47 protein-coding genes (2 of these 47 running past the window's edge) are annotated in these 57,671 nt (G+C 50.0%); 27 read left to right on the top strand and 20 right to left on the bottom strand.

Features of this window, described 5'->3' with window-relative positions; translation table 11 throughout:
• Both ACXAGR_RS20700 and ACXAGR_RS20705 read right to left on the bottom strand, forming a co-directional pair.
• Positions 1–572 carry the 5' portion of a peptidylprolyl isomerase gene (locus ACXAGR_RS20700; RefSeq protein WP_119500043.1) on the bottom strand. The gene continues 28 nt to the left of window position 1, outside the view, so 572 of the gene's 600 nt are visible here — the first part of the coding sequence; the start codon lies at positions 570–572; its stop codon lies beyond the left edge, outside the window.
• A 12-nt stretch (positions 573–584) separates the two neighbouring features.
• Entirely contained in the window at positions 585–1,778 is a 1,194-nt protein-coding gene (locus ACXAGR_RS20705) for a methyltransferase (RefSeq protein ID WP_474852290.1), read from the bottom strand.
• Positions 1,779–1,821: 43 nt separating this feature from the next.
• Between ACXAGR_RS20705 and ACXAGR_RS20710 the strand changes: the two genes are divergently transcribed.
• The 4 genes from ACXAGR_RS20710 (at position 1,822) to ACXAGR_RS20725 (ending at position 5,645) form a co-directional block, all read left to right on the top strand.
• On the top strand, positions 1,822–2,475 hold the full coding sequence (locus ACXAGR_RS20710) for an alpha-ketoglutarate-dependent dioxygenase AlkB family protein (RefSeq protein WP_474852292.1): 654 nt from the start codon (positions 1,822–1,824) through the stop codon (positions 2,473–2,475).
• Positions 2,463–2,783, top strand: coding sequence for a BolA family protein (locus ACXAGR_RS20715; protein WP_474845117.1), 321 nt, complete (start codon positions 2,463–2,465; stop codon positions 2,781–2,783). Before ACXAGR_RS20710 ends, ACXAGR_RS20715 begins: the two co-directional genes overlap by 13 nt.
• 257 nt (positions 2,784–3,040) lie before the next feature.
• Positions 3,041–3,997, top strand: coding sequence for a TIM barrel protein (locus ACXAGR_RS20720; protein WP_474852294.1), 957 nt, complete (start codon positions 3,041–3,043; stop codon positions 3,995–3,997).
• Positions 3,998–4,025: 28 nt separating this feature from the next.
• Positions 4,026–5,645: a carboxylesterase/lipase family protein gene (locus ACXAGR_RS20725; protein WP_474852296.1), complete on the top strand. Its 1,620-nt coding sequence runs from the start codon at positions 4,026–4,028 to the stop codon at positions 5,643–5,645.
• Between the two features lie 100 nt (positions 5,646–5,745).
• On the opposite strand, the gene ACXAGR_RS20730 is transcribed toward ACXAGR_RS20725, so the two are convergent.
• Positions 5,746–6,678, bottom strand: coding sequence for an AEC family transporter (locus ACXAGR_RS20730; RefSeq protein WP_474852298.1), 933 nt, complete (start codon positions 6,676–6,678; stop codon positions 5,746–5,748).
• Between the two features lie 196 nt (positions 6,679–6,874).
• Between ACXAGR_RS20730 and ACXAGR_RS20735 the strand changes: the two genes are divergently transcribed.
• A complete protein-coding gene (locus tag ACXAGR_RS20735) occupies positions 6,875–7,507 on the top strand; it encodes a phosphatase PAP2 family protein (RefSeq protein WP_474852300.1) in 633 nt (210 codons plus the stop codon).
• Between the two features lies 1 nt (position 7,508).
• Here ACXAGR_RS20735 and ACXAGR_RS20740 read toward each other — a convergent pair whose 3' ends face one another.
• Positions 7,509–8,837 (bottom strand): nitrate- and nitrite sensing domain-containing protein, encoded by a 1,329-nt coding sequence (locus ACXAGR_RS20740; RefSeq protein ID WP_474852302.1) that lies wholly within the window; start codon positions 8,835–8,837, stop codon positions 7,509–7,511.
• Positions 8,838–9,278: 441 nt separating this feature from the next.
• On the opposite strand from ACXAGR_RS20740, the gene ACXAGR_RS20745 reads away from it, so the two are divergent.
• The 3 genes from ACXAGR_RS20745 to cynS all read left to right on the top strand — a co-directional run bounded on the left by ACXAGR_RS20745 (position 9,279) and on the right by cynS (position 12,413).
• Positions 9,279–10,136: a formate/nitrite transporter family protein gene (locus ACXAGR_RS20745; protein WP_119500049.1), complete on the top strand. Its 858-nt coding sequence runs from the start codon at positions 9,279–9,281 to the stop codon at positions 10,134–10,136.
• 90 nt (positions 10,137–10,226) lie between these two features.
• Complete coding sequence (locus ACXAGR_RS20750; RefSeq protein ID WP_474852304.1) at positions 10,227–11,948, top strand: bifunctional protein-serine/threonine kinase/phosphatase; 1,722 nt, start codon at positions 10,227–10,229, stop codon at positions 11,946–11,948.
• 15 nt (positions 11,949–11,963) lie between these two features.
• Complete coding sequence (gene cynS / locus ACXAGR_RS20755; protein ID WP_474845105.1) at positions 11,964–12,413, top strand: cyanase; 450 nt, start codon at positions 11,964–11,966, stop codon at positions 12,411–12,413.
• A gap of 84 nt (positions 12,414–12,497) precedes the next feature.
• Here the strand turns inward: cynS and ACXAGR_RS20760 are convergent, their stop codons facing one another.
• From ACXAGR_RS20760 to ACXAGR_RS20770, 3 genes are all read right to left on the bottom strand, one after another.
• Complete coding sequence (locus tag ACXAGR_RS20760) at positions 12,498–12,767, bottom strand: hypothetical protein (protein ID WP_474845103.1); 270 nt, start codon at positions 12,765–12,767, stop codon at positions 12,498–12,500.
• 98 nt (positions 12,768–12,865) lie between these two features.
• Entirely contained in the window at positions 12,866–14,059 is a 1,194-nt protein-coding gene (locus ACXAGR_RS20765) for a JmjC domain-containing protein (protein ID WP_474845101.1), read from the bottom strand.
• A gap of 244 nt (positions 14,060–14,303) precedes the next feature.
• Positions 14,304–14,735, bottom strand: a complete 432-nt coding sequence (locus tag ACXAGR_RS20770; RefSeq protein WP_474852306.1) for an OsmC family protein — start codon at positions 14,733–14,735, stop codon at positions 14,304–14,306.
• Between the two features lie 427 nt (positions 14,736–15,162).
• On the opposite strand from ACXAGR_RS20770, the gene ACXAGR_RS20775 reads away from it, so the two are divergent.
• The 11 genes from ACXAGR_RS20775 (at position 15,163) to mobA (ending at position 30,245) form a co-directional block, all read left to right on the top strand.
• Positions 15,163–16,728 (top strand): SulP family inorganic anion transporter, encoded by a 1,566-nt coding sequence (locus ACXAGR_RS20775; RefSeq protein ID WP_303573792.1) that lies wholly within the window; start codon positions 15,163–15,165, stop codon positions 16,726–16,728.
• Positions 16,729–17,083: 355 nt separating this feature from the next.
• Positions 17,084–19,627: a nitrite reductase large subunit NirB gene (nirB, locus tag ACXAGR_RS20780; protein WP_474845096.1), complete on the top strand. Its 2,544-nt coding sequence runs from the start codon at positions 17,084–17,086 to the stop codon at positions 19,625–19,627.
• A gap of 12 nt (positions 19,628–19,639) precedes the next feature.
• Positions 19,640–19,993, top strand: a complete 354-nt coding sequence (nirD, locus tag ACXAGR_RS20785) for a nitrite reductase small subunit NirD (protein WP_474845094.1) — start codon at positions 19,640–19,642, stop codon at positions 19,991–19,993.
• Positions 19,994–20,045: 52 nt separating this feature from the next.
• The gene (locus tag ACXAGR_RS20790) at positions 20,046–22,817 is read left to right on the top strand and encodes a nitrate reductase (protein ID WP_474852308.1); all 2,772 of its coding nucleotides are present in this window, start codon (positions 20,046–20,048) and stop codon (positions 22,815–22,817) included.
• Complete coding sequence (cobA, locus tag ACXAGR_RS20795) at positions 22,810–23,700, top strand: uroporphyrinogen-III C-methyltransferase (RefSeq protein WP_474852310.1); 891 nt, start codon at positions 22,810–22,812, stop codon at positions 23,698–23,700. Before ACXAGR_RS20790 ends, cobA begins: the two co-directional genes overlap by 8 nt.
• Positions 23,684–24,682 carry a glycosyl transferase family protein gene (locus tag ACXAGR_RS20800; protein ID WP_474845088.1) on the top strand — a complete coding sequence of 333 codons (999 nt, stop codon included), beginning with the start codon at positions 23,684–23,686 and terminating at the stop codon, positions 24,680–24,682. Before cobA ends, ACXAGR_RS20800 begins: the two co-directional genes overlap by 17 nt.
• Before the next feature lie 500 nt (positions 24,683–25,182).
• Positions 25,183–26,508, top strand: coding sequence for a CmpA/NrtA family ABC transporter substrate-binding protein (locus ACXAGR_RS20805; RefSeq protein WP_442858449.1), 1,326 nt, complete (start codon positions 25,183–25,185; stop codon positions 26,506–26,508).
• Positions 26,509–26,529: 21 nt separating this feature from the next.
• Positions 26,530–27,519 carry an ABC transporter permease gene (locus ACXAGR_RS20810; RefSeq protein WP_474845086.1) on the top strand — a complete coding sequence of 330 codons (990 nt, stop codon included), beginning with the start codon at positions 26,530–26,532 and terminating at the stop codon, positions 27,517–27,519.
• Between the two features lie 15 nt (positions 27,520–27,534).
• Positions 27,535–28,392 (top strand): ABC transporter ATP-binding protein, encoded by an 858-nt coding sequence (locus ACXAGR_RS20815; RefSeq protein ID WP_119500064.1) that lies wholly within the window; start codon positions 27,535–27,537, stop codon positions 28,390–28,392.
• Between the two features lie 90 nt (positions 28,393–28,482).
• Positions 28,483–29,685 (top strand): alginate export family protein, encoded by a 1,203-nt coding sequence (locus ACXAGR_RS20820; RefSeq protein ID WP_474845083.1) that lies wholly within the window; start codon positions 28,483–28,485, stop codon positions 29,683–29,685.
• Positions 29,658–30,245 (top strand): molybdenum cofactor guanylyltransferase, encoded by a 588-nt coding sequence (gene mobA / locus ACXAGR_RS20825; RefSeq protein ID WP_474845081.1) that lies wholly within the window; start codon positions 29,658–29,660, stop codon positions 30,243–30,245. Before ACXAGR_RS20820 ends, mobA begins: the two co-directional genes overlap by 28 nt.
• A gap of 53 nt (positions 30,246–30,298) precedes the next feature.
• Here mobA and ACXAGR_RS20830 read toward each other — a convergent pair whose 3' ends face one another.
• The 5 genes from ACXAGR_RS20830 to ccoG all read right to left on the bottom strand — a co-directional run bounded on the left by ACXAGR_RS20830 (position 30,299) and on the right by ccoG (position 35,655).
• Entirely contained in the window at positions 30,299–31,687 is a 1,389-nt protein-coding gene (locus ACXAGR_RS20830; protein WP_474845079.1) for a sensor domain-containing diguanylate cyclase, read from the bottom strand.
• A gap of 167 nt (positions 31,688–31,854) precedes the next feature.
• Positions 31,855–32,457, bottom strand: coding sequence for an HD domain-containing protein (locus tag ACXAGR_RS20835; RefSeq protein ID WP_474845077.1), 603 nt, complete (start codon positions 32,455–32,457; stop codon positions 31,855–31,857).
• A 67-nt stretch (positions 32,458–32,524) separates the two neighbouring features.
• Positions 32,525–33,148: a thiol:disulfide interchange protein DsbA/DsbL gene (locus tag ACXAGR_RS20840; protein ID WP_119500069.1), complete on the bottom strand. Its 624-nt coding sequence runs from the start codon at positions 33,146–33,148 to the stop codon at positions 32,525–32,527.
• A 94-nt stretch (positions 33,149–33,242) separates the two neighbouring features.
• Positions 33,243–34,250 (bottom strand): serine/threonine protein kinase, encoded by a 1,008-nt coding sequence (locus ACXAGR_RS20845; protein WP_474845075.1) that lies wholly within the window; start codon positions 34,248–34,250, stop codon positions 33,243–33,245.
• Positions 34,222–35,655, bottom strand: a complete 1,434-nt coding sequence (ccoG, locus tag ACXAGR_RS20850) for a cytochrome c oxidase accessory protein CcoG (RefSeq protein ID WP_119500071.1) — start codon at positions 35,653–35,655, stop codon at positions 34,222–34,224. Before ccoG ends, ACXAGR_RS20845 begins: the two co-directional genes overlap by 29 nt.
• Before the next feature lie 265 nt (positions 35,656–35,920).
• On the opposite strand from ccoG, the gene ACXAGR_RS20855 reads away from it, so the two are divergent.
• The 3 genes from ACXAGR_RS20855 to ACXAGR_RS20865 all read left to right on the top strand — a co-directional run bounded on the left by ACXAGR_RS20855 (position 35,921) and on the right by ACXAGR_RS20865 (position 41,744).
• Positions 35,921–36,286: a hypothetical protein gene (locus ACXAGR_RS20855; protein ID WP_474845072.1), complete on the top strand. Its 366-nt coding sequence runs from the start codon at positions 35,921–35,923 to the stop codon at positions 36,284–36,286.
• Positions 36,287–36,506: 220 nt separating this feature from the next.
• A complete protein-coding gene (locus ACXAGR_RS20860; protein ID WP_474845070.1) occupies positions 36,507–37,037 on the top strand; it encodes a DUF3016 domain-containing protein in 531 nt (176 codons plus the stop codon).
• 231 nt (positions 37,038–37,268) lie between these two features.
• The gene (locus ACXAGR_RS20865; RefSeq protein WP_474852312.1) at positions 37,269–41,744 is read left to right on the top strand and encodes an ExeM/NucH family extracellular endonuclease; all 4,476 of its coding nucleotides are present in this window, start codon (positions 37,269–37,271) and stop codon (positions 41,742–41,744) included.
• Between the two features lie 87 nt (positions 41,745–41,831).
• Here ACXAGR_RS20865 and ACXAGR_RS20870 read toward each other — a convergent pair whose 3' ends face one another.
• A complete protein-coding gene (locus ACXAGR_RS20870; RefSeq protein ID WP_474852314.1) occupies positions 41,832–43,592 on the bottom strand; it encodes an acyl-CoA dehydrogenase family protein in 1,761 nt (586 codons plus the stop codon).
• A gap of 273 nt (positions 43,593–43,865) precedes the next feature.
• Here ACXAGR_RS20870 and ACXAGR_RS20875 point away from each other — a divergent pair, with 273 nt between their 5' ends.
• The 3 genes from ACXAGR_RS20875 to ACXAGR_RS20885 all read left to right on the top strand — a co-directional run bounded on the left by ACXAGR_RS20875 (position 43,866) and on the right by ACXAGR_RS20885 (position 47,445).
• Complete coding sequence (locus tag ACXAGR_RS20875) at positions 43,866–45,734, top strand: acyltransferase family protein (RefSeq protein ID WP_474852316.1); 1,869 nt, start codon at positions 43,866–43,868, stop codon at positions 45,732–45,734.
• 119 nt (positions 45,735–45,853) lie between these two features.
• A complete protein-coding gene (locus tag ACXAGR_RS20880; RefSeq protein WP_474852318.1) occupies positions 45,854–46,603 on the top strand; it encodes an SDR family NAD(P)-dependent oxidoreductase in 750 nt (249 codons plus the stop codon).
• Between the two features lie 2 nt (positions 46,604–46,605).
• Entirely contained in the window at positions 46,606–47,445 is an 840-nt protein-coding gene (locus ACXAGR_RS20885; RefSeq protein WP_474852320.1) for an amidohydrolase family protein, read from the top strand.
• A gap of 57 nt (positions 47,446–47,502) precedes the next feature.
• Here the strand turns inward: ACXAGR_RS20885 and ACXAGR_RS20890 are convergent, their stop codons facing one another.
• The 5 genes from ACXAGR_RS20890 to ACXAGR_RS20910 all read right to left on the bottom strand — a co-directional run bounded on the left by ACXAGR_RS20890 (position 47,503) and on the right by ACXAGR_RS20910 (position 52,381).
• Entirely contained in the window at positions 47,503–48,867 is a 1,365-nt protein-coding gene (locus tag ACXAGR_RS20890) for a TrkH family potassium uptake protein (RefSeq protein ID WP_474852322.1), read from the bottom strand.
• Positions 48,864–49,520: a potassium channel family protein gene (locus ACXAGR_RS20895; protein WP_303573770.1), complete on the bottom strand. Its 657-nt coding sequence runs from the start codon at positions 49,518–49,520 to the stop codon at positions 48,864–48,866. The genes ACXAGR_RS20890 and ACXAGR_RS20895 overlap by 4 nt, the downstream gene beginning before the upstream one ends.
• 197 nt (positions 49,521–49,717) lie before the next feature.
• Positions 49,718–50,902, bottom strand: a complete 1,185-nt coding sequence (locus ACXAGR_RS20900; protein WP_474852324.1) for a mandelate racemase/muconate lactonizing enzyme family protein — start codon at positions 50,900–50,902, stop codon at positions 49,718–49,720.
• 175 nt (positions 50,903–51,077) lie between these two features.
• A complete protein-coding gene (locus ACXAGR_RS20905) occupies positions 51,078–51,845 on the bottom strand; it encodes a class II aldolase/adducin family protein (protein ID WP_119500081.1) in 768 nt (255 codons plus the stop codon).
• 119 nt (positions 51,846–51,964) lie between these two features.
• Complete coding sequence (locus ACXAGR_RS20910) at positions 51,965–52,381, bottom strand: hypothetical protein (RefSeq protein ID WP_474845053.1); 417 nt, start codon at positions 52,379–52,381, stop codon at positions 51,965–51,967.
• A gap of 367 nt (positions 52,382–52,748) precedes the next feature.
• On the opposite strand from ACXAGR_RS20910, the gene ACXAGR_RS20915 reads away from it, so the two are divergent.
• Together ACXAGR_RS20915 and ACXAGR_RS20920 are read left to right on the top strand one after the other, a co-directional pair.
• Positions 52,749–53,807 (top strand): efflux RND transporter periplasmic adaptor subunit, encoded by a 1,059-nt coding sequence (locus tag ACXAGR_RS20915; protein WP_474845051.1) that lies wholly within the window; start codon positions 52,749–52,751, stop codon positions 53,805–53,807.
• 2 nt (positions 53,808–53,809) lie between these two features.
• Positions 53,810–56,917 carry an efflux RND transporter permease subunit gene (locus ACXAGR_RS20920; protein WP_474845049.1) on the top strand — a complete coding sequence of 1,036 codons (3,108 nt, stop codon included), beginning with the start codon at positions 53,810–53,812 and terminating at the stop codon, positions 56,915–56,917.
• A 59-nt stretch (positions 56,918–56,976) separates the two neighbouring features.
• On the opposite strand, the gene tmpT is transcribed toward ACXAGR_RS20920, so the two are convergent.
• On the bottom strand, positions 56,977–57,603 hold the full coding sequence (gene tmpT / locus ACXAGR_RS20925; protein ID WP_474852326.1) for a thiopurine S-methyltransferase: 627 nt from the start codon (positions 57,601–57,603) through the stop codon (positions 56,977–56,979).
• Positions 57,604–57,633: 30 nt separating this feature from the next.
• Positions 57,634–57,671, bottom strand: the 3' end of a protein-coding gene (locus tag ACXAGR_RS20930; protein ID WP_474852328.1) for a sodium:solute symporter family transporter. The gene runs 1,522 nt beyond the window's last position; only the last 38 of its 1,560 coding nucleotides appear in the window; the start codon falls outside the window, past its right edge; the stop codon is at positions 57,634–57,636.

Genomic DNA, 57,671 nt, shown 5'->3' on the forward strand with positions numbered 1-57,671 from the left:
TTCAGAATGATGGGCTCTTTAGGGGAATTCGGTTCACCCAGCGCCGGCTGATAGTCCAGCTCTACTTCCATCATTTTTTCCACAACAGCTTCGCCTTCCACAATCATACCGAACACGCTGTAACCCCAGTCTCTGCCGGGATCCAGGTTGGTATTGTCATTCATGTTAAAGAAGAACTGTCGTGTCGCTGAATGCGGGTCGTTCTGGCGTGCCATGGAAACCGTGTACATCTTGTTGCTCATGCCACTGCCGGATTCGTTGAAAATCGTGCCGTAATCCGGCTTTTCATCAAACTCAGCATTGTAACCGCCACCCTGGACGATATAGCCGGGTACAACACGGTGAAAAATGGTGCCGTTATAGCTTTTCTTATCAACGTAACGAAGGAAGTTATTCACGGTGATAGGCGCACGGCGGCGGTACAGTTCGACGACAAAATCGCCCATTGTGGTTTCCATTTTCACCCGCGGGTAATAATTGTCCGGCTGAATTTGTGAGCCGTCATCTTTTGGTTTTGCTGCAATAACCGGAGTGGTTACGACAACTAAAGCCAGCAGCAAAGCACGCAGCATAGCATTCTCCCTTTAGCGTTTTGCACAACTTAAAATAACAAACTTCTGATGGCTGGCAACTTGCGTTACGCCACCAAACAAGCGCTTTAATTTAACATGGTAATCGAGATGGCGGTTACCCACCACCACCAGATGTCCACCTCTGGCCAGACTGGCTTTGGAATCTGAAAACATTTGCCAGGCAATGTGGTCGGTTATCGCGTTCTGCTGATGAAAGGGCGGGTTGCAGAACACTTTACTGAATCCGCCCTCTACAGCCTGTTTCAAGGCGTCAAGGCAGTTCGATGGCACAAATTCACATTGCGCCAGTTGTTCAGGAAAGTTCTCTGCCACGTTTTGTCTGGCTGAGGCCAGCGCCATGAATGACTCATCAACAAAGGTGATCCGCGCCTGTGGTGCCAGTGCCAGCGCGTTCAGACCTAAAATGCCGTTGCCGCAACCAAGATCAATAACCCGTTCGTTGTTGGTCACGTTCATATGATCAATCATGAACCTTGCCCCGATGTCTAAAGAGCGTCCGGAGAATACATTGGCATGGTTGGAAAGTGTCAGCGTTACGCCGTTCTGGCTTTTCGCTGTCCAGCGCACCGGATAAGGAGACTGTACGGGCTTTTTCAGTATCGCTTCATCCGGCTTTGCAAAAATAAGGCGGGATTTTTTCTTTGCCAGTGAAGTGGTGGTGTGACCGGTGTATTTCTCAAACAGCTCCAGCACATTTTTCGTGATGGCCTTCACTTTCGCACCGGCCACAATACGAGTTTCAGGGGTAATGACTTCCTGCAACATAATCAACTGATGTTCCAGCAACGCAAGAGTGCGGGGTATCTTGATAATCACCGTTTGCGGCTTTTCCGGCAACGGAGCAAGGCAATCAGCAGCTTTTAATGGTGAGGCTACCAGTTCGTTGTCATCCTGTGTGGCGGCAATATTGTTACCTTCCAGGTTGTCAGCCAGCGAGCGGTGAGCAATCCATGAATCTGAAATCCAGCATGGATTATCAGTGGCATACCAGCAGCCCAGGGTGCCGAAGTCATCATTAAATATGATACATTTGCCGGGGCCTTCAGGGGCTTCTGTGGCAAGATAATCGATGATCAACTCATCGGCGCTGTCCCAGGCCTGTAAACTGACATGCTGATGTTTTGCCGGGTGGCGTATTAAGTTCAGTTCGCGGTCGCGAAATACAAAGGCTGTGTTGTCGCTCATGCTGTGATGTCGCTCATGATAACGTTAATCGGGTTCCGGATTTATGCAATTTTCACTGTTCGATGATGGCTGTAACGCCGGCGCTGCGCCTCAGAAACTGGCGTTACCCGGCGCGGATGTTACTTACATACCGGGCTGGATAGGACCGGATGATGCTGACGCGTTGTACGCATCGCTGGCCTCATCGTTAAACTGGTCGCAGGATACCATTAAACTGTTTGGTAAGCCGGTTAAAATTCCGCGTCTGCAAGCCTGGTATGGGGATGCTGTCAGCGAGTATTCCTACTCCGGCCTGACGATGGTACCGCGCCCCTGGACCGCTGATCTGCTGGCGTTGAAAACCCGTTGCGAAAACACCGCCGGTTGCAGGTTTAACAGTGTGCTGGCGAACTGGTACCGGCACGGGCAGGACAGCATGGGCATGCATGCCGATGATGAAAGGGAGCTGGGCGAGCAGCCGGTTATTGCATCTGTGACTCTCGGTGAAGCGAGGCCCTTTCTGTTTCGTCACCGCAGTGGTGCTCCGTCAGTGAAGATCAGTCTTGAGCATGGCTCACTGTTAATCATGGAGGGAGACACTCAGCGCAACTATCTGCACGGCATCAACAAGACGACCCGGCACGTTGATGGTAGAATTAATCTAACTTTCAGATTTATCTATCCCGCTGTGCCGGAGCAGAACCCATGCAAAATGTAAAACAGTTTATCGAACAGCAACTTAATGATGCTCTCACACCTGTGTATCTTGAAGTGCTGGATGAAAGTCATATGCACAATGTGCCCGACGGTGCCCAGAGTCACTTCAAGGTAACGGTGGTGTCGGAAGTGTTTGTTGACGTACGTCGGGTGCCCCGTCACCAGAAGGTGAACGGGTTGCTGGCCGAAGCTTTACAGGGACCGGTACATGCACTGGCTTTGCACACGTATACCCCTGAAGAATGGGAAGCCAGAGGCGGCAGTGTAACCCCGTCACCGGATTGCCTGGGTGGCAGTAAGTTGGGATAATTTTCCATAATTTTTAAAGAGAAAAAGAGCACGCCGGTCGTGCTCTTTTTTGTTTTTTGACCCGCTGGGAAGAGGAGGGATTTCAAACCGGCGTCCGGTTCTGTCACTTGTCTAAAAATGTTAAACAATAGTTGTAAAATGATATCGATGTCATTAATGTAAAGGTTCTAAAGTGGGTGTAACAAATAATTAACTTCTTGCAGGCTCAACGGGACCAACATGTTGAGCCTGTTTCTTACCGGAGAGAGGAAACAATAATGACTTCGTCACTTACCCGTCGACATTTTCTTAAAGCCGGTCTGGGCGTAGCCGGTGTGCTGGCAGCGCCGGGACTGATGGCCAACGCGATGACCGGAGGCTGTAATGCAGCTTCTGGCAGACCTTACGGCGTTCAGATGTACATGCTGCGAGACATGTTTGCAAAAGATCCCGCCGGTACAATTAAAAAACTGGCTGCAGCCGGTTTCAAGCAGCTTGAAATGTTCGGTGTAGGTGGCTCAGTGAATGCAGAAGGCGCGCCGCTGTTCGGTTTAAGCATCGATGATATGGCAGATCTCATGGCAGAATATAAGCTGACAGTGCCGTCTGTACATATTAATTCCGACCTGGAAGACTTTGAATATATTAAGGAACTGGGCAGCAAACTGAATATCGATTACTTCATCGAGCCCATGGCCGGCGAGTTCCTGAATTTCAAAGATGGTAAAGTAAACCTGAACACCCCTTCTTCTGTTGACGAAGTTAAAGCTATTGCTGCACGTCTGAACAAACGTGGTCAGACAATGAAAGAGCTTGGTTTCAAGTTCGCGTACCACAACCATAACTTTGAGTTCGATAAAGTGGACGGACAGGTGATTTTCGACATCATGATGGAGAACACCGACCCGGAGCTGGTTAAAATTGAGCTGGATTTAGGTTGGGTTGCGGCAGCCGGTCATGATCCTGTTGCCATGCTGAATAAATACAAAGGCCGTGTTATCGGCTGTCATATGAAAGATTACGACGGCTCGGTTCCACTGAGTGATGATCCGCGTATGATCATTCCTGAAATGTCACGCATCTCAACCCCGGGGGACGGCAAATCAGACTTTGCCGCCATCGTTAAACACCTGAACGAAAATGACGTGAAGTACCGTTACGTAGAAGTGGATGTAACAGATACGCCGTTTGAAGATGCTGTGCGCGGACTCTGTCATCTGAGTGCGTTAGGTTAACCGTGGATCAGAATAAGGAACGTTTGTTATGAAAAAACGGCTGTTTGCTTTGTCTGCTGTTGCTGCAGTAATGTTAAGTGCCTGTGGTGGGAAAGTGGCTGAAACTCCTGCGCCGGTAGCTGAAGATGCATCACCGCAGGTAACGGTTAAAAATGGTACGCTGCAGGGCGTTAAAGATGATGATATCCGCGTTTTTAAAGGGATCCCTTACGCAAAACCTCCGATAGGTGAAAATCGCTGGCGTTCTCCTCAGCCCGTTGCAGACTGGAACGGTGTGAAAGAAGTGCTGGATTACGGTAACGACTGTATGCAAAAGCCGTTTCCAAGTGACGCTGCACCGCTAGGGAAAGAGCCTGCGGAAGATTGTTTGTACGTTAACGTATGGACACCGCTGGAAGATGATATCAAGCGTCCTGTGGTTGTGTGGATCCATGGTGGTGGCTACGTGAATGGTGGTGCATCGCCTGCCACCTATGACGGTAGCGAATTTGCCCGTGCCGGTGTGATTTTTGTCAGCTTTAACTACCGCCTTGGCCGTTTTGGTTTCTTCGCACATCCTGCACTTTCAGCCGCTGAAGAAGGTCAGTTAGGCAACTACGGTTTTGAAGATCAGATAGCCGCCATGCAATGGGTGAAAGATAACGTGGAAGCTTTCGGTGGCGATAAGAATAATGTCACCATCATGGGCGAATCTGCCGGCGGCGGTTCTGTACACAATCTTATGCAGACTCCGGGTGCACGGGGTACCTTCCAGCGGGCGATTATTATGTCCGGTGGTGGCCGTTCATTAACCGGCGAACGCAGCTTAACGGAAGAAGTAAACGGTCAGCCTTCTGCGGAGCAGATTGGCGTTAATTTCGCTGAAAAGAATGGCATTTCCGGTAATGGCGCAGAAGCGCTGGCGGCTTTGCGGGCATTGCCGGCAGACAAAGTGGTCGATGGCCTGAATCTGATGGCACTGTTTCAGCCTCCCGGCGGTGTACCGACGTATGTTGGCGGCCCTATTGCTGATGGTGACATTGTAAAGGGCAGCACCCAAACATTGCTGGAGCAGGGTAAAGTCGCGAAAGTGCCGGTAATGGTGGGTACGACCAGCCAGGATATCGGATTCAGCATGTTCCCGGATAAAGAGGCATTGTTCGCCTCATTCGGCGAGTACGCGCAGGCAGCGAAAGATGCCTATGATCTTGAAGGAACCGGTGAATTACAGGATATCGGAGCGGAAGTGGCTCAGGACCGTATGATGCAGGAGCCTGCAAGGTTTGTTGCTGAGCGTATGACGGATCTGGACGAAAATGTGTACATGTACCGGTATGGTTACGTGGCAGAAAGTGTCCGTAACGGGAAGGGCGCACCTCATGCCAGTGAGATCCCGTTTTTCTTTAAAACGGCCGATGTGAAGTATCCGGATGCCACTGAGCAGGATCTGACTGCCTCTGAACTGGTTTTCGACTACGTGGTGAGCTTTATCGAAAATGGTGATCCGAATGTGGCCCGGTTGCCGGAATGGAAGCCGTACGACAACGAGGCGCATAACATCATGACTTTCACCATGGACGCTACGGCGGTGCATGGTGAAGACCCCTGGACAGAGCGTCTGGATGTGGTTCAGCGTTCAACCGAAGCGGCTCAGGCAGCCATGCGTTAACCGTGTTTTCAGCGGTATTTAAACGTAAAAGAGCGCATAAATATGCGCTCTTTTTTGTTTTCATTATCTGTTCATTACGCAGAGGCTTTATTTCAGGCCACTATACCAGGTTCAGAGCAGTCAATGTTCCGAATGCCAGTGCTGTTACCGGTAATGAAACTAGTGTGGATACAGCAATAATACTGGCAGCCAGCCGGTGGTCTCCGCCCATATTTCTTACCATCACATAGCTGGCAGCGGCTGTCGGAGCAATCGACAGGAGCAGCACTATCCCCAGGCTCATTCCGGTAAATCCGGCAAGATACGCCAGCCCTACCATCAGCGCGGGATAAAGAATGCACTTGCTGACTGTACTCAACGTGATGTTAAACCAGTCGGCGGAAAATGATCGGAATTGCAGCGAGGCGCCGGTACAGATGAGCGCAAGCGGTAAGGTCAACTGGGAAACATACTTGCCGGTTTTAAGAATGGCGTCAGGCAGTGTCCATGAGTAATAGGAAAAGGGCAGCGCCACGACAATGGAAATGATCAGCGGATTTTTAGTGATACCCTTGATTTGTTTGCTCACCGAGCGGTGGCCGGTCTGATAAAAGTTAAGCACAATCACAGACAAAATATTAAATAAAATTGTGACACAGCCCAGGTATACAGATGCGGCAGCCAGCCCTTCGGGCCCGTACGTATTGGCGCAGTAAGCCAGGCCGATAATACCCATATTGGCTCTGAAACCACCCTGAACCACAACACCTCTTGCCTGATAAGGCGTCACCGTCATCCTTGCCGTAAGCACCAGCAGAGCACACATGATGAGTGTGCCGGCAATACCCACCCCAATCAGCGGAAAGTTTGCGGCATGGGCAAAGTCGGCCTGACTGATAGATAAAAACAGCAATGCAGGTAATGTGACGTTGAAAACCAGTTTAGAACCGGCTTCAACAAAACTCTCGTTCAGCCATTTTATGCGGAAAAATAACCAGCCCATCAGCAATAAAATCAGCACGGGTAATAAGGTTTCAGTGATAAAGGAAAACATGGGCAGTCAATACAAGAGGTAATAGCGGCCATTATATCAAGATTTTCGATACTTGAAGGCGCTGTAACAGCAAAATCTGTTGTATTCAGCGTATTGATTCTTCCGGTAAAGCGATCCAAAGCTGCGCTCAAAAGGAATAAAGACTATCTGTCAGTGACCCTTCGTTTCTATGCAATCCGATCACATCAGGCCATCCGTGTTGCGACTCATGGCTTTTGCCGGACTTTCCGGTTTACTTCTGCTCGCTGTATGGGTACATCTTGACCCAGTGCCCGCCATCGATAAAAGCATTATGTTGATGTTCCGCCGTGCCGGAGACCCGGGACAGCCAGCAGGGCCGTTATGGCTTGCGGTACATTTCCGTGACATGACCACCTTGGGCAGTAACTGGTTTTTAATTGTGATCACCGGCCTGGCAGCTCTGGTGTTACATAAAAAGGGGCAGACCCGTCACGCTGTTTTTCTGATAACAACAGTACTGTCCGGTATGGTTGTCAGTTTTGCACTAAAATATGGTTTTCACCGGCCACGGCCAGATCTGGTTCCTCATATTACGAAGGTATACACCAGCAGTTTTCCTTCAGGCCATGCCATGATGTCATGTTTAACGTATCTTTGTCTTGCGTTCACCGGTGCATCAGTAAGTGGCAACCCGTCGTTGACCCGCTGGTTTTCCGGTATTGCCATGTTAATTATTTTGCTGGTCGGCATGAGCCGTGTGTTTCTGGGGGTTCACTGGCCCACTGACATTCTGGCAGGCTGGTGCGCGGCTGTCCTCTGGCTGTCACTGGCTTTAATGACGGCGGCACACGTACGGCGAACTGGATGAATCATTTACTGCCTGATGTGGCTTTTACCACACGTTCCGCCACATCAATCAGGCGACAATTCTGATCCATCGCTGTTTTTTGCAGGCGACGGTAAGCCTGATCTTCGGTTAGTTGCCATTGCTGCATAATAAGCAGTTTGGCACGGTCGATACATTTTTGATCGGTAATCGCCTGGCGGGCTTCCTCCAACGCTACTGACATGTTTTTGATGTGTTCAGTCTGATCGCATAACAAGTCGTAAAAAGACCGGTGTGCGGATAAATTTTCCGCATTGGAAATGGTATCCGGACCGGACATTTCTGAACCCCGTAAGCCTGGCATTTGCGGATCAAACAGCATTGTCAGTGGTGTGCCCGTTGGATTAGGTTGTTGTTCCAGCGTTTTTACCCGTTGATGATGATTTTTCAGCTCGGCATCTGCACGACTGACCAGCTCTGAAGCCAGTGAAATGAGTTTGGCGGTCAGCGCTTCGTCAATGGATTGCATGGCATCAATGCGGGTGGTGGCAATGTCATACCATACTTCACTGATTTGTCCGTCAATGGGACTGCCATCAGCCAGTTGTTTTATCATTGTTCGCAGGCGGGTAAGGTCGGCCTGGGCATCGCTCTGACAGATGTTCTCCCATTGTTGCAGTGTTTGCGGATCCGCAAAAGCCGTAAAAATGTCAAAGCTGTGTTGCTGATCCTGCTGCAGTTGATCAAGGCGGTCGCACAATGACTTATTAAAATGGGTTTCAGCAAAGCCAATAGCACCCCAGGCCCGCTCTTGTCCGGCCAGTTCTTTACCCTGTAAAAAATTGAACAGCGCCACCAGAAGCCGGGTGATATCCGGATCGCTCGCTACGTCAGCGGCCTCAAAGATAACCGAGAGTAAACCCGTTACCAGCCGGCAGTATGCCTGTGTTGACTCAAGGGATGTCAGTGCATGTTCAGCTACCTGATCCCGCAGGGAAGAAAGGTTATCCAGCCCTTGTAGCGCCATGGTGATGCTCACCAGTAAGCGCATGTTAGCGGCACTTTCATCACCTGAGAGATATAGAGATTTTAGCTGGCTGCGTAAGGTTTGTTCGGCAAAATTACTGTCTGCAATCTGATCTTCCCGTTGCTGACCAAACCGTTCCCCTTTCGACGCAAGATATACGTTACTGATACCGCGCTCCCGCTGGAGTTGATGGATCATGTCTTTCACTGAGGTCACCAGTTTGCAGTTGGATGCCAGTTGATTAAGTGCGTGAATTTCGGCGTGCTTTGCCGCCAGTAGGAACCGTTTTGTCGCTTCGCTGAATACTGCCATGGTGGTGCTGGTGTCTTTCTGTGGTGGTCGCAATCGACGTTGCCTGTTTATAAGATTTAGCAAAGCCTGTTCCACCATTTTAACCTGTTGATAATTAGGGATTAGTTTCCTTTGGCTAACTTGTTAATACGCAATCCGTTTGGCTTTGACGGAATTTTCCCCGTTTCACAGGAAATTGCGGATCTTCATTGTGCGCGGATGAACTTTTTTGGTGCAATAAATAAATGAATGCTCGGCAAGTCACACGTGAATATTCATAACTGTCAGAAAAATAATGACAATTTAAATCTGGCCTTTTCCTTGCTGTTTAAAATTGCAACACGGGGTTTTGCATACAACACAATGTAAACTTGGATAACGGCGTCCAATACCACACTGGAAACAGTGCATGGTTGGGCGTTTTTTTGTGCCCGCATTTTGTTGTGTGCAACACATGTCAGCGACTAAACAACATACAACAAAAAGGTATACACAATGGCTTACTTACTTCCGAATGAATTTGTAACCAAGATGGTGGATGCGGGTGAATCCAAAATTTACATGTCTACCCGTGATACATTAATCCGCGGTTATATGGCCGGCGCAATCCTTGCTCTGGCAGCGGTTTTTGCAATTACGATTGCTGTACAAACCGGCGTATTTTTAATTGGTGCGGTGCTGTTTCCTGTTGGCTTCTGTATGCTTTATCTGATGGGATTCGATCTGTTAACCGGTGTTTTTGTACTGACACCACTGGCCTGGCTGGCGAAACGGCCCGGCGTCACATGGTCTCAAATTCTCCGTAACTGGGGGCTGGTATTCTGCGGTAATTTTGCCGGTGCACTGACAGTGGCGTTCATGATGTCATTTATCTTTACCATGGGTTACAACACTGATGGTGGTGCTATTGCAACAAAAGTAGCCGGTATCGGTGAAGCCCGTACCCTGGGTTATGCTCAGTACGGTATGGAAGGCTGGCTGACCATTTTCATCCGTGGCATGTTATGTAACTGGATGGTATCACTGGGTGTAGTAGGTGCCATGATCTCAACCCACGTGAGCGGTAAAATCTTTGCCATGTGGATGCCAATCATGCTGTTCTTCTTCATGGGCTTTGAACACTCTGTGGTAAATATGTTCCTGTTCCCGTTCGGCCTGATCATGGGCGGTGATTTCTCTGTAATGGATTATTTCTTCTGGAATGAAATCCCGACGGCTCTGGGTAACCTGGTCGGTGGTCTGGCGTTTACAGGTTTAACGCTGTACAGCACGCACTTCCGTACTGCTCCCAAGCGTAAGCTGGCTGCGCAATCTGCACCGGTAGCAACAGATTCAAAACCTGCTGCAGTTTAATGAAGACTTGCCGGGTACCTTCCGGCACACAGGGCTTGCCGGACATTGTCCGGCAGGCTCAATTCAAACCTCTCACTGAGCTGCTTCAATATGCTTAGTTTATCCATCGGTCAATATTCCAGTGCAGGAGAAAAGCCGCTGAACCAGGACAGTTATGGTTTCAGGCTTCCCGAAGGTGATTTACTCACATTTAAGGGCGCTGCGGTGGCACTGGCAGACGGCATCAGTTCCAGTTCAGTGAGTCACATTGCCAGTCAGGTATGTGTTAAACAGTTTCTCGAAGATTATTTTTGTACCTCAGATACCTGGACGGTCCCCCGTGCGGCTACGCAAGTTATTGCAGCAATAAACCGCTGGTTACTCGGCCAGAGTCGCAACAGTCCCTATGCCGGCGAACCTGACAAAGGTTACGTTTGCACATTCAGTGCACTGATTTTTAAACACCAGCGTGTACATGTATTTCATCTGGGGGACGCCAGAGTGTACCGGTTGCGGGGCAGGGTGCTGGAGCAACTTACCCGCGACCACCGTCAGATGATAAATGGTGAAAAGCACTATTTATCCAATGCCATGGGTATCAATGAATCATTGCAACTGGATAAAGACAGCCGCTCTCTGAAAGAGCAGGACTGCTTTCTTCTGCTCACCGACGGTGTGTATGAGTTTATCGATGAGGCCAGCCTCTGCAGTGTAGTGACTGATTATGAGCATGATCCGGATGAGGCAGCGAAGAAGCTGGTGGAAATGGCGTTTGCCAGAGGCAGTAACGATAACCTGACAGCTCAGATTGTCAGGGTAAATACCCTGCCTGCAGTCAATACCAGTGCCGCCGGGTCTGAAGAGGAAGAATTACCCATTCCCGGCGTGCTGCAAAGCGGGGATTTTCTCGATCAGTTTAAAATTGTCCGCAACATCTATCACAGTGCCCGCAGCCACGTTTACCTGGCGCAGAACACTGCTGATGGCAGCCAGGTGGTGCTGAAAGTGCCTTCTGTGGAAATGGCACACGAACTGGCTCATCTTGAAGCATTCCGTATGGAAGAGTGGATAGCAAGGCGCATTCACAGCCAGCATGTGGTGAGCGCCCCGGATCAGCAGGCTGCCAAAACGGCATTGTATACCGTGACAGATTTTGTGCCGGGACAAACACTGGCCCAGTGGCTGAATGATAACCCGCAGCCGGATTTGGAAACTGTCCGCATGATCATTGAGCAGGTCGCCAGGGGATTGATGGCATTGCATCGCAAAGACGTTCTCCACCGTGATATCAGACCTGAAAATATCATGATTGATATCAACCATCACATCACACTGGTGGATTTAGGTGCGGCTTCTGTTGCCGGCATCAATGAATTTGCAGGAGATAATGAAGATATTCCCGGTACAGCTATTTATGCAGCACCGGAGTATTTTCTTGGTCAGGGTGGCAGTGAACAGTCTGAGCAGTTTTCGCTGGCGGTGCTGACCTACTATTTGCTTAGTGGCCGTTTCCCCTATGGCACCCAGGTTGCCAAATGCCGAAGCGTCACATCACAGCATAAATTGAAATATGAAAGCGTGTTAGATCCGAACCGGAGCATTCCCTTCTGGCTTGATCACACGCTAAGAAAAGCACTGCATCCCAATCCGTTCAAGCGCTATGACGCACTTTCAGAGTTTGTGTATGCCCTGAGACATCCGGATGCAAAATTTCTCAGCAGCGAGAGGCCGCCCCTACTGGAGCGCAATCCCGTTGCTTTCTGGCAGGGAGTCAGCGGTTTACTCCTTTGTCTTATTCTCGTTCTCTTACTGGAACGATTTTCACTTATCTAACCCGTGGAGCCCACTATGATTACTGACAGACAGCAAGTCACCGCAATGATTATGAGCGCAAAAGTCACTAAAGGCATTAAATGGTCGCAGGCCGCAGAAGTGATCGGCGAGTCGAAAGAATGGAGTACTGCAGCATGCCTTGGCCAGATGGCAATGACCAAAGCGCAGGCTGAAGCCACCGGTGAATTATTCGGGTTATCAGAAGAAGCCGTCGCCTGGTTACAGATTGCACCTTATAAAGGCTCTCTGCCAACGGCTGTTCCTACTGATCCGTTAATTTACCGCTGGTACGAACTGGTGAATGTGTACGGCACCACACTGAAAGAGCTTATTCACGAAGAGTTTGGCGACGGTATTATGAGTGCCATTGATTTTGAAATGGACTTAACCCGTGAACCTGATCCTAAAGGCGACCGTGTGAAAGTGGTGATGTCCGGTAAATTCCTGCCGTATAAAACTTACTGACCGTAGTCGTAACTTAAGGCGAGACGGCATCATGAAACTCGATGGTGCCGCGTCATGCCTTTAAAAGGATATTTTGAAATTAAATTATTTACGTACCACGTAAAGAAACCAGCCTACGAATACTGAAATCAGAATTGCGAAAAAACCAAGCAGGGGCAAAATCGAGAATACCCAGCGGCGAACTTCATCAGGCTCTGCTTCCACGCCGAGTGGCAGGTACATTAACCCCACAGATGTAACGATGAAAATGGAAAGTGCTGAGGTAAGCGTGGCGCGCCAGAATGGCCTTGGCATGAACCAGTTCACGATAAAGGCGACAACAATGGCTACACCTGCCAGAAGATATGCAATCAAGGGAGCTCCGTATTAGCTTAGCAAAAACGCACAGTTTGACAGGTCACCCGCCAAATGCAATTGCTGAACTCCGCTTTTGCACGGTAAATCATGGATGATTATTGGCGGGCTGGCGAAGGTTCAAGAAAGCCGCAGGCAAGCAAACGCTGTGTCAGGGCGACACGTACATCATCACCTATCTCACCCGGAATATCAGCAACCCTGAACGCAGACGTTGTTATCATGAATTGCAATTGTGCTTTTACGCCAGGGTGAATCAGTATTTGTTCGCCGGGAACAGATAAATCAAGAATATTGTCTGTCTCTACTAACTCGGCCATGGCAAGGGGACTGCGCTGAACATAAGTATTTACGGAGACAGGATGCCGCGCAGTCGCTGACGGCGTCAATTTTGGCATATCCTGAATCAGTCGTGCCCGCTGGCGTTTAAGTGACTCCATAATAAACTGATCGTGTTGTGCAGCACTCAATAAGCTTTGCAGATGCTCCTTTACCTGCTGAGAAACCTGCTCCAATGCATTATGTGACGCAAGGCAGTCCGCTCTCGGGCCTATATCTTTCCGCAACGGCAAACTAACTTCAGTTAAATGGTCCAAAACAGCATTAACTGTATCCCTGACGGTGACCGGGACAAAGCCAATGGATAAGTGGATTGACTCTGAAGTCGACTGCACAGTATGGACGGTGCCCCGCGGCAGATAGATAAGATCGCCTGCCTTCACATCGACTGTTTGATAATGGGGCATTTGAGGAGGGAGTGAACCCGCCTTTTTCCATCGCGTAGGAAAGGAAGGTGGTGCGTCGGAAATAAACCAGCGTTTTGTGCCTTCCAACTGTATAACAATAACATCCACCTCATCGTGATGCACCGGAGCCTGTGCGCCCTGATGACTCCAGAATACGACGACACTGACCGGTGATTGAATGAGCTTTTCAAGTGACCGGGTAAAATTCGTAAGGTCAGGTGACAGTCCGGTGACATCGGGTATGCGGACTGTGTAGTCACGCTTAAAGTGATCAGAAATCAGCTGATAAAAAGCTTGTTCGTTTTCAACTTCCGTTGCCGCAGGAGGGGGCAGCTTGGGGGCATGAGAGTGACAGGTTACCGCAGGAGCATACCTGCGATGTCCCTGAAGTAATTTTTCCCTTGGAGATGTACCGCCAATCGCTGCTCTGAAAGGATTGTTGTCTTTAATTATTAGTGGCCTTTTACCCACATAGGAATTGAAGAAATCGTCGTAACTGACCGGGTTCAGGACCCTTTGCAGCGCTTCCCTGGCGTCTGAAAGCATTGGTTTCCCTCCAAAAATTCTCATACTACATTAAGAATGGTTGGATAAATGTAACCTTTTGTAAAGAAATTTGAACAGTGAAACACTTAGTGAATTCAGCTTGAGTTATTTTCCCGTACCAGCCTCATTGTGTTTTACTTTGTTCTGGTGAGACTATCCACCAGAATGAACGGTCACAGCAAAGGCACAATTTCACAGGAGTAATTACTGAAACCGTCCCTGGCTTCATTTGCTTGCCGGCCGGTTAGCTTTGTAAAGTGTAATCGAGAGTGATTTTGGCGTTCAGCAATTTAGAGATCGGGCAGTTTTCTTTTGCGCCCTTCGCGATATCTGCAAACTTACCTTCATCAATCCCGTCTACTTTAGCTTCAAGGGTTAATGCAGATTTCGTTACGGTAAAGCCATCACCGTCTTTTTCCAGTGTGACCTCAGCATCAACTTTTAGATCACCGTTTTGATAACCTGCGTCTGATAACGCAAACGACAACGCCATGGCATAGCAACTGCTGTGAGCAGCAGCAATCAGTTCCTCAGGATTAGTACCGCTCTTGTCTTCAAAACGTGTATTAAAGCCATAAGGCTGATCAGACAAGGCACCACTTCCGGTGCTCACATGACCTTTGCCTTCTTTACCCAGCGGCTGATAGTGCGCAGAACCAGTTTTAACAATAGACATAATTTCTCCTTAGCAGAACGATGCAGAGGAGTGTCGGACAAGTGGCGGATTCGCATTTAAAACCGTCAGCCGCATGGATGCGGCTGCCGAGCGCCCAGGGATGGGTTTACAGCGAGTTTTAAATGCGAATCCGCTTCATGGCCGGGTACACTCCGGTGTACTACTGGCAATGCAGTCCTTATGCCGTCAGCTATACTTTGTGCTGCAGCCCTTGCCATGAAAGAGCTGTATGTAATTTGGCTGCAAATTCTCTGCCTTACATTTATTGGAGATTACTGTAACCCTTACAGAGCCGCTGTACCTTTTTCTGGCAGCGTACAGTGACAGCGTGACAGCCGGTTTTAACATTCTGTTAAAGGACTTTGCAGGTCGATGGTGATAGAATCGCCGACCGTTTTCTAACCATGTACTGAATAATTGGACACCCATGTTTGATTTGATTAATAGCAAAGACAGCAATGTTAAAAACGACGTGCTGTCTGGCATTACTGTCGCACTGGCTTTAGTACCTGAAGCTGTGGCATTTGCCTTTGTTGCCGGTGTAGAACCTATGATTGGTTTGTATGCGGCCTTTATGATGGGCCTCATTACGTCTGCCATCGGTGGTCGTCCGGGCATGATTTCCGGCGCAACAGGGGCAATGGCCGTTGTAATGGTGGCACTGGTTGCAGAGCATGGCGTGCAATATCTTTTTGCTGCTGTGGTGCTGGCAGGCTTGCTGCAAATTTTGTGCGGGGTATTCCGTCTGGGTAAGTTCATCCGGCTGGTACCCTATCCGGTGATGCTGGGCTTTGTAAATGGCCTGGCTATCGTTATATTCCTTGCCCAGTTAGGTCAGTTTAAAGTGCAAAATGCGCCGGGTTCACTGGAATGGATGCAGGGCACCATGCTTTACATCATGCTGGGTCTGGTGGGGCTGACAATGGCGATCATCTATCTGTTGCCTAAGCTGACAAAGGCTGTTCCAGCCTCGCTGGTGGCTATCGTCACCATTACGCTGCTGGTACATGGTCTGGATTTAGAAGCCCGTACCGTTATCGATTTTGTCCGTGATTTACTACCGGCAGATCAAAAAGCCACGGCCACACTGGCCGGTGAGTTGCCAACATTCTCTATCCCTATGGTGCCGTTCACCTGGGATACGCTGATGATTATCCTGCCAACTTCAGTCATTTTATGCCTGGTTGGCTTAATTGAGTCACTGTTAACTCTCACACTTATCGATGAGATGACTGATACCCGTGGTCGCGGAAACAAAGAATGTATCGGTCAGGGTGTGGCAAATACCGTGAACGGTTTCTTCGGTGGTATGGGCGGTTGTGCCATGATTGGACAGTCGATGATCAACATCAACTCCGGTGGCCGTGGCCGTTTGTCAGGGATTACTGCAGCGGTAGTGCTGCTGGGCTTTATCCTGTTTGCAGCGCCGCTGATTGAAATGATTCCCCTTGCTGCACTGGTAGGCGTTATGTTCGTGGTAGTAATCGGTACCTTCGAATGGGCATCGTTCCGCATAATCCGTGGTGTGAATAAGGAAGATGCATTCGTGCTGTTCCTGGTAACAGCGGTAACCGTTATCTCTGACCTCGCCATTGCTGTTGTTGTTGGTGTGATTGTGTCGGCACTGGTTTTTGCCTGGAAAGCGGCCCGCTACATTGAAGCAAAAACCCACATCGATGACGATGGCTGGAAGGTTTATGAGCTGCGCGGACCGGTTTTCTTTGGTTCGATTCATCACTTTAAAGAGATGTTTGATGTAGCTAATGACCCGAATGACGTGGTGATCGATTTTAATAACAGCCGCATCTGGGACTCTTCCGGTATCGATGCGCTGGACAGTCTGGCCGGTAAATACGAAGAGCAGGGTAAAAAGCTGCACATCCGGCATATCAGTTCTGAGTGTCGTGGCCTGCTTACAAAAGCCGATAAGTTTGTTGAAATTAATGTCAATGAAGACCCGCGTTATCGGGTAGCAACGGATAAATTAGGTTAAGCCGGTTAGTTGCGCCAGAGGTTGCCGGTCAGGACAAGGCTGGCACTAAAATAGTGCAATTGCAGTGTTAAGGTGCGTGTTTCCGGAAGCAGAATACGCATCTGAATCGCGCAGTTTAAGCTAACTTATTGATCTGTAGACATTGCTCAAACTGGCATCATACCTGCTATATCCAATACATAACCGTAAGTGATATCACGTAGATATCCACATAGCGTGAAGTTAAAGGCCGGCAAGAGCCTGACGCTGTGTAAGGAAACAATTTGTGCACGTTAAGTGCGTATCAGGCAAAGAAGCCCATGTTCAGTTTATCTGAGTGTGGGCTTTTTTTATGGCTCAAAGAAAGGGTTAAACAATGACAACATCAACAACACATCCAAAAGTACTCGTTATCGGTAACGGGATGGTTGGTCACCACTTTGTCGAACAACTGGTCGCCAGTGAGTACCCCTGTGACATTACAGTGTTAAGTGGCGAAAACCGTCTGGCATATGACCGTGTTTATCTTTCTTCGTGGTTTACCGGTGCAACGGCAGCCGATCTGGCCATGACAGATGAAGAAACTTATACCAAGTGGGGCGTTAACTTTAAGCTGAATGCCCGGGTCGAAAGCATTGACCGTAAGAACAAAACCGTCAGCACCAAAACTGACACCTTTGATTATGATGTGCTGGTGATGGCAACCGGTTCATATCCGTTTGTTCCACCTATTCCGGGTAACGACCAGCCTCATTGTCTGGTCTATCGAACCATTGAAGATCTTCAGGCCATCGAAGCCTCTGCTGCCGTCAGTAAAACTGGCGTGGTAGTAGGCGGAGGATTGCTGGGTCTTGAGGCAGCAAACGCACTGAAACAAGCCGGTGTAGAAACACACGTGGTTGAGTTTGCGCCTCAATTGATGGCCGTCCAGCTGGACGGGCAGGGCGGTGATCTGCTGCGCACTAAAATTGAAGATTTGGGCGTAACAGTACATACACAAAAAGCTACCCAAGTGATTGAGGCCGGTGAACAAAGCCGCTACCGCATGGTGTTTGCCGACGGCTCACACTTAGAAACCGACATGATTTTATTCTCTGCCGGTATACGCCCGTCGGATGCTCTGGGCCGGTCAGCGGAGCTGGCAGTAGGCGAACGTGGTGGTATTGTCATTAACAATCAGTGCCAGACATCTGACCCCGACATCTATGCTATCGGTGAATGTGCGTTATGGGACAACCGTATTTTTGGTCTGGTTGCGCCAGGCTACACCATGGCCCGTGCGGTTGCAGCAAACATCGCCGGTAAAGAAGGTGAGTTTGCCGGTGCTGACATGAGTACCAAACTTAAACTTATGGGCGTAGAAGTGGGCTCTATCGGTGATGCACATGCCAGAACCCCGGGCGCACTGAGCTATACCTATCACAACCAGCCAGACGGCGTTTACAAAAAGCTGGTGGTTGATGCGGCTCAAAAGCAGGTTATCGGTGCTGTGCTGGTAGGTGATACCAGTGATTACGATACCTTATTGCAATATGCGTTAAACGGCATTGAACTGCCTGAGCACGCTGAATCGCTTATTCTGCCTTCATCGTCAGACAAGCCTGCTCTGGGCGCTGATGCGCTGCCGGATACGGCGACTATCTGTTCTTGTCACAACGTGGCGAAATGCGATATTTCGGCAGCCATCGACGGCGGTTGCTGCAGTGTTGGCGACGTGAAGTCAGCGACCAAAGCGGCAACGGGTTGCGGTGGTTGTGCGGCACTGCTTAAAAATGTGGTGGACAGCGAGCTTGAGAAACGTGGTGTGGAAGTGTCAAAAGCCATTTGTGAGCATTTCAACTTTACCCGCCAGGAGCTTTACCACATGGTAAAAGTGGAAGGGATCCGAAGCTTCGATGCACTGCTTGAAAAGCACGGTACCGGTTTGGGCTGTGATGTGTGTAAGCCGGCAGTGGGCTCTATTCTGGCTTCAGTATGGAATGACTACATTCTTACGCAAACTAATTTGCCGCTGCAGGACACCAACGATACCTACCTGGGTAACATGCAAAAAGATGGTACTTATTCCATTGTACCCCGTGTACCCGGCGGTGAAATCACCCCGGAAGGCCTTATCCTGATTGGTGAAGTGGCGAAGAAATATGGCCTGTATACCAAGATAACCGGTGGACAACGTATCGATTTATTCGGTGCCCGTGTAGAGCAGTTACCTGATATCTGGCAGGAACTGGTCGACGGTGGTTTTGAAACCGGCCACGCCTATGCCAAAGCACTGCGTACGGTTAAATCCTGTGTGGGCAGCACCTGGTGCCGCTACGGTGTACAGGACTCTGTAGGTCAGGCTATTGATCTGGAAAATCGTTACAAAGGCCTGCGTGCACCTCACAAAATCAAATTTGCAGTATCAGGTTGTACCCGTGAATGTGCAGAAGCACAGGGCAAAGACATTGGCATAATTGCAACGGAAAAAGGCTGGAACCTGTATGTGTGCGGTAACGGCGGTATGAAGCCCCGTCACGCAGATTTGTTCGCCACCGATATTGATGATGAAACACTGGTCAAATATATCGACCGTGTACTGATGTTCTACGTGAAAACAGCTGACAGATTACAGCGCACATCGGTGTGGATGGAAAACCTGGAAGGCGGACTCGATTATCTTAAATCTGTCGTGATTGATGATGCACTGGGTATTTGTCAGGAGCTGGAAGATCAGATGCAGGCTGTGGTTGATGCTTATCAGTGCGAATGGAAAACCACACTGGAGTCACCTGAATCACGGAAGCGTTTCCGTCAGTTTGTGAACAGTAAAGAAAGCGATTCAAACATTCAGTTTGTAGACGAGCGTGGTCAGATCCGCCCTGCCACAGAGGCAGAGAAAATTGCGGGTACATCGCGTATTCCGGTAGAGCTGGTTTAAGGAGACAATATCATGCAAGCATCTGTAGAAATCATGCCGCGCTGGCACGACATCTGTGAACAAAGTGACCTGGTTGCCAACAGTGGCGTGTGCGCCCTGATTGACGAACAACAGGTTGCGATCTTCGCCTTGAACACAGCCGGCGGCACCAACCTTTACGCAGTCTCAAACTGGGACCCGGTAGGTAAAGCCAATGTGATATACCGCGGCATTGTCGGTTCTGTTAAAGGTGAAGCCGTGATTGCCTCTCCTTTGTATAAAGAGCATTACTCTCTGGTGACGGGGAAATGTGTCGAGAATGAAGCAGTCAGCCTGTCTGTATACGATGTCCGTCTTGAAGACGGCCGCGTACAGGTTGCACTGTAAGATTCCGGTTTAAAAGGTCTGCTGACCACCATTAAAAGCACAGGTAACTACCATGAATCACGCCCGCGCCACAGTAATTTCAGTACAGTCTGCCCCTAAAAGTGTTGCCAGGACACCAACGCTTGCGCAGACAACGTGCCCTTACTGTGGCGTTGGTTGTGGTGTGGACATCACGCTGGAAACAGCAGGCAATAAAACAACGCTTAAAGCCCTTACCGGTACGCCTGAACATCCGGCCAACTTCGGCAGATTATGTGTAAAAGGCACCAACCTGCTTGAAACCAATGATCTTAATGGCCGCCTGACTCAGCCTCAGATGGGCGGCAAGCCGGTATCCTGGGACACTGCAACCAGCGCCATTGCTGAAAAAATGCAACATGTGATTGATGAGCATGGCCCGGATGCTGTGGCGCTGTATGTTTCAGGACAACTGCTCACTGAAGACTACTACGTCGCCAATAAGTTTATGAAGGGGTATGTTGGCAGCGCGAACATCGACACCAACTCACGACTTTGTATGTCTTCTGCGGTTGCCGCGTATAAACGCGCTTTCGGGGAAGATATCGTACCGTGCAACTACGAAGACCTGGAGCAGACGGATTTGCTCATCCTTACAGGCAGCAACGCTGCCTGGACACATCCGGTGCTGTTCCAGCGTATGGAGCGGGCAAAACGACAAAATCCGGATATGAAAGTGGTTGTGGTTGACCCGCGGGCAACAGATACATCCACGCTGGCCGATTTACACATTCCGTTAAAACCGGGCACTGATGCAGTGCTGTTTAACGGTCTGCTGCATTTTCTGGCACAAAACGGTGGCCTGGATACTGATTTTATTGCCGCTTCAACCAGTGGTTTTGAGGCGGCACTGTCCAGTGCGGCAGAATATTCGCTGAGCCGTGTGGCTGAAGAATGTGACGTGCCGGAGCACGATATACTGGCACTGTTCACGCTGTTCCTCGAACGTCAACGAGCCATTACCTTTTTCTCTATGGGTATCAATCAGTCCACCAGTGGTGTAGATAAAGGTAATGCCATTATCAACTGCCATCTGGCGACAGGCAAAATTGGCAAAACAGGCAGCGGACCGTTCTCCATTACCGGACAACCTAATGCCATGGGCGGCCGCGAAGTTGGCGGACTGGCGAATATGCTGGCTGCTCACATGGATATTGATAACGCGCAGCACCGTGATCGGGTGCAACGTTTCTGGCAGTCGCCCCGTATGGCTGAAAAGCCGGGGTTAAAAGCGGTTGATCTGTTTAAGCGGATTAATGAAGGCAAAGTGAAGTTTGTCTGGATCATGGCCACTAACCCTGTGGTGAGCATGCCAAACCGCTGTGAAGTCGAAGCGGCACTGAGCAAATGCGATATGGTTGTGGTATCGGATATGGTGACCAAAAACGATACTCTGAAGTTTGCTCATATTGCGCTGCCGGCATCCGGCTGGTCAGAAAAAAACGGTACAGTAACCAATTCAGAAAGACGTATTTCACGCCAGCGCGGTTTACTGAAACCGGCAGGTGATTCCAGACATGACTGGCAGGCATTATGTGCTGTGGCAGCAAAAATGGGGTTTGCAGAACATTTTGATTACCAGCACCCGGCTGAAATTTTCGATGAACATGCCCGCCTGACCGCTTTTGAGAATCACGGCGACCGTGCTTTGGATTTGGGCGGCCTTAGCGGCTTAACAACTGCACAATACGATAACTTCCGTCCTGTGCAGTGGCCGGTGCCGGAAAAAACAGTAGCCGGCGCGACGCGCTTGTTTGCTGATGGCGCGTTTTTTACCGCAGATAAAAAAGCCCGGTTTATCGCGATTTCCCCCCGTTTGCCTGAACAGCAAACCACATCAGCATTTCCGTTTGTGCTTAATACCGGTCGCAGTCGTGACCAGTGGCATACCATGACCCGTACCGGTAAAGCAGGGAAATTACTCAAGCATGCACCGTATTCTCAACTGTCTTTGCACCCTGAAGATATAAAAGCGCTGGGACTGTCAGCACAGGAACTGGTTGCTGTGAACAGCGCCTGCAATACCGGTGAACCGGTTATTTTACCTGTGGTTGAAGACAAACAGCTGCGTAAAGGCAATTGTTTTGCGCCTATTCACTGGTCTGCTACCTGGGGCTCTAACCTGACACTTGGTGCGTTGTTTAATGGTGCCCACGACCCCTTATCCGGACAGCCTGAACTGAAACAGGGCGCGGTGAGTGTTGCCGCAGTCAGTTTTAATTTACACGGACAAATGATTATCAGCGACGCTGATGTGGCAGCGGCTCTGTCTCCGGCTTTTGATTACTGGGCGAAAACCACCACCGACGGCGGCACGGCCTTCCGCATCGCCAGCAACAACGACACCGTGAGTCTGTTCAGCAATTTGAAAAGCGTGCTTCCCGCGCACTGGTTACTCGTTACCCGTCAGCATGAAAAAGGTCTGACGGTCATCGCAACCAGTGAGAATCGTTTTGTTTTTGGTTTATGGCTGGAAAACAGCTACCGGGCTTTACCTGATGAGTGGCTGGACAGTTGTTTGCAACAGGACGACATCTCTTCAGAGCTGCTGGCTAATCTGTTGCGCGGTACACCTGATGAAGCGTTCCTCAACGGAAAACTGGTATGCAGTTGCTTCTCCGTGCGGGAAAAAACCATTGAAACTGCCATTCAGGCAGGTTGCTCCTCTGTCGACGGACTGGGCAATGAACTTAAATGCGGTACTAACTGCGGTTCCTGCAAACCGGAACTGCAGAAGATGCTCGACAGTTATTCTTCTACTCAAGCTGCAAAAGCAGTTACACCTGAGGTGCTTCTCCATGATTAATTCAGCCATCGCAAAACTGCCGCAAATGTTCTTCCGTAAGCTGATGACCGGCCAGCAACGTCACCGTGTCATGCAGCCAGCGACGCCGGCATCCCTGACGGATGAGAAAAAACAGGGGCAGGTATTTATTGTCGGCGCCGGCCCGGGCGATGCAGAGTTGCTGACCATCAAAGCATGGAAGTGCCTGCAGCAGGCCGATGTGGTGCTGTTTGACTGGCTGGTGGATGAGTCTGTCATTGCAGAAATTCCCCGCCATGTGAAAACGGAATTCGTGGGTAAGCGGGCAGGCAAACATTCAATGGTGCAGGATGACATCTGCAAGCGGGTGGTTGAGCTGGCGCAGTCAGGATTAAATGTGGTGCGGCTAAAAGGCGGGGATCCGGCAGTTTTTGCCCGTACCTGTGAGGAAACCGCTGCGCTGGAAGCCGCTGACATTCCGTTTGCCATTGTGCCCGGGATCACTGCCGCTTCAGGGGCTTCGGCTTATACCGGCATTCCTTTGACAGAGCGCAACTGCGCGCAGTCGGTGACATTAACCACCGCCAGTTTTAAAGATAAAAACCAGATGCCCGACTGGGCAACGCTTGCAGATACCATGCAGCGTCAAACTGTTGTGGTGTACATGGGATTGTCCCGGTTGAGCAAAATCACGTCTGAGCTGGTGGATGCCGGTATTCGTGAAACCCTTCCGGTGGCGGTGATTGAGAACGCTTGCACTCCCAACCAGCAAGTGATCACCGGCACTGTTTCTTCTATCGCTGAAAAGGTAACGTCAGCAAACCTGCAAGGTCCTGCTTTGTTGATCTTCGGAGAGGTGGTAAAGTCTTGCCAACAGGTCTCCACAGCACTGCTTCAGCAGGTAACCCATGTCGCAGGAATTTAGTCAGTACATCAAAATAATAGGAAAGGGTCAGAAAGGCAGCCGTAGTCTGACCCGAGAAGAAGCATTCACCGCGATGAGAATGCTGCTGGCCGGCGAAGTGACCGGTGATCAAAGGGGCGCATTTTTAATGTTGCTCCGTACCCGTGAAGAAACTCCCGAAGAAGTCATTGGCTTTGTTCAGGCATGCCATCAACTTATCCCGCAAGATTTAGCCACACTCAAACCTGACGTAGACATTGGTTGTTATGCCGGTAAAAGACGCCAGTTGCCCTGGTACCTTTTATCTGCAGCTTTGCTGGCAAAAACAGGAAAACGGGTTTTTCTGCACGGTGCCCATGAACCCGGTTCCGGTCGCTTATATGCCAGCCACGTGCTGCCAACGCTGGGCTTGCAGGCTATGACATCAATCAGCGAAGCGAAGTCTCAACTGGACAGCTTCAATGCCAGCTATCTGGATTTAGGCGTGGTTCTGCCGCCGCTAAATACTCTGATAAAGCTCCGCGAAGTCTTTGCGCTGCGTTCCTGTGCGAATACGTTGGCGCGGTTACTGAATCCTACGGTAGCCCCGTATTGTGTGCAGGGTGTTTATCATATGCATCTTGATCATAAACACCGGCACGTCAATGAAGCCTTCACGGCGTGGGATTCATTGTGTTTCCGGGGAGATGGTGGCGATCCGGAAGTGAATAGTGAAAGGCCTACGGATTTGTTTATTACCCGTAAAGGTGAGACGGAAACGGCGGTGTTACCTGCTTTTACGGAAAAGTGGGCCATGAAAGACAGGGATATGGACATTGCTGATATGCTGGCCTTCTGGCGCGGCGATATTCAGCATCAATATGGTGAGCAGGCCGTTCATGCGACCCTGGTGAGCTATCTGATGCTGACAGATTCCTTATCATCAGAGGAAGCCGCGACGCAGGCTGTTACTCTCTGGCAAAACAGAGACAAGCAAGCTTTACCTTTCACTCAGTCTTTGTAAGGCTGAGTTCTTCATCCTGCCGTTACCGGCAATATTCTGCATTTTGTGGCGCAAATCAGGCAGTTTAACTGCCTTTTTTGTTAATTTAATGTTTATTTACACCTTAATGATACACGTCGGCGGGTTTCTATTTGCATCCCAATTGAGCGCAATGCGCGCTTTTTGTGCACAAATTTGAAACAGCCTTTACTGTTCCTAATGCTGTATTTTTCTAAGCGATTGATATTAATAGCTTTTAATTTTTGGCATACCTGATGCAATAACCAATTTGCGATAGTTACTGCTTATTAAAAGAACATTCATAGTAACGCGCTTACAACTTATTCTTGCTTCAAAGTGATTTGGAGTGCGGCAACGAAGCCCACCACCTTAGCGGTCATTCGCTAAGGTGGTGGGTTTTTTTTTGGCAACGAGGAACCCACATGAAAGCGTCAAAACCGTTATTTGGTCTGACAAAGAAAGTAAAAGCGCTGGCATCTACGCTGGCTCTGTCGTTGACAATGGCAGGCGCAAGCGTCTCAGCTGTTACAGCACAGGAAATTGACTGGCCCGAGAAAGAAGAGCTTAAATTCGGCTTTATCAAACTGACTGATATGGCACCTCTGGCTATTGCTTATGAGAAAGGTTTCTTCGAAGACGAAGGTTTGTATGTCACGCTGGAAGCGCAGGCAAACTGGAAGGTTCTGCTCGACCGTGTCATTGACGGTCAGCTGGATGGTGCACATATGCTGGCCGGACAGCCTTTGGGTGCAACCATCGGTTTCGGAACTGAAGCGCACATCATTACTGCATTCAGCATGGACTTAAACGGTAACGGTATTACCGTCTCCAACGACATCTGGAAGGAGATGGAAAAGCACATCCCTCAGGAAAACGGTCAACCGGTTCACCCGATTAAAGCGGATTATCTGAAGCCGGTAGTCGACAGTTACCGTGAAGCGGGCAAACCTTTTAATATGGGCATGGTATTCCCGGTATCCACCCACAACTACGAGCTGCGTTACTGGCTGGCGGCCGGCGGTATTCACCCGGGCTTCTATGCACCGCACAAAGGTGACACATCCGGTCAGATTGATGCTCAGGCACTGCTGTCTGTGACACCTCCGCCGCAAATGCCGGCTACCATGGAAGCGGGTACCATTTACGGTTATTGCGTAGGTGAGCCGTGGAACCAGCAAGCCGTGTTTAAAGGCATTGGTGTACCGGTTATTACCGACTATGAAATCTGGAAAAACAACCCGGAAAAAGTATTCGGTGTCAGCAACGAATGGGCCGAAAAGTACCCGAACACGCACCTTCGTGTTGTAAAAGCGATGATCCGTGCAGCGATGTGGCTGGATGAAAACAACAACGCTAACCGTCCTGAAGCGGTAAAAATTCTCTCTAAACCTTCTTATGTGGGTGCAGATGAAGCGGTACTGGCGAACAGCATGACCGGTACGTTTGAATACGAAAAAGGCGATAAGCGTGAGGTGCCTGATTTCAACGTATTCTTCCGCTACAACGCTACTTACCCGTACTACAGCGATGCAATCTGGTATTTAACGCAAATGCGTCGTTGGGGTCAGATCTCTGAAGCGAAACCTGACAGCTGGTATATGGACATGGCGAAGAAAGTGTATCGTCCTGACATCTACGCTGTCGCTGCTAAAGCGCTAATCGCGGAAGGCAAAGCGAAAGCTGCAGACTTCCCTGATTTCGACTCAGAATCTGGTTTTAAACCACCTCAATCAGAATTCATTGACGGCGTAACGTACGACGGTACTAAGCCCAATGCTTATCTGGAAAGCTTTGGTATCGGCCTGAAAGGCGACACCGTACTTTAATTACGCATACGGGAGACGAACATGAGCAAGTCAGCGTCATTAGTCACATCCATTGGATTAAAAGAAGGCAATATGGGCAAGGTCATATTATCAAACCTGCAAGCGTTGTTGTTGCCAGTCATTGGTTTACTGCTTTTCCTTGCCGTCTGGAACGGGGTAGCAAAAACCATCGATACGTCACTGGGCCAGTTCCCTGGTCCGGCACAGGTATGGACACAGGCGCTGACTCTCATGGACGAACACAATGCGCAACGGGAAAAGGCTGACGCATTCTACGAGCGACAGGAAGAACGTAATGCAGCGCGGGCAGCAAAGGACCCGGACTATGTACCGAAAATTCGTCCTTTTACCGGCGCACCAACCTTCTTTGATCAAATCTGGACAAGCTTGTACACCGTTATGGTCGGCTTTTTTATTGCGTCGCTCATCGCTGTACCGGTAGGGATAATGTGCGGACTAAGCAAGTCTGCTTATACCGCGATTAACCCACTTATCCAGCTTTTCAAACCCGTGTCTCCGTTGGCCTGGCTGCCATTGGTAACGATGGTAGTCAGTGCCCTTTATGTGTCAGACGACCCGATGTTTTCCAAGTCATTTGTCACTTCTGCTTTCACAGTATCACTGTGCTGTTTGTGGCCAACACTGATCAATACGGCAGTGGGGGTCTCTAACATCGACAAAGACCTGGTGAATGTAAGCCGCGTACTGCGTCTCAAGCCGCCTACACACCTGACTAAAATTGTTTTACCTGCCTCAATTCCGATGATCTTTACCGGTTTGCGCTTGTCGCTGGGTATTGGCTGGATGGTATTGATTGCTGCAGAAATGCTGGCACAAAACCCGGGGCTGGGTAAGTTCGTGTGGGATGAGTTCCAGAACGGCAGCTCAGAATCACTGGCCCGTATTATGGTTGCTGTACTGACTATCGGTGCCATCGGCTTCGTACTGGACCGCATCATGCTGATGTTTCAGCGCATGGTGAGCTGGGACAAAAACAGCGTATTACGCTAATCAGGAGAAACAGATATGACTGCAAAACATCTTGAACTGACGCAGGTAGGTATCGATTTTCCTACCCCGAAAGGCCCGTTCACTGCTTTACGGGACGTAAACCTGAAAATCAGCAAAGGCGAATTTGTATCACTAATCGGCCACTCAGGGTGCGGTAAGTCCACCGTACTGAACATCGTTGCCGGTTTACATCAGGCAACTTCCGGCGGTGTCATCCTGGACAACGCTGAAGTGAAAGAGCCCGGTCCGGAGCGGGCGGTAGTATTCCAGAACCATTCTTTGCTGCCCTGGCTGACCGTTTACAAAAATGTAGAGCTTGCTGTTAAGCAAACTCTGCGTGGTAAGTCTAAAGCCGAAATAAAAGACTGGGTGATGCACAACCTTGAGCTGGTGCATATGACCCATGCGATCGACAAGCTGCCTTCGGAAATTTCCGGCGGGATGAAACAGCGTGTTGGTATTGCCCGCGCACTGGCTATGGAGCCCAAAGTGCTGCTTATGGACGAACCCTTCGGTGCCCTTGATGCACTGACCCGTGCCCATTTGCAGGATTCACTGATGGACATCCATGCTGATCTTGGGAACACCGTCATCATGATTACCCATGACGTGGATGAAGCCGTTTTGTTGTCTGACCGCATTGTGATGATGACTAACGGTCCGGCTGCAACGGTTGGTGAAATTCTGGATATTAATCTGCCAAGACCACGGGATCGTCTGGTGCTGGCAGATAACCCGGAATACAACCATTACCGCCATGAAGTACTCACCTTCCTGTACGAAAAACAGAAAAAAGTTGAGCCGGTTAACAGCCGTCAAAAAGATTCAAAAAACACTAAGGCTACATCAGCAAAAAAGTCTGATGCTGCCTGACTAAAGCACACAGTTTAATAAAAACAATAGGATAGCTCAGCCGCAAGGCACGGGCGGGCTATCTCTGTCTCAAAATCAGAGGAACACACGATGAAACTAACTGCAATGTACCCGCGCACACTGCTTGCTGTTGCGCTCACAGGTGTCTTTTCCCCGGCTATGGCAGCCGACTGGTATGACGCAATGAAAGAAACCACTGCCACGGCAGCCTTTAATTTGCGTTACGAGGGTGTGCAACAGGATAACGCGCTGGCTGACGCCGATGCCCTGACGTTACGTACAATGGTGGGAATTACATCCGGTAGCTACAAAGGTTTTTCTTTCACTGCTGAAATGGAAGATGTGCGTATTGCTTTAGGGCAGGGCGATTACTCAGTGCCACCGGCCGGTTACCAGGCGGGTGAATATTCCGTTATCGCAGACCCTGAAACCACCGAGTTGCACCAGGGATTTGTACAATATAAGAATGAAGGCCTGACCATTAAAGGCGGTCGTCAGATCATTGCACTTGACGGTCACCGCTTTGTCGGCCACGTGGGCTGGCGTCAGGACTGGCAAACCTTCGACGGGGTAACCGCAAAGTACACGTCAGGTAATATGTCTGCATTTTACGGGTATGTTACCCAACGTAACCGTATTTTCGCTGAAGCGGCAGACCTGGACAGTAAAGATCACCTGCTGAACCTGTCTTACAGCAGCGATATCGGTAAGTTCACGGCGTATGCTTACTTACTGGAAGTGGATAACGGTGTTGATAACGGACTCGATACCTACGGCATCAGCTATGCCGGCAGCACCGCAACGGATTCCGTGAAATGGATTTATAATGCTGAATATGCCACGCAAACCAGCGATACCCCCGCGGCCAGCTATGATGCCGATTATTACATGTTAGAAGGTGGTGCAGTGGTTTCCGGCATCACGGCTAAAGTGACTTATGAAGTGCTGGGTTCAGACAATGGCATGTACGGCTTCTCTACACCGCTGGCGACCCTGCATAAGTTTAACGGCTGGACGGATCAATTCCTTGCTACACCGGCACAGGGTCTGGAAGACCTGGCCTTTACCGTCAGTGGCGGTCTGGCAGGTGGTAAATGGCTGGCAGCTTATCACGCGTTTGATGCAAATGAAGCCACTGAAGGGGTCAGTGATCTCGGTAGTGAAATCAATGTACAATACGTCACAAAAGTAGCTGAGCATTTCACACTGGGTCTGAAATACGGTACGTATTCTGCCGGTGATATTAAAGTGGACACTGATAAAGTATGGGTTTGGATCGGCGCGAAATTCTAAGTCATGAAACCGCAGGGTTAGTTCTCTGCGGCGGCAAGTCATCCAGAATGGGGCGGGATAAATCCCGCCTGACACTGAATGGTTTGACGCTGCTGGATACTACCCTGCAAACATTGTCAGGTGTTTGTGAGATGGTTTACACCCTTGGCAAAACAGACTGTGATTTTACCGATTTATACGAAGATAAAGGGCCGGCCATGGCCCTTTTCAGTATGCTCGGCCAAGCCCGTATTCAGGATGATGCCAGATTACTGGTTATGCCGGTAGACATGCCTCTTTGTACCACATCGTGCCTGCAGGCAATTCTGCAGGAGAGCCGCCAGCGTAAGACCAGCGTATATACCACTGATGCTATCATGCCACTGGTGATCTGCTACTCGCAGCAGGGCATGAATAACCTCAAACAATGCGTTAAAGATCAGTCCTCATTATCTCTGCGAAGATTACTCAATTGTTTCGGCTGCGAAGCGGTAGCCCTGCCACAATTTGCAGACGAATTGATGAATGTGAATAACCCTGACGACTGGCAGCAGGTGCTCGACAGAAAAGGCAGTGAGTAGGTTTGTCTGAACGAAAATGAAAAATTACGTAAAGTTGTGAATGCGGCGGAACCTTATATGATGCGATTCCGGCCGGCTTTTTTTGCATCGTAAAGTGCTCTGTCAGCCTCATCAAATGCCTGCCCAAATGGAGCGCCTGTAGTTGCTTCAGCGACACCGAAGCTACAAGTGGCAGTAAACTCAAAACCAGTAAACGAAAGTTGTGAGATGTTTTCTCTTAACGTAGCGGCAACCTGTCTGGCCCTGTGTACATTTGTCCGGGGTAAAAGTAAAACAAATTCGTCTCCGCCAAACCGCCCGAACACATCACTTTTGCGTAATTTTTGACGCACACAAATAGCAATCTCTCTGAGTACATTGTCACCCACAGAGTGCCCGTAGGTGTCGTTAATCACTTTGAACTTGTCCACATCAAAAACAATCAGGCTGACCGGCTTGTCGTAACGGGCTGCGTATTTCAGCTGCTGTTCAGCCAGAGCCGTGAAGTGTTCACGGTTTAAGGCCTGCGTCAGATAATCTATATGTACTTTTTCAAACAGTGCCCGGTTGTCCGCTGCCAGTGCAGGGACGCACATAGTAAAGTAAGCACTACAGGCGATGACATTGATGCCGAACTGGTAAATATAGGCCTGCGTGTCTACACCAATAACCGCCACTATTGCCGCAGTCAAAACACTCACTGCAGCCAGGCTGATACTGGCTCTGAATGGCGTCTCAGTAAATACAATCCAGGTGACAGGAATAGCGAGAAAGAAAATGAAGCATGCTATCTCCTCTGAGTTAAGCCATTCTGCCGTGACTAAAATTATGCTTAATAGCAGACCTGTCAGTACCAGTTTCCAGATAAACGTCGAAAGGGCTTTCGGGCGATCATAAAAATTAATTTCCGGCATGAATGAGTAACGTGGAAATAAACGGGTGACTATACCGGCAAATATCGGGGTCATAACTACAACACCCGTCATATCCCCAATCCACCAGGCAATCAGGCTGTCAACGCCATCGTAAGAATAAATCAGAGCCAACCCGCTTGCCGCCAGAATCAGACTGCTGACAGCGGCAATCAGCAAAAATCTGGTCACAAGAGTGACTAAGTTAAAAGACGCTGAAAGCGCCATCTGGCGCTTAAGCAGTAACGCGCCTCCACCATACAGGAACGTGTGCAGGGTAGCGAAGATACTGCCGGAAGCTAACAGTTCAGCGGTATCCCTGGCAGTATTAAATAAGCTGTTTTCCCAGAATGTAGAGAGCATGCAGGCAAGCCATACAGCAAGCGTTGCAGATCTGCTTCCCATGAGTAAGAAAGCTGCAAAGGTAAGTCCTGCAGGAGGAAACCAGAGACTCGCGTGCGGTGCATACTCCAGAAATACAGACAGCCTCCAGAGCAATAACCACAGTGGAAGCAGCAGACAACATTTAATGACAGCAGAGAAATTTAACAAGGATCCAGCACAGCATACGAGTATCTATACTTCCATCATAAAACGACCCTCTTGTTGTTCCAAATAAAACTGGAGCTTTTACCTGAAGACAAAAAGGTAAAGAGAAAAGTACAGTGCTTGTCTCATCGTGTGAGAGCGATTTGCAGACATCCCTCAGCTCAAACAGGCTAAGCCTTGTCACCGCTTTTCAGCCATCCCTTCTCAACGGCCACATCAAGCTGTTCGTTCACATAGCGCCATAAGCCCGGGGCGGCTTGTTGTAAGTGGGCGTTGCGGGCAAGAATTTTCTCTTTCGCTACCCCGTGACGCACCCAGCTTCCGCCTTCTGCTGCCATGTTCTGAAACACCGGTAATACTCTGTCCATGGCTTTGGCAAATTTAGCGTCGGGTGTTTCTGCAGCTTCAAACTCGTGCCACAACGCCAGCAAGGTTTCGCCCTGGCCCTTGGGAAGTAATCCGAAGATGCGCTCTGCGGCGGCAAATTCTTTTTCTTCCTGCTCAGCATGATCGGCCGCTTCAGCAAAAGCAAACATATCGCCGGCATCGATTTCAACCAGATCGTGGATAAGAATCATCTGTATGACACGGTGAATATTCACGTTTTGTTCTGCGTACGGTGCCAGCACCGATGCCATTAACGCCACGTGCCAGCTGTGTTCGGCGCTGTTCTCCTGTCGGTCACCATCGCAGGGCAGGCGGACCTGACGTTTCACGGCTTTGAGATTATCGAGCTCACGGATAAAAGTGGCCTGAGCCTGAATATCTGTCATAAAAGGGTTCCTGTGTAGCAAAGAAAAAACGCGCCGTTCGGCGCGTTTTAAGTGATTTGTAAAAAGCTTACTGTGTAGACAACCACACGATCAGGTCTTTCACGTCATCCATGGTCATGCCCTGGGTGAACGTTGCCTGATAACGGCCATTCACGATGAAAGATGGCGTACCACGAACATAGGCGCGGTATTGATCTTGCAACTTGATGTTCTTTTTCACCATGTTGTTTACGCCGAAGCTGGCAGCCAGCTTATCGAACTCAGCCGGATCAACATCGTTAACTACGAAGAGGTTTTTCAGATCAGCCAGATTTGTCACCGGGGCACGTTGCTCATGAATGTATTTGAAGATTGCGCCGTTCAGCTTGTCTTCTTCTTTCATTGCACGGCCAATCATCATGGCTCGGGTAGCATCGTTCTGTGCTTCTTCTGAGGCACCGGGCATAAAGTTTACGTGAATTTTTGTGAACTTGGTGCCGGCAGGCAGATCTTTCTTAATTTCAGCTACAACCGGCTCGAAGCGGTAGCAGTGACCACACCAGAATGAATGGAATTCATACACTTCCGGTTTGGCTGTCGCCGGCTCATCCAGTACTTTATAGTGCGTACCTTCTTTCCATTTAACGTCATCTGCACAGGCCTGCAACGGGATCATCAGTGCCGCCAGCAGAAATAAACCTATTTTTTTCATTGTTTAACAATCCGTAAAACCAAAATACAAAAAAAGAGTACCACAGCAATTCCCGTCCGGGTAGCGTACGCGACAAGTCGCTCACATCTCAGGGCTAGTAACCCAGTTTTAACGGCGGTTCATGCAGGGCTGCCAGCTGTTCCTTCAGTGCCAGAATTTGTCCTTCCCAGTATTTGTCTTCGGCAAACCAGGGGAATGCACGGGGGAAAGCGGGATCTTCCCATCGCTGTGACAGCCATGCCATATAGTGCACCATACGCATCGCCCGCAGAGGTTCTATCAGGGTAAGCTGGCTGTTATCGAATGAATGGAATTCTTCATAGGCTTCCACCAGCACATCAAGTTGCAACATCTGTTGCTGCCTGTCACCGCAAAGCATCATCCACAAATCCTGAATGGCCGGACCGCTGCGGCAGTCGTCCAGGTCGACAAACATGGGACCATCACGCCACAAAATATTGCCGGGGTGACAATCGCCATGTAAGCGGATAAGGGTTGAATTATGGTAGCGCTGGCGGGTTTCTTTGATCAGCGGATCGAGAATAGCGAAAAAAGCGGTTTCCAGATGTGACGGCAGCAAGCGGCTGCGGGTAAGCACATCTCTTGGTGCATCCAGAAAGCTCTGAGTATTCAGCTCTGGCCGGTGAACAAAAGGTTTGGCCTGAGCCACACGGTGAATACGGCCAATGAAGCGTCCCATCCATTCAATCTGATCAAGGTTGTCGACTTCAAACTGTCTGCCGCCTACCGACGGAAATATCGCAAAGCGGAATCCGCAAGTCTGCTGCATAGTTTTGCCATCGATGGTAAGCGGGGCTACCAGAGGAATATCGGCACCGGCCAGCTCCAGAGCAAAGGCATGTTCTTCGAGGATCTGTTCATCTGTCCAGCGACCGGGACGGTAAAATTTGACCACCAGGCGCTGACCGTCTTCGGCTTTAAACTGATATACGCGGTTTTCGTAACTGTTCAGCGCCAGTAAACCGGACTCAGGATAAATGCCACAGGTTTCCAGCGCGTCTAAAACAGTATCCGGGCTGAGCCCGGAAAAGGCGAAATCACCCTGAGGTGTTTCACCGGTAGAGGAATTTTGTTGGTTCATTGACTTCCACAACATTGCCCTCAGCGTCCTGAGTACGGACACGGAATGATATTTCCGTTACCGCCTCGCTGAGGTTCTTCGGAGAGGTTTCCAGAGATATTGGCATACTGAAGACTTCTCCGCCACCCACAGTCACGGTTGTGTCACCCAAAATATTGTAATCGGGCAGGCCTTCAACCTGAATGGTATAGGTGTGGGTGTCCTGAGATTTATTCAGAATCTTAATGGTGTAGACGTTTTCCACGTTGCCTTTACCGTTTTCCCTGTACAGAGAATTACGGTCGCGGATTAAATCCACTTCCAGCGGCGTGCGGGTGGCAATGTCGGCAATCAGTAACCCGACCATCAGCAGCAGGACAATCAGGTAGCCTATCAGTTTGGGTCTGACGATATGAGTGGTTCCGCCGGTCAGCCTTTCCTCAGAGGTAAAGCTGATAAGTCCCTTCGGATAATTCATTTTCTCCATAACGCCGTTGCAGGCATCCACGCAGGCGCCGCAGTTAATGCATTCGTATTGCAGACCGTTACGGATATCGATACCGGTGGGACACACCTGCACACACAAGTTGCAGTCTATGCAGTCTCCCAACTGTTTTGTCGCCAGATCTTCATGACTGAGTTTGCGGGGGCGGGGTCCGCGTTTTTCACCACGGTTGTAATTGTATGACACGGTGAAGGTGTCTTTATCAAACATGGCAGACTGGAAACGGGCATACGGACACATGTGGGTGCACATGATTTCACGCATCCATCCGGCATTACCATAGGTGCAGAAGGTAAAAAACAGAATGGAAAATACTGACCAGAAGCCGGCATTGAAGGTGAAAAAATCGATAAATAACTGTCCGATTGGCGTGAAGTATCCCACAAACGTCAGTGAGGTCAGCAGGGCGATGGCAATCCACGCGCTGTGCTTGAGTGTTTTGCGCCAGAACTTGTCGAAGTCCATGGCCCTTTCATCCAGCTTGATACGCTTATTACGGGGACCTTCAATTTTCTCTTCGCACCAGATATACATGTAGACCCAGGTAGTTTGCGGGCACATAAAACCACACCACACACGGCCTGCAAATGTGGTAACAAAAAACAGGGCGAAAGCACCGACGATAAATATGTACGCTAGCAGGGTAAGGTCCTGAGGCCATAAAGTCAGACCGAAGATGGTAAACCGCTGCTCCATGATATCGAGAAGAATGGCCTGATGGCCGTCATAGCGGATCCAGGGGATCACGGCGAATAAACCCAGGAAGATAAAACCGAACAGGCGGCGGAACGTTTCGATGGGGCCCTTCACCGCGCGCACATAAATCTGACTGCGTGCAGACTGACGCTTATGACTTACGCCGCCGGCGGGCTGGTGTACTTTTACCGTGGATACTTGTTTTACCTGAATTTGTTCGCTCATTAGGCAACCTTGACTGGCACAGGTGTGTAGTGTACTGCGGGCAGTATAACAAGTGTATGTCCGCCACACTTAATATAGATCAAATAAACCCTTTCTGTGCATACTACTCAGGCTTATAAAACCTCATAAATAAGTATGAAAACAAATCTGTTGCACTTGACGTTAAGCGGTTAAATTATCTACAGGGCTAATTGTCACCAATGATTTATTACCGGGCGGGGAACAGGCCGGGGTAGTCAGAAAACAACAGGAAAAAGTAAAGCAGATGTGGCGTAGTTTTGTGGTAGTTTCAGAGATTGTAGTACTGGTCTTTGTGCTTCGGTTACCCTTCGTCCAGTACATGTTCAAAGATGCACAGGATGTGGTCGGCCAGTGGTATGCCTATGTGGCTACCTGGCAGGACAGAAATGAACTCGCTGAGCTTCACACAATCAGTGCAGCACAACGGGGCCAGCTTCGTCCCTTCCAGCAGGAATACGTGGACGGCATCATGGCGAGCCGCCACAGTGTGCAAATCTTCCATAAGAAATTCTGTGGTACAGACAACATCAATCCTTATATCCACGGTGCGCAACTGGCGCAGTTTTGCCACTCAATAGAGACCACCGGCCTGCTGGCGATGGACTACTGAACGCGGTTCAGCTTCCATTCATCTTTTCATGCTTTAATAATGGTGATTTAGCGGAACAATCTGCTTAATCACTGCTCTAACAAAGTGTCTGCTTATTGTCTCCGTGCGGGATTTCGCATGAGAGGCGCGGTAAATCCACTCAAAGCAGGCACCGGATAACCGGAGAATGTTTTCGCCGCCCGCGGGCAACGCGGCCGAAATTATCGGGGAGATGCAAAGCATGAACACATTGATTAGAACTGCACTGGTTTCTCTGACCGCCGGCAGTTTATTGCTGTCTGTACAGGCATGGTCTGCCACCACAGAAATTACCTGGGAAAAGCCGGAGAAGTACACTGATGTGCGTCCTGCTAATGAAAGCCGGGTGAAATTCCGCGAACGCACATTTAAAGCGCTGGACGAATACTTCGCCAAACTGGCAGAGAAGCTGCCTGAAAAAGACAAGCTTGCGATCACGGTGACAAATCTGGATCTTGCCGGCCAGGTGTGGCCAAGCAGTTTTGTCTTTGGCAACGCCACCGGCACCGATGTTCGCATTGTGAAACGGGTGGACATTCCGCGTATTAAATTCAGCTACACCCTCACTAACGAAGCGGGCAAAGTCGTTAAGAGTGCAGATGTTGATTTAAAGGATATGGGATTTTTAGATAACCCCCGTACCTTCACCCAAAATACGCACCTGGGTTACGAAAAAGCCATGATAAAAGAATGGTTTAACGAAGAGATGGCCAGCGCGCTGGTACAAAACTAACCTGTTATCCCGCAACTTTCTTCATTGCCCTGAATTCTCAGGGCACAACCCCTTCCTTGTACATCAATTTTCTCTGATATTCCTGCATCCCTTTGCTGTCAGGCAGTACAGACCATGTGGTCAAAAAAGTACCGCTGCTGGCCAAAAAATTGTCATTTCTTTGTAGTAATTTCTTTATACTCTGCAACTGCACTTTGGGATAGTTTCTAATTACAAGCAGGAGCACTAATAATGAAAGCACCAATCCTGCTTCCTCTCGTATTGGGGATATCAGCATCTGCCATTGGCGATGAACTGCTTATTTCTCAGTATGTTGAAGGGAGTAGCTCTAATAAAGCGATAGAAATCTATAACCCGACAGACAGCGCGGTATCACTGACTGGTTATACACTGTCCATTTATTTCAACGGAAAAACTGCAGCGGGCGCAAACATTGAACTTTCAGGTTCAATCGCAGCGCAAAGTACACAAGTTATTGCCAGTTCAAGTGCCGGAGACACTTTGAAGGCATTGGCTGATGTGCTGACTTCACAGTCCATGTTCAACGGTGATGACGCCATTGTTCTGACTGACAGCAGCGGTAACGTACTGGACAGTATTGGCCAGGTTGGCGTTGACCCCGGTTCTTCCTGGGGCAGCGGCAGTGTAACCACAGCGAACGACACACTCATACGTTTAAGCAGTGTTGCCGGTGGCGATACTGACCCGTTTGATGCCTATGATACGTCGGAATGGGAAGGTCTGGCTCAGGATGATTTCACAGGCCTGGGCAGCCACGATTACACCGGCAGTGGTGATGACGGCGGCGATGATGGCAGTGGCACCGGCGGCGGTGACGAAGACTTAAGCGGTGTTTGCACAAACTGTCCTGATCTGGACAAAGTTGCAGATGCCGGTGAATTTGATGCTGCTACATACTACGCGGCGGTTCAGGCTGAAATCGATGCCAGTTCCGACACCTCTGTTATCCGTCAGGTACTCAGTGAAACCATTTCCGGTCAACGGGTACTGACTTATTCTGAAGTCTGGACGGCATTAACGGAAACCGATGAAGATCCTGCAAATCCTGATAACATCATTCTGATTTATTCCGGCAAATCGATTCCTAAGTCAGAAAACGGCTCCGGCGAGTATTCCAGCCAGCCTGACTACTGGAACCGTGAGCACAGCTGGCCAAAGAGTCATGGTTTCAGCAGCTCGTCAAATGAAGCTTATACCGATATTCAGCACCTGCGTCCGTCTGACATTACTGTAAACAGCAGCCGCAGCAACCTGGATTTCGACAATTCCGACAACGCCCTTTCTGAAGCGCCGGCCAACCGTATCGACAGTGACTCTTTCGAGCCACGTGACGAGGTAAAAGGCGACATCGCGCGGATGATGATGTACATGGATATGCGCTATGAAGGCGCCGGCAGCGATGTTACGCCTGACCTGGTACTGGTTGACCGTATCACCTCAAATGGTGAAGCGGCGCTGGGCAAACTGTGTACGCTGATTGCCTGGAGCAATGCTGATCCTGTAGATGCAGACGAAACCCGTCGTCACAGTGCCATCTATGAATATCAGGGCAACCGTAATCCGTTTGTCGACCATCCTGAATGGATCGACTTATTTTACGATGCAGACAGCTGTGGTGATGTAACCGCGCCCGATCCTGAACCGGAGCCCGATCCGGAACCACAACCTTCCGGCAGCGGTGCACTGATGCTTACCGGTGTATTTGACGGCCCGTTATCCGGCGGTACACCTAAAGGTATCGAATTACTGGTAACGCAGAACATTGATGATCTCAGTGTGTGTGGTGTCGGCGGCGCGAATAATGGTGGCGGTTCTGACGGTCAGGAATTCACTTTCCCTGCGGTATCAGCTGTGGCCGGCCAATTCATTTATGTTGCCAGCGAGGCCACAGGGTTCGCAGACTTCTTCGGTTTTGCACCGGATTACACCAGTGGTGCTATGTCTATCAACGGTGACGATGCCATTGAAGTCTTTTGTGACGGCGCGCTGGCAGATTACTACGGTGACCGTGATACTGACGGCACGGGCACAGACTGGGATTATCTGGACAGCTGGGCTTACCGTACCGGCGGCAGTGCTTCTTCAACGTTTAACATTGCAGACTGGCAGGTTGCCGGTACCAATGTGTTTGACGGTGAAACCAGCAATGCCACTGCGGCAATGCCTTTCCCGCTGGGTTCTTACGTAGCACCAGCCACAGAGCTTTTCTTTTCTGAATACATTGAAGGCGGTTCTAATAATAAAGCGGTTGAGATTGCTAACCTGACATTGTCTGACATCGACCTGAGTACATACGATGTGCAGATTTACTTTAACGGGTCGGCCTCTGCCGGTCAGACATTCACTTTAACCGGCACACTGGCTGCGGGTGATGTATTTGTGCTGGCGCATACTTCTTCGGAAGATCCAATCCTGAATGTGGCAGACATGACCAGCGGCAGCGTTCAGTTCAACGGTGATGATGCTGTTGTGCTACGTAACAATGGCGTGATCATTGACAGTATTGGTGTTATCGGAGAAGACCCCGGTTCATACTGGTCTGGTGGTGACGTGCGTACACAAAACCGCACGCTGGTACGCAAGTCTTCTGTTACGGAAGGCGACAGTGATGCCTATGATGCCTTCGACCCCAGTGTTGAATGGGATGCGTACGCTCAGGATACCTTCGATTACCTCGGTTTCTACGGCACCGGCAATGATGATGGCGGTGACGCATCATTAGGTATTTGCGGTGACGAAGCGACATACATCAGTGCTGTACAGGGAAGCGGTGACAGCTCACCACTTTCAGGTCAGAGCGTGATTGTTGAAGCCATTGTGACCCATGTGACACCGGCTCTGGACGGTTTCTGGATTCAGGAAGAAAGCAGCGACAGTGACGGCGACGAGACAACCTCTGAAGGTGTGTTCATTGCCAGCGCTTCTCTGGCCGGCTCTGTCACTGAAGGTGAGATTGTCCGTTTAGCGGGTACGGTTGGTGAAGACTACGGCCGCACAATGATCACTGCCTCTTCAGAAGCCCTGTCCTGTGGTTCAGGCTCTGTGTCTGCAGTGGCGATTACTCTGCCTATGACAGATGCTTCCGGATTTGAAAAATATGAAGGTATGCTGGTAACCAGTAACGAAAACTGGGTGATCAGCAATATCTATCCGTATTCTGACTTCGGTGAAATCTGGGTGTCTACAGAACGTCTGTTCAACCCGACACAACTGTATGCACCGGGTTCTCAGGAAGCGGCAGACCTGGCGACAGCCAACGGGCTGAACAAGCTGATCATTGACGATAATGCAGACGGTTATGCGTCAGAGTGGATGCTGCCTGCAGGTGGTTTCACACCTTACAACACTATCCGTTCCGGCGACCTGATCACCGGTGTAACCGGCGTGATGGACTATGGCTATTCTGCATACCGAATCCGTCCGGTTGAGGTGCCGTCTTTACTGGCTGATAACTACCGTGAAGATGCGCCAGTGGTATCTGAAGGTAACCTGAAAATTGCCAGCTTCAACGTACTGAACCTGTTCAACGGTGACGGTAATGAAGGTGGTTTCCCAACAGAGCGCGGTGCAGATTCCTATGCAGAATATCAGCGCCAGTTGGCGAAAATTGTCAACGCGCTGGTAGCCATTGATGCTGACGTACTGGGTCTGCTGGAACTGGAAAATGACGGTTTCGGTGCTGACAGTACAGTGGCTCATCTGGTTGATGCGCTGAATGCGGAATTCGGTGAAGGCACTTACGCCTATGTAGATGCCGGTGTTGAACAGTTAGGCACCGATGCGATTACATCAGGTATTCTGTATCGTCCTGCCGTGGTTACACCTTCAGGTGCACCGCAGATTCTGATGGAAGCGAACAGTCCTTCTGATGAGGAAGGCGTGTTGTTTGCAGACTACGGTAACCGTCCGTCGCTGTCACAACTGTTTACACACACTGAAAGCGGTAAAACCTTTGTGGTTGATGTTAACCATCTGAAATCGAAAGGTTCAAGCAGCAGCTGTCAGGAAGACGGTAATACCGAACAGGGTTTCTGTAACCGTAAGCGTACCCGTGCCGCCATGGCCATTGCACAATGGTTGCAAAGCACTTATCAGGACACGCCGATGATCCTGCTGGGAGACTACAACGCTTATGCTCAGGAAGATCCTGTGCAGGTACTGGCAGAAGCCGGTTTTACCGACACCGTGTCTGAATTGAAAGGCAGTGCGTCTTACAGCTATACCTATGACGGCCTTGTGGGTACGCTGGATTACATGTTCAACAACGCCGCTGCCCGCGATATGCTGGTGGATGTTACTGAATGGCACATCAACAGTGATGAACCGGAGTTCTTCGATTATAACGAAGAATATAAGCCGGCTTCATTCCTGAACGAGCTGCCCTTCCGTGCGTCTGACCATGATCCGGTTATCGGTACCTATCAGCTGGACGCAGATGTGCAGGCAGTGACAGGTGACTGGGACGGCGACGAAGACGTGGATAACAATGATATCCGCAGTTTCATGTTTGCTATCATCGCCCGTCAGGCTATCGACATGGCTTTCGATTTAAATAATGACGGCAAAGTGAATACCCGTGACATCGCAGTAATGCGTTCGTTATGTACACGCAGCCGCTGTGCGACGGAAGACGCGCAGAACAACGGTGCCCGCCGCAATCTTGGGGCGCTGTTACGCAGCAGATAAATACTGCTGATTTGATATAAATGAGAAGGGCGCCTTGCATTGCAGGCGCCCTTCTTTTTTATCTGTTGCTATTGTTGCCAGTGATAATCAGCGGTAGTCAAACTCACTGCCACTGACGGCAAGTACATTCTCAGCGCCGCTTAACATGGCTGACAAGTGCGCGTCCCGCCGTGGCAAGATACGTGCAATGTAAAAATCTGCACACTTTTGTTTCGCTGCGGCAAAGGTGGGATTGTCTCCCTGCGCGGCTTTATCTGCCATGCTGTACCAGCACAGACCAGTTAATGAATACGCTGTGTATGCCAGATAATCACAGGCCGCAGCCGCTACAAATACCGGATCTTTGTCCAGGCAGGCAGTGGATGCATCCATCCAGCTGCTCAGGAGAGTCTGCGCATTCTGTCTGGCGTCTGAATCTGTCATAGCGTCAACAAGTCCGGCAAACACATCGCAAGTCGCTTTCAGCATGTTGCCGCCATCGCGGGTCAGTTTTCGGCCAATTAAATCCAGCGCCTGTATGCCATTGGTACCTTCATACAACTGGGCTATACGCACATCCCGCATCAGTTGCTCCATGCCCCATTCCCGGATGTAGCCGTGTCCGCCGAATATCTGGATCCCCAGGCTGGTGGTTTCCAGCCCCATATCAGTGAAGAATGCTTTGCAGACCGGGGTCAGAAATTGCAGAACCTGACCGGCGTGTTGTTTCTCGTCCTCTGTCCCGTAGTGCTCCGCATCCATATACTTTGCATATAACAGTGATAAAGCGCGGCAGCCTTCTGTTAACGTTTTCTGGGTGAGCAGCATACGGGCCACATCAGGCTGAAATACAATAGGATCGGCTTTCGCGTCCGGTTGCTGTACGCCCTGTGGCGCGCGGCTTTGCAGTCTCTCTCTGGCATATGTCAGTGCGCCCTGGAAAGAGGCTTCTGCAGCACCAAGCCCCTGCAGACCTACCTGAAAACGGGCATCATTCATCATGGTAAACATACAGGCCAGGCCCTGGTTTTCACCGCCAACCAGCCAGCCTGTCGCACCATCGAAATTCATTACACAGGTGGGGCTGGCTTTGATCCCCATCTTGTGTTCAATACTGCCCACAGACAGCGAGTTAGCTTCACCCGGTTCTCCCTGACTGTCCGGCATAAACTTCGGCACCAGAAACAGGCTGATCCCCTTCACACCTTTCGGCGCATCAGGTAAACGTGCCAGCACCATATGGATAATATTCGACGTCCAGTCGTGGTCGCCGCCGGTGATGAATATTTTGCTGCCGGTAATGCGATAACTGCCGTCGTCCTGCGGCTCAGCTTTAGTGTTCAGCAAAGCCAGATCGGTACCGGCCTGTGGCTCTGTCAGGTTCATGGTTCCGGTCCACTCTCCGGACACCAGCTTTGCCAGATAAGTGGCTTTTAAATCCTCACTTGCATGGCGGCTGACAGCCAGAACGGCGCTTTCTGTCAGCATAGTCGTCAGGCGCCAGCTCAGGTTGGCTGAGTTCAGCATTTCATGCACCGGCACCGCCATGGTGTAGGGTAATCCCTGACCTTCGTAGTCCACCGGACCAAGCATGGCGTTCCAGCCATTGGCGACATACTCTTCATAGGCCGCAGCAAACCCTTGCGGCGTGGTTACTGCACCATTTGCAAACGTACAGCCGGCTTCGTCACCGCTGCGGTTTAGCGGTGCCACCACGTCTTCTGCAAATCTGGCTCCCTGAGTGAGCACTTCGCTGGCAAGCTCAAAATCGAAATCTTCCAGTCCGGTCGATTGATAATGGTCACTGACGTTCAGCCAGTCCCGCAACAGAAATTGAAAATCCGCCAGTGGCGCCTGATATTGCGGCATGGTTCACTCCAAAGTTAAACGCTTGTTTGAATTTTAACATTATATGCACAAACTCACCGGACAAGATAGCCTGCAGGTTTTAAATTTAGTGTTTGTCATCTGAATGAAAGCATAGTCTATGAGCTGAGAAAGGGCAGCGGTAGCCGTACCAGCGTGAATTAAGCAGACCGGTTGCGGGGTAATCCTGATTATCCCTTTAAGCGTAGTTATGTGATGACAAAAAGTGCCTGGTCAGACGCTCTGAGTTCAGGTATGTGATTTACAGGGAATGAATTGCAATTTCGTAAAGATATAAACGGACTCCGCGCGCTGGCAGTGATTGCCGTGGTGCTTTTTCATTATCAACCGGAATACCTGCCCGGCGGTTTCGCCGGCGTCGATGTGTTCTTTGTGATATCCGGTTTCCTGATGACTTCCATTATCAGCAGGGGGCTGGATAAAAAAACCTTCGGTACCTGGCGGTTCTATTGTGCCAGAGCTAAACGTATCGTTCCTGCTCTGACAGCGGCTTGTCTGGTATTACTGGTGTGCGGCTGGTTTGCTGTCACGCCGGTTGATTATGCAGCGCTGAGTAAGCATATTGCGTCCAGCCTGACTTTTGTTTCGAATATTGTGTACTGGCAGGAGGCCGGTTATTTTGATGCGGCATCGACGCAAAAATGGTTGCTGCACACCTGGTCACTGTCTGTGGAGTGGCAGTTTTATCTCCTTTATCCACTGATACTCATCGGGCTACGTAAACTGTGTGGCAGTGTGTCCCTCAGGCATGTTGTGCTGGCTCTCACCCTGCTGGCCTTCATAGCTAACCTGTGGCTGTCTTTTGCTTATCCTTCAGCAAGCTATTTTTTAATTTCTGCACGGGCCTGGGAAATGCTGGCCGGCGGAGTGGCATTCTTCTATCCGTTAAATGTTTCAGACAAAACGCGGGGTTACCTTGCACTGGCGGGACTGGCGCTCATCGCAATAACCTATTTCGTTATCAGCGAAGATAATCTCTGGCCCGGTTATCTCGCATTCTTTCCGGTTGCCGGCACGTTTATCGTTATTCAGGCGCGGGACGAAAAGAGCGTCATCACAACCAATGTCGTCAATCAGAAACTGGGATTGTGGTCTTACTCCATCTATCTCTGGCACTGGATCATTGTAGTGGCGAACAATATTTACCACCTTGAACTCTCTTTCTGGCTTTTTGTTGCCCTGACTACTCTGGCAGGCTTTTTGTCTTACCGGCTGATAGAGCAGCACCACCGGCCCCGGCGTTACTGGTTGATGTTCATCCTGACCCTTGCGGGGAGTTTATGGGTTTACCAGCAACAGGGAGCGCCGGAGCGCGTGCCGGAGAAATTCCGTCACGATGCTCTGTCTTACCATGAAACCTATTATGGCGGGGCGGGCTACAGTGCCGATGAATGGATTTATTTTCATGCGAAGGACAATGACTACAAGTTTATTCTGATTGGTGACAGTTATTCTCTTCAATATGGCCGTACGTTGCGTGACAGCGGGATCCCGGTGCTCGGACGGTTTTATCATGGCTGTCCCTTCTTTCCCACACTGGCCAAATATGAAGAAGACGGTGAACTTGAAGCTTGCTCAGATCAGTTTGAGGAAGTGAAACAACGGATAGAAGGTAACGACAAGCCGCTGGTTCTGGCCCAGTCATGGGACAGCTATCAGGAAAAAATCATGAAAAAAGACGCCAGTAATAAGCTGGAGCTTACCGAAGAAGAATATAACGACAAAGTCATCGCTGAAATGGAAACCTTTATCTCAAGGTTGGGTGACAGAAAGTATTTTATGGTTGGTGTGCCACAAAAGGCGTGGGTAAATGCTTACGAATGTCTGGCCAGGCAGTCTCTTCCCGCTGCCGGCTTTTTTCCTATATGCAGCAGTACTCAGCCGAAGCAGGACTACTCCGTCAATAGCCGCCTGAAGCAATTTGCTGAAGCGCACAGTAATGTGTGGTACGTGGATCCTGATGCCGCCCTTTGTGAAGGCGAAACCTGTACCATCATTGATGACGGGGAACCGGTTCACTCAGACCGCTCTCATCTTGCGGTGCACGGGGCAGGAAAAGTCTGGCAGGAATTGATGCAGGTGATGGCGTCTGCTGATGTCAGCCTGGCGACGGAGAAGCCCTGACCGCCTGAGATTGTCAGTTATGAAACTGAACGCTGCCGGCACGGTTCATTTTTACTTTTCCTTCAACTGCAGGCATCCTGTTAGCCATTGTGAAGGCGAAAGCTGAAATAGGAAAAGTAATGCAACAATCATCACCTGTTTGCGTGGTCACCGGCGGCAGTTTAGGTATCGGTCTGGCCGTCTGCGAAAAGTTTGCGTCCGGGGGATATCAGGTTATCAATTTAGATATTCGTGATTTCGATAACCCTCCTGAGCACGCGCAATGGATGCAGTGTGATGTCACCAGTGCTGCAGCGGTCAGCGACTGTATCAGTGACATTGCAGCGCGTTTCGGACGTATCGATTGCCTGGTAAGCAATGCGGGTATGCATTTCTCTGCCACCATCGAAGACACTACGCCGGAAGACTTCGATAAGGTGTTCTCTTTAAACGTGAAAGGAGCCTATCATGCAGTACGCGCGGTGTTGCCGGTAATGAAACAGGCGAACAAAGGCGCAATCATCATCATGGCGTCAGACCAGGCGATCATCGGTAAGCGTAATTCTTTTGCTTATAACCTGAGTAAAGCGGCGCTGGCATCCATGGCTAAAACCACCGCGCTGGATTACGCGCCTTATAATATTCGTGCAAACGCGGTTTGCCCGGGCACAATTGAAACGCCTTTGTATCATAACGCCATCGATAAATATGTGGCCGCAAGCGGTGCGGATAAAGCAGAAGTGCACGCAGAAGAGGCCGCTGCACAACCCCTCGGACGGCTGGGGAAACCGGAAGAAGTGGCAGCGTTAACATTCTTCCTTGCCAGTGATGATGCGGCTTTTATCACCGGCAGTCTGCAAAGTATCGACGGCGGCTATACCACACAGTAACCATGAAAATCATCGACGCCCATCTGCACTTATTTGATTTACAGGCCGGTGAATACCGTTGGTTGTCTCCTGACAATCCGCCATTCTGGCCGGATAAACCGGTTATAGCGAAAAATTTCTCTGAGTCTGATTTAGTGGTGTCAGCCCCGTCGCAGCTTACCGGTTTTGTGCATATTGAAGCCGGATTCGACAATGCAAAACCCTGGCGTGAGGCTGATTACCTGGCGCAGCATTGCCATATGCCTTTTCGCGCAGTTGCCGGTTTTGACTTGCTGGCAGGTAATAATCAGCATGTGATTTCAGAATTGCTCAAACGCCCTTGTATTACCGGTGTCAGGCATATTCTGGACGACGAAGCCGCGTCTGTTCTGAACGATTCTGAAGCCAAAGCGAGCCTGGCATTGCTGGCAGAGGCGCGATTGAGTTTTGATGCCCAGTTATCCTTGTATGACACTGCCGGTGTTCAGGCGCTGTCTGCCGTGGCTGCGAATTTTCCTGCTATGCCGTTCATTCTGAATCATGCCGGATTTCCGTTGGCAGATAAAAACATTAAGGTGTGGCAGGACAACCTGAAAGCCTTAAGCAGGGCTGATAATATTGCCGTAAAACTGTCCGGTTGGGAAATGCATAACCGTCAATGGCGTGCTGATGATATTGCGCCGGTGGTGAACACCGTGCATCAGTATTTTGGCGAAAGCCGGGTAATGACAGGCAGTAACTTTCCCTTGTGTACCTGGCACAGTGATTACGGTGCTTTCTGGCGCACAATAACGCAGGCAGTACCCGCCGTGTGTGCAGAAAAATGGCTGAGTGAAAATAGTCTGTACTGGTATTTTGGTTAGCCTGCCGGCTATTCAGGTAATCCACACCGGCAAGCTTAAAGATAAGGTCTGAGACTTTTATCCGATAGAAATTCGGCTGTCAGGGTAGCGAACATGACGTTGTCTCGGACTTGCCAGCAAATAGGCGAGGGTAAGCGGCCCCAGCCGGCCAAGGAACATCAGCACAATAATAATGCCTTCACCGGCAGCGGATAAGCTTCCTGTCAGTCCTCTCGACAGGCCCACCGTGCCCATCGCGGATACGGCTTCAAAGACGATATCCAGAAAAGGGGCATCCTCTGTGATGGTCAGCAGAAAAATCGCCACCCAGGTCACCCCGCCTGAAATCACCGTGAGAGCCAGGGCCTTAGACACGGTTTCTGTCCGGATGGTACGCTGAAAAAGCGTTGGCGCGTGGTCGCGGCGCAGAAAATTGTAAGTGGCAGTCAGAAGTACCACGAAGGTTACGACTTTGATACCGCTGGCGGTACTCATTGACCCGCCGCCGATAAACATCAGCAGCAACATAAGGGTGACAGAGCCGTCTTCCAGCGCAGCGATGTCCAGGGTGTTAAAACCCGCGGTTCTTGGTGTGACTGCCTGAAACCAGGAAGCCCACCATTTACCCGCCGCGTCCAGCTTGCCCAGTGTGTCCGGGTTATCGTATTCAATGACATAAATAAGCAATAACGCGACTACGTTGATGATGACCGTACCGGCTATCATGGTTTTACTGTAAGGCGTAAGCGTTTGCCAGCTTCGTTTTTTAACCAGATCTATCCATACAGAAAAGCCCAGCCCGCCAGTGATGAACAACGCGGTAATCGTAATATTAACTACAGGATCGCTGACATACCGGGACAGACTGTCCGGCTGCAGTGCAAAGCCGGCGTTATTGAACGCGGATATGGTATAGAAGAAGGCTTCGTATGCGGCCGTTGACCAGCCTGATTCCGCCTGCCAGTAGCAGGTCAGGATCAGCATGCCTGCGGCTTCTGTTACCAGTGCAAAAAGAATAACGGCTTTGGCGGTACTGACCAGTGACGACGTGTCGGTTTCATTAAACGCTTCTTTCACCGCGCTTTGTTGCAGAAAACTTATCTTACTGCCTACCGCAACCAGTGTTACAACCGCAAAGGTCATTAAACCGAGACCGCCAAATTGAATGAGGCCGGCAATAACGGTTTGTCCGAAAAGGGTGAAGCCGGTTCCGGTATCCACAACGGCGAGCCCCGTTACTGTCACCGCTGAGGTGGCGGTGAACAGGCTTTGCGTCCAGGTGATTGGTGCTGTGGTGGCAAAGGGCAATTTAAGCAGCAGGGTGCCAAGAACGATAAAGCTCAGAAAGCTAAACGACAGGATAAGAGGCGGAGCCGCCTGAATTTTTCGCGCGCCTTTCGGCTTTCGTTCCAGCGGGCGGTTCGCCGGTAACCAGCGTTTCAATGTTTAAGTCTCGGCGCAATTTTTACCAGCACTTCCCTGGGACCACTCAGCACCAGCTGATCTTCTGGTTTCAGTTGAAACGCCATGTCAGGCGTACAGTGTATCTGATGCTTACGTTTAACCATCAGGCAGTGAATATCATCTTTGTAGCCGTTAATGACTGTATCCAGGGTCATGGGGGACTTAGTCTGCGGTACCACCACTTCTACAATGTAATGGCCGTGGCCCAAACTCAGATAGTCGCTGACCATAGGGTAATTCAATGCCTGAGCCACGCGAACGCCCATCTCTTCTTCAGGGTGAATGATGCGGCTCACATCCAGTTTTGAAAGAATGGTGTGATGCGCCTTGCTGTTAGCCTTCACCCAGATATTTTGCACACCTTCATTTTTCAGGTTCAGCACACACAGCAAGCTGGCCTGCATATCTTCACCGATGGCGACAAGCACGGCATCACTGTCGTGAAGACTCAGTTCTGCCATGGCTCTTTCGTCGGTTGCGTCACAGATAAGGGTTTGGGTCAGTTCGGTAGAATATTGTTCAGCCAGCTTTTCATCGCTGTCGATACCGGTAACAGTGTGACCCAGATGGATCAGCTCTAAACTGGTGGTAATGCCAAAGCGGCCAAGGCCGATGACAGTAAAATGCGCCATAAGTGCTCCAGAAAACGGAAACGGCGTCGCAAGGATTGCGGCAACTGGCGTATGGTACGTGAAAGACTGGAAAAAGGAGCGGTTATTGAACGTGATAGTTAGTGGTTTCAGCTACGTAAGCCGTCGTTTTCCTGCGGACAGAAAAAAGCCGTTCAACGGATGAACGGCTCTGAAGGTTTTAAATGCGTCGCTGTGACCTATTTCAGTTCGGTCACTGACATGTTGGGGGAGCGGTAAACCACTTCATCATTCAGCTCGATACCAATTCCCGGTGTGTCCGGCGCTTCGATAAATCCGTTAACCGGTTGAGGATCCTGAATACATAATTCACGGTTCCAGGATTTTGTTGCGTAGGTGTGATGCTCGTGGATCAGGAAGTTAGGAATGGCGGTTTCTAGGTGCAGGCTGGCTGCCGTTGCCACCGGACCACCGCAGACGTGAGCCTGAATGCGAACATCGTAAATGTCTGCGTAGTCACACACTTTTTTCGCTTCGGTAAAGCCGCCGCACAGACCAATATCAGGCTGTAAAACGTCCAGAGACTGATCTTCCAGATACGGACGGATGCCCCAGCGGTTATATAAACGTTCACCGCCGGCAATCGGCGCTTTCACGTTGCGGGCAACTTTGTCATGCAGTTTTGAGTTCAGGTAGTTAACCGGCTCTTCGTAATACATACAGCCAAATTCTTCTACCAGTTCGCCCAGTTGAATAGCCGTAGTCGCACCCGGTAAGCTGTGGCATTCAAAAATAATATCGCTTTCGTCACCCATGGCATCACGGATTGCCTGCAGACGTGCACGGAACAGTTTCATTTCACCTCTGGAAATGATTTTCGTGCGGTCATAATGGGTATCGCCGTTAATGTCATAAACGATTGGATCAACTTTCACCGCGGTGTAACCTTCAGCCATCGCCTTTTCTGCGGCACGGCCATATTCTTCAGGCTGGATCAGTTTGGTAATAGTGGTGTCCCAGTCGAACTGTAGCTGACTGGCGTAAGAACGCAGCTTGCCGTTAGTCTTACCGCCAAGCAGCTGATAAACCGGCAAGCCAAGTGCTTTACCTTTGATATCCCAAAGGGCTGTATCTACCGCACTCATGGCGGCGTAAATGACAGGACCGCCACCTAAGCCCCAGAAGCTCTCACGGAGCATTTTCGACCACAGACCTTCAGTGTTGAAAGGGTTCCAGCCAATCAGCATAGCTTCTGCGATTTCTTTGATCATGTGCGCAGCAGCAGAATGTCCCCAGTCGTAAGCCAGGCCTGCTTCACCAACACCGGTAATACCTTCATCGGTGTAAATACGCACAAAAACCGGATTCCAAGGCGGACGTTCCGGGCACTCAATATCAAATATTTCAACTTTGGTAATTTTCATCTTTTGTCCTGAATGTAGTTGCTCAGACTACCGCGTCACGCTGTTGCGGGAACGGGATTGTCATTCATAACACGGCGTAAACCCATCCACGGGGCCCCGACTGCCGCTTCCCTGCGGCAGACGGTTATGAATGACAAAACCCTTATCCCGCAGCGCCACCGCGATAGCATTTCGCTTATTCGCAGAATGTCGGGTCGAGTTTCCAGGCTTTTCTCAGCATCGCTGGCCAGGCTTTCTGGCCGCCGGTTTCGCCTGAGTGTACAATTTTTGCCTGATCATAAATGCCCTTTACAATGGGCTCTGGTATTTCAATCACTTCCTGACCGGATTGCATCAGTGACATTTGTATATCACAGGCGCGTTCCAGATCATAAAAGCGCATAAATGCGTCGCCTACCGTAGGGCCTAACGTCAAGCCGCCGTGATTTGGCAATAACATATGGTTGGTATCGCCCAAATCATCCTGTAACTGCTTTCTTTCATTATCATCAACCGCCAGACCTTCGTAGCTGTGATAGCTCAGCGAGGGCAGGGAAAACAGAGAATACTGGCTCCAGGGTTTCAAACCACCTTTAACTGACGCCACGGCAATAGTGGCTTTTGTGTGCAGGTGAATAACACATTTCGCATCTTCACGGACTTCGTGAATGGCGCTGTGAATGGTGAAACCGGCCGGATTAATCTGGTAGGGGGAGCCATCGAGAATATTGCCGTCGAGATCAACTTTCACCAGATTCGACGCGCGCACTTCATCAAATGCCAGACCAAAAGGGTTAACCAGATAATGCTGTGTACCCGGTACTTTAGCGGAAATGTGAGTATAGATAAGATCGCCCCAGCGCATGTTATCTACCAGCCTGTAGCAGGCGGCGAGATCGACGCGGGTTTGCCATTCTTCCGGCGACACCTTGTCTTTCAAACTGAAATGTTCAAGCTCAAACACGGGTATCACTCCTTTTATGTCCTGTTGATACAAAGTAGCAGACGGACTGACAGTCAACAATGCCAGTATCGTCTGACTTATTATTTATCATCCGGAGGAAAAAGCAGAGACGTTGAGATTTACTCTCCGGACTGGTTCGCTATGGTGGTGTTACCACCGGCTGATTGCGTATTCTGATGCAGTATTGTGACGCTGTCACGCAGCGGGATCAAATGATCGCGATTTTCCATGTCTTTGATATTGATTGAAAAAACATCACGCTTTACCCAGCTGAGTGATTCGCCGGTCCAGCCGGGCGAGGGAAAGTCGTCAGTGATGTTGTCCAGGCCGGCTTGCTGGGAGCATTCGTACACGGCCATATTCTGGCTGGTGGTCAGCACAAGTTTACCCACTTCCACGTTTACACCGGTTTGTTGCCAGACCTGTTCATGCAGAGCGCACTGTTCACTTTGCTCTTCATTAATGCTGGCCAGCGGCATGGTCAGAAGACCTCCGGCATTTTCCAGCAGTAATGCGTATTTGTCTGATTTGATCACACAAGCGAGAGCGTCATGAGCGGGTTCGGTGGATTCAACTGAACGGCAAACCGGGGGCGCGGGAACCTCAGAGCAGCCAAAAAGCGGCAGAAGTAACAAAACGACTGATGAGCGAATCCTAAAAAGCATACAACCAGGTAAAATAAAATTTAAATAATTACAAACAAACAAACAAACAAACAAACAAACAAACAAACAAACAGACCGGCGGCCTGATTTCATCATGAGTTGTCCGGCAGTATAACAACAATAACAACAGCCACGTACCAAGGCTTGTTTTAATTTCTCAGTGCATGGAATAGAAATGCATACACAGTGTCAGCATCGCCCTGACTGTGCAGTTGAGAAACGTTGATAGGAATCAGAGATGTCGAAAAAGTCCTTTTTGTCCCCGTTACTGGTGGGCGTTGTCGCGTTAGGTGCGTTCTTAATTTATATCAATCTGCCTGCTGAAGAATCTTCCGCAGGCGGAGGCCGTTTACCTTCTCCCGTTCGCGTGACTGTAGTAGCCGAGCAAACCTTTCCGGTGACCATTGAGGCGCTGGGTACGGCCAATGCCAACGAATCGGTCACGATCACGGCGCAGCAGACCGACCGCGTTACGGACGTAAAGTTTGATGACGGTGATACGGTAAAAACCGGGCAATTGCTGGTTCAGTTGAATAATGACGAAGAGCTGGCCCGCATTGTTGAACTTGAAGCGAACATTGTGGAAGCGAAAAGTCAGTATGAGCGGGTAGTGAACCTGGCGAAAACCCGCGCGGCATCGCAACAAATACTTGGCGAACAGCAAGCCAAACTGAAAGGACTTGAAGCGCAACTGGATGTTGCGAAGTCTCAACTGGATGAGCTGCAAATCCGTGCACCCTTTGCCGGTCTGCTCGGGATCCGCAACATCAGCAAAGGCTCACTGGTACAACCGGGTGATGCCATTACCACGCTGGACGATATCAGCATTATCAAGGTAGATTTCAGTGTGGCAGAAGGGCAGCTGGCCAGCCTGTCTCCCGGTCAGCGGGTTATCGCACAGTCCGTAGCGTATCCGGGAGAAGATTTTGAAGGCACCATTGCCACTATCGGTTCCCGTATCGATCCGGTCTCCCGCTCTGTTCTGGTAAGAGCACACATTAAAAACGAACCGGTGAAAATCCGTCCCGGTATGCTGCTTCAAATCACACTGGAAAAGCAGGTACTGGAAACACTGGTTATTCCTGAAAAAGCGCTGGTGCCCATTCAGGATAAGCAGTACGTATTTGTTGTGAATAACGATGTGGTCGAGCAACGCGAAGTCATTATCGGTGAGCGTAAACCCGGTATCGTGCAGGTTGTCGACGGCCTGGTCAGCGGTGAACGTATTATTACCGAAGGCACGTTACGTGTGCAGGAAGGCTCTGCCGTTCGTGTACTGAATGCTGAGGGAGTGTAACCATGTGGTTATCTGATGCTTCCGTAAAAAGGCCGGTGTTCGCATCGGTGATTAATTTGCTGGTGGTGATCTTCGGCATCGTGGCGATCAGTATGCTGTCGCTGCGTGAATATCCGGATATCGACCCGCCAATTGTATCAATCAACACTAATTACGACGGGGCTTCTGCCAACATTGTTGAAACCCGTATCACTCAGTTGCTGGAGGACCGGATCAGCGGAATTGAAGGGATAAAAAATATCACCTCAACCAGCCGCAACGGACGTTCGTCTATTTCTATTGAGTTTAAGCTGACCCGTGATATCGATGCCGCAGCCAATGATGTGCGGGAACGGGTGAGCCGTGCGCTGAACAACCTGCCTGAACAGGCTGATCCTCCCGAGGTATCAAAAGAAAGTTCAGACGAAGATGTTGTGGTGTGGTTTAACCTGCGCAGTACTAACCTGGATACCATGGAGCTTACCGATTATGCCGAGCGCTTCCTGGTAGACCGCTTGTCTATTGCTGATGGTGTGGCCAGGGTTCAGCTGGGCGGCGGCCGGACCTATGCCATGAAGGTGTTTCTTGACCGTAACGCCATGGCGGCACGTGGTATCACCGTTACCGACGTGGAAGATGTGATTCAGTCAGAAAACGTAGAGTTGCCGGCTGGTGAGGTCGAGTCCAATGACCGGGATTTTGAGGTGCGGGTAGCGCGCTCATTCTTAACGCCGGATGATTTTGCCCAGTTGACTGTCGCGGTAGGTAATGACGGTTATCTGGTACGACTGGGTGAAATTGCCAATGTGGAGCTGGCACCGGAGGATGACGAAAGTGAATTCCGCGGTGACGGTGTAAACATGATTGGCCTGGGGATCATTAAGCAATCGAAAGCCAATACCCTCGATGTGGTGCGTTCTGCCAAAGAGCAGATTGCTAAAATTGAAGAAACGCTGCCGGATAACATTTTCATTGTACCCAGTTACGACTCTTCGGTATTTATCGAGGAATCAATCAACGAAGTATACAACACCCTGATTATCGCCATGATTCTGGTGGTGGTAGTGATTTACCTGTTCCTCGGGAATGTCCGTGCAACACTGATCCCTGCTGTCACCGTGCCGGTGTCGATGATCGGTGCGTTCATTGTGATGTATATGCTGGGCTTTTCAATCAACTTGCTGACGCTGCTGGCAATGGTACTTGGCATCGGGCTGGTGGTGGATGATGCCATCGTTGTGCTTGAGAATATTTACCGTCGTATCGAAATGGGAGAGCCGCCTTTACTGGCGTCTTACCGCGGGGCAAAAGAAGTAGGCTTTGCTGTTATCGCTACCACGCTGGTACTGATTTCTGTATTTGTACCGCTAATCTTCCTGGAAGGAAATATCGGACGGCTGTTTACAGAATTTGCTTTGGCCATGGCTGCCGCTGTGGCCTTCTCCAGTTTTACGGCCTTGTCGCTGTCTCCCATGATGTGCTCGAAATTATTGAAAAAGCAGTCGCGGGATAAAGGCTTCGGAAGTTGGCTGGATAAGCGCTTCAAGGCTATTGAGAACCGCTACGAAAGCAGTTTGGGCACCACCATTCACCAGCCGTGGCTGATGGCCGTGCTGTTCATCATTACACTTGTTCTCATCTGGCAGCTGTTCGGGAAAATTCCCGGCGAGTTCACCCCGAAAGAAGACCGGGGGACTTTTTATATCATGGTAAAAGGTCAGGAAGGTGCGTCTTTTGAAAATACAGCGGAAAGCATGAGAAAAGTGGAGTCGATTCTGATGCCTTACCGTGAAGAAGGAACCTTCGATCGCCTGCTGGTACGTGCGCCGGGCCGGGGCACCATGGCCGGGCTGGCTGTGGTAGGCGTGATCCCATGGGATCAGCGTGACTTTACGTCTTTTGAATTAATGGAAGAGGTGACTAAGAAACTGGAAGTCATTCCGGATGTTACTGCGTTTGGTGTAATGCGAAGCGGCATCAGTGGCGGGACAGGGCGTCCGGTCCAGTTTGTGTTGCAGGGCGACACCTACGAAAACCTGGTGGCCTGGCGTGACATCGTCATGGATAAAGCCAGAGACAATCCGGGACTGGTACGCCTGGATTCCGATTACAAAGATACCTCTCCGCAGTTACTGGTGAATATAGACCGCGACCGGGCAGCTGATTTAGGGGTGTCTATTTCTGATATCGGCCGCACGCTGGAAGTAATGCTGGGACAACGCCGCGTATCTACTTACCTGGACAGAGGCGAAGAATATTACGTCATCATGGAAGGGATAGAATCGGATTACCGCAGCCCCAGCAGCATTGATAATCTGTATGTCCGTTCACAACGCACCGGTCAGCTTATTCCCATGGATAACCTGCTGAAAGTGGATGAGCAGGCTACTTCGGCACTGCTGAACCGTTACAACCGCATGCGTGCTATTACTATTGAAGCGAACCTTGCAGAAGGTTATACCCTCGGGGAAGCACTGGCGTATCTGGAAAACATCGTTGCGACAGAACTGCCTGATGCTGTGTCCATTGACTATAAAGGTGAGTCCCAGCTTTATCATGAAGCCGGTAACTCGTTTATCTTCGTCTTCATTCTGGCACTGGCGGTGACCTACCTCATTCTTGCAGCCCAGTTTGAAAGCTGGGTGCATCCGCTGGTTATTATGCTTACCGTTCCTCTGGCACTGGTCGGGGCGTTTATCGGCTTGTATGTGGCAGGCATGACCATGAATATCTACAGCCAGATCGGGCTGGTGATGTTGATTGGTCTGGCAGCGAAGAACGGTATTCTTATTGTTGAGTTTGCTAATCAGTTAAGGGATGCCGGTGTTGAATTTGAAGAGGCACTGAAACGTGCTGCGGCCCAGCGCTTGCGCCCGATTGTGATGACTGGCTTTACTACGGTATTCAGTTCGCTGCCGCTGGTACTGGCAACAGGACCGGGTTCTGAAAGCCGGATGGTGATTGGTATGGTGATATTTGCCGGCGTAATCGTATCGGCCTTTATGACCTTGTTTATTGTGCCCACAGCCTATGCCGCATTTGCCCGCAATACCGGGTCACCGGAAGCCCGGGAAAAAGCACTGACAGAGCAGGATGCTGCTATTCCATACCGCAAAGGGGAGTTGGAATAACCGGTGAGTAAATGACAAATGGCCTGCCTGACGCAGGCCATTTTTTTAACCGCAGGAGACTATTTCAGCAACCAGACATTTTCCTGTGCCGGCACTTTGCCTTTCAGGTTGATTTCCTTACCCTGCAGCAAGGTTAAGCTGTAGTGGTCGATGTAATGCTGTTCTACTTCGTTGCTGATCACTGAGAACGGCGGGCCATCAAGCTTTTGCTGGTCATAGTCAAAGGTCACCAGTAACTGTGGGGCCGTATTGGTAATTTCACGAAGGTGTGAAGCATAGCGGACACGCATTTCAAACGGTAGGGCTACCAGTGCAGCCCTGTCGTAGATGGCGTCTACCTTGCCAAGCATGTCTGCGGTAAGATCAAAAATGTCGCCGCCGAAAAGGGTGAAATTGGGAACGTCGTAGCGGGTTACGCCGTTCAGCTTTTCTGAATCAGGAATAATGTTTAACTGATCGAATAACTGAATGATCGCCAGATGGCTTAATTCTGCTGCCACTACTTCATACCCCTTCGACAAGAGCCAGGGAATATCCAGTGTTTTGCCGCATAAAGGCACGAAGATACGACTGCCCGGAGCCAGCGATAACTGGTCAATATTGGCAGTCAGGTTCGGGTTCGCTTCAGGCTCATGAAATCCGGTTTCATTGTTTTGCCACTTTAACATCCAGAATTGCGGATCCATACATTCCCCTAAAGAAGATAAAAAAGCAGATTATCCTAACCAGTCCGGCAGGTAAATCACAGTCAGTA

Source organism: Alteromonas sp. ABH4_457 (assembly GCF_056160625.1).

Excerpts from the sequence above, each read along its gene's own strand:
- ACXAGR_RS20705 (WP_474852290.1), bottom strand. The coding sequence starts at position 1,778 with ATGAGCGACAACACAGCCTTTGTATTTCGCGACCGCGAACTGAACTTA.
- ACXAGR_RS20710 (WP_474852292.1), top strand. The coding sequence starts at position 1,822 with ATGCAATTTTCACTGTTCGATGATGGCTGTAACGCCGGCGCTGCGCCT.
- ACXAGR_RS20715 (WP_474845117.1), top strand. The coding sequence starts at position 2,463 with ATGCAAAATGTAAAACAGTTTATCGAACAGCAACTTAATGATGCTCTC.
- ACXAGR_RS20720 (WP_474852294.1), top strand. The coding sequence starts at position 3,041 with ATGACTTCGTCACTTACCCGTCGACATTTTCTTAAAGCCGGTCTGGGC.
- ACXAGR_RS20725 (WP_474852296.1), top strand. The coding sequence starts at position 4,026 with ATGAAAAAACGGCTGTTTGCTTTGTCTGCTGTTGCTGCAGTAATGTTA.
- ACXAGR_RS20730 (WP_474852298.1), bottom strand. The coding sequence starts at position 6,678 with ATGTTTTCCTTTATCACTGAAACCTTATTACCCGTGCTGATTTTATTG.
- ACXAGR_RS20745 (WP_119500049.1), top strand. The coding sequence starts at position 9,279 with ATGGCTTACTTACTTCCGAATGAATTTGTAACCAAGATGGTGGATGCG.
- ACXAGR_RS20750 (WP_474852304.1), top strand. The coding sequence starts at position 10,227 with ATGCTTAGTTTATCCATCGGTCAATATTCCAGTGCAGGAGAAAAGCCG.
- cynS (WP_474845105.1), top strand. The coding sequence starts at position 11,964 with ATGATTACTGACAGACAGCAAGTCACCGCAATGATTATGAGCGCAAAA.
- ACXAGR_RS20765 (WP_474845101.1), bottom strand. The coding sequence starts at position 14,059 with ATGCTTTCAGACGCCAGGGAAGCGCTGCAAAGGGTCCTGAACCCGGTC.
- ACXAGR_RS20770 (WP_474852306.1), bottom strand. The coding sequence starts at position 14,735 with ATGTCTATTGTTAAAACTGGTTCTGCGCACTATCAGCCGCTGGGTAAA.
- ACXAGR_RS20775 (WP_303573792.1), top strand. The coding sequence starts at position 15,163 with ATGTTTGATTTGATTAATAGCAAAGACAGCAATGTTAAAAACGACGTG.
- nirB (WP_474845096.1), top strand. The coding sequence starts at position 17,084 with ATGACAACATCAACAACACATCCAAAAGTACTCGTTATCGGTAACGGG.
- nirD (WP_474845094.1), top strand. The coding sequence starts at position 19,640 with ATGCAAGCATCTGTAGAAATCATGCCGCGCTGGCACGACATCTGTGAA.
- ACXAGR_RS20790 (WP_474852308.1), top strand. The coding sequence starts at position 20,046 with ATGAATCACGCCCGCGCCACAGTAATTTCAGTACAGTCTGCCCCTAAA.
- cobA (WP_474852310.1), top strand. The coding sequence starts at position 22,810 with ATGATTAATTCAGCCATCGCAAAACTGCCGCAAATGTTCTTCCGTAAG.
- ACXAGR_RS20800 (WP_474845088.1), top strand. The coding sequence starts at position 23,684 with ATGTCGCAGGAATTTAGTCAGTACATCAAAATAATAGGAAAGGGTCAG.
- ACXAGR_RS20805 (WP_442858449.1), top strand. The coding sequence starts at position 25,183 with ATGGCAGGCGCAAGCGTCTCAGCTGTTACAGCACAGGAAATTGACTGG.
- ACXAGR_RS20810 (WP_474845086.1), top strand. The coding sequence starts at position 26,530 with ATGAGCAAGTCAGCGTCATTAGTCACATCCATTGGATTAAAAGAAGGC.
- ACXAGR_RS20815 (WP_119500064.1), top strand. The coding sequence starts at position 27,535 with ATGACTGCAAAACATCTTGAACTGACGCAGGTAGGTATCGATTTTCCT.
- ACXAGR_RS20820 (WP_474845083.1), top strand. The coding sequence starts at position 28,483 with ATGAAACTAACTGCAATGTACCCGCGCACACTGCTTGCTGTTGCGCTC.
- mobA (WP_474845081.1), top strand. The coding sequence starts at position 29,658 with ATGGGTTTGGATCGGCGCGAAATTCTAAGTCATGAAACCGCAGGGTTA.
- ACXAGR_RS20835 (WP_474845077.1), bottom strand. The coding sequence starts at position 32,457 with ATGACAGATATTCAGGCTCAGGCCACTTTTATCCGTGAGCTCGATAAT.
- ACXAGR_RS20840 (WP_119500069.1), bottom strand. The coding sequence starts at position 33,148 with ATGAAAAAAATAGGTTTATTTCTGCTGGCGGCACTGATGATCCCGTTG.
- ACXAGR_RS20845 (WP_474845075.1), bottom strand. The coding sequence starts at position 34,250 with ATGAACCAACAAAATTCCTCTACCGGTGAAACACCTCAGGGTGATTTC.
- ccoG (WP_119500071.1), bottom strand. The coding sequence starts at position 35,655 with ATGAGCGAACAAATTCAGGTAAAACAAGTATCCACGGTAAAAGTACAC.
- ACXAGR_RS20855 (WP_474845072.1), top strand. The coding sequence starts at position 35,921 with ATGTGGCGTAGTTTTGTGGTAGTTTCAGAGATTGTAGTACTGGTCTTT.
- ACXAGR_RS20860 (WP_474845070.1), top strand. The coding sequence starts at position 36,507 with ATGAACACATTGATTAGAACTGCACTGGTTTCTCTGACCGCCGGCAGT.
- ACXAGR_RS20865 (WP_474852312.1), top strand. The coding sequence starts at position 37,269 with ATGAAAGCACCAATCCTGCTTCCTCTCGTATTGGGGATATCAGCATCT.
- ACXAGR_RS20870 (WP_474852314.1), bottom strand. The coding sequence starts at position 43,592 with ATGCCGCAATATCAGGCGCCACTGGCGGATTTTCAATTTCTGTTGCGG.
- ACXAGR_RS20880 (WP_474852318.1), top strand. The coding sequence starts at position 45,854 with ATGCAACAATCATCACCTGTTTGCGTGGTCACCGGCGGCAGTTTAGGT.
- ACXAGR_RS20885 (WP_474852320.1), top strand. The coding sequence starts at position 46,606 with ATGAAAATCATCGACGCCCATCTGCACTTATTTGATTTACAGGCCGGT.
- ACXAGR_RS20895 (WP_303573770.1), bottom strand. The coding sequence starts at position 49,520 with ATGGCGCATTTTACTGTCATCGGCCTTGGCCGCTTTGGCATTACCACC.
- ACXAGR_RS20900 (WP_474852324.1), bottom strand. The coding sequence starts at position 50,902 with ATGAAAATTACCAAAGTTGAAATATTTGATATTGAGTGCCCGGAACGT.
- ACXAGR_RS20915 (WP_474845051.1), top strand. The coding sequence starts at position 52,749 with ATGTCGAAAAAGTCCTTTTTGTCCCCGTTACTGGTGGGCGTTGTCGCG.
- ACXAGR_RS20920 (WP_474845049.1), top strand. The coding sequence starts at position 53,810 with ATGTGGTTATCTGATGCTTCCGTAAAAAGGCCGGTGTTCGCATCGGTG.
- tmpT (WP_474852326.1), bottom strand. The coding sequence starts at position 57,603 with ATGGATCCGCAATTCTGGATGTTAAAGTGGCAAAACAATGAAACCGGA.